Origin of the sequence: Paenibacillus thermotolerans (assembly GCF_028745515.1) — a bacterium.
Lineage (GTDB): Bacteria > Bacillota > Bacilli > Paenibacillales > YIM-B00363 > Paenibacillus_AE > Paenibacillus_AE thermotolerans.
In genome coordinates this window covers 56,836-114,506 of the sequence record NZ_JAQZSG010000014.1, presented here as the reverse complement: position 1 = coordinate 114,506, position 57,671 = coordinate 56,836, and the positions used below count along the sequence as shown (strand labels likewise).

At 55.2% G+C, this 57,671-nt stretch carries 50 protein-coding genes and 1 other annotated feature (2 of these 51 only partly in view); of the genes, 34 read left to right on the top strand and 16 right to left on the bottom strand.

Going from position 1 to position 57,671, the window contains the following annotated elements:
• Together ppsA and PT964_RS13765 are read left to right on the top strand one after the other, a co-directional pair.
• Positions 1 to 847, top strand: partial view of a phosphoenolpyruvate synthase gene (ppsA, locus tag PT964_RS13770; protein WP_274363933.1) — the 3' portion only. The gene continues 1,751 nt to the left of window position 1, outside the view; only the last 847 of its 2,598 coding nucleotides appear in the window; its start codon lies beyond the left edge, outside the window; its stop codon occupies positions 845 to 847.
• A gap of 93 nt (positions 848 to 940) precedes the next feature.
• Positions 941 to 2,230 carry an MFS transporter gene (locus tag PT964_RS13765; RefSeq protein WP_274363932.1) on the top strand — a complete coding sequence of 430 codons (1,290 nt, stop codon included), beginning with the start codon at positions 941 to 943 and terminating at the stop codon, positions 2,228 to 2,230.
• A 116-nt stretch (positions 2,231 to 2,346) separates the two neighbouring features.
• Here PT964_RS13765 and PT964_RS13760 read toward each other — a convergent pair whose 3' ends face one another.
• The gene (locus PT964_RS13760; RefSeq protein ID WP_274363931.1) at positions 2,347 to 3,927 is read right to left on the bottom strand and encodes a sensor domain-containing diguanylate cyclase; all 1,581 of its coding nucleotides are present in this window, start codon (positions 3,925 to 3,927) and stop codon (positions 2,347 to 2,349) included.
• A 181-nt stretch (positions 3,928 to 4,108) separates the two neighbouring features.
• On the opposite strand from PT964_RS13760, the gene PT964_RS13755 reads away from it, so the two are divergent.
• From PT964_RS13755 to yunB, 3 genes are all read left to right on the top strand, one after another.
• Positions 4,109 to 4,789 (top strand): futalosine hydrolase, encoded by a 681-nt coding sequence (locus PT964_RS13755; protein WP_274363930.1) that lies wholly within the window; start codon positions 4,109 to 4,111, stop codon positions 4,787 to 4,789.
• 2 nt (positions 4,790 to 4,791) lie between these two features.
• Positions 4,792 to 5,610, top strand: a complete 819-nt coding sequence (locus PT964_RS13750; RefSeq protein ID WP_274363939.1) for a 1,4-dihydroxy-6-naphtoate synthase — start codon at positions 4,792 to 4,794, stop codon at positions 5,608 to 5,610.
• Between the two features lie 141 nt (positions 5,611 to 5,751).
• Positions 5,752 to 6,537 (top strand): sporulation protein YunB, encoded by a 786-nt coding sequence (gene yunB / locus PT964_RS13745; RefSeq protein WP_274363929.1) that lies wholly within the window; start codon positions 5,752 to 5,754, stop codon positions 6,535 to 6,537.
• Between the two features lie 19 nt (positions 6,538 to 6,556).
• On the opposite strand, the gene PT964_RS13740 is transcribed toward yunB, so the two are convergent.
• The gene (locus tag PT964_RS13740; RefSeq protein WP_425262722.1) at positions 6,557 to 7,618 is read right to left on the bottom strand and encodes a M23 family metallopeptidase; all 1,062 of its coding nucleotides are present in this window, start codon (positions 7,616 to 7,618) and stop codon (positions 6,557 to 6,559) included.
• Between the two features lie 112 nt (positions 7,619 to 7,730).
• On the opposite strand from PT964_RS13740, the gene larC2 reads away from it, so the two are divergent.
• Entirely contained in the window at positions 7,731 to 8,222 is a 492-nt protein-coding gene (gene larC2 / locus PT964_RS13735; protein ID WP_337995033.1) for a nickel pincer cofactor biosynthesis protein LarC2, read from the top strand.
• 181 nt (positions 8,223 to 8,403) lie between these two features.
• Here larC2 and larC read toward each other — a convergent pair whose 3' ends face one another.
• The 3 genes from larC to larE are packed head-to-tail and all read right to left on the bottom strand — an operon-like array spanning position 8,404 to position 11,154.
• A complete protein-coding gene (larC, locus tag PT964_RS13730) occupies positions 8,404 to 9,543 on the bottom strand; it encodes a nickel pincer cofactor biosynthesis protein LarC (RefSeq protein WP_274363927.1) in 1,140 nt (379 codons plus the stop codon).
• Positions 9,544 to 9,550: 7 nt separating this feature from the next.
• Complete coding sequence (gene larB, locus PT964_RS13725) at positions 9,551 to 10,315, bottom strand: nickel pincer cofactor biosynthesis protein LarB (protein ID WP_274363926.1); 765 nt, start codon at positions 10,313 to 10,315, stop codon at positions 9,551 to 9,553.
• A complete protein-coding gene (gene larE / locus PT964_RS13720) occupies positions 10,312 to 11,154 on the bottom strand; it encodes an ATP-dependent sacrificial sulfur transferase LarE (RefSeq protein ID WP_274363925.1) in 843 nt (280 codons plus the stop codon). The genes larB and larE overlap by 4 nt, the downstream gene beginning before the upstream one ends.
• A gap of 166 nt (positions 11,155 to 11,320) precedes the next feature.
• Here larE and PT964_RS13715 point away from each other — a divergent pair, with 166 nt between their 5' ends.
• The 12 genes from PT964_RS13715 to PT964_RS13660 all read left to right on the top strand — a co-directional run bounded on the left by PT964_RS13715 (position 11,321) and on the right by PT964_RS13660 (position 31,557).
• Entirely contained in the window at positions 11,321 to 12,409 is a 1,089-nt protein-coding gene (locus tag PT964_RS13715; protein WP_274363924.1) for a YheC/YheD family endospore coat-associated protein, read from the top strand.
• 148 nt (positions 12,410 to 12,557) lie between these two features.
• Entirely contained in the window at positions 12,558 to 13,439 is an 882-nt protein-coding gene (gene lipA, locus PT964_RS13710) for a lipoyl synthase (protein WP_274363923.1), read from the top strand.
• 3 nt (positions 13,440 to 13,442) lie between these two features.
• Positions 13,443 to 14,375: a YutD-like domain-containing protein gene (locus PT964_RS13705; protein WP_274363922.1), complete on the top strand. Its 933-nt coding sequence runs from the start codon at positions 13,443 to 13,445 to the stop codon at positions 14,373 to 14,375.
• 99 nt (positions 14,376 to 14,474) lie between these two features.
• The gene (locus tag PT964_RS13700; RefSeq protein WP_274363921.1) at positions 14,475 to 16,298 is read left to right on the top strand and encodes a sensor histidine kinase; all 1,824 of its coding nucleotides are present in this window, start codon (positions 14,475 to 14,477) and stop codon (positions 16,296 to 16,298) included.
• On the top strand, positions 16,291 to 17,811 hold the full coding sequence (locus PT964_RS13695) for a response regulator transcription factor (protein WP_274363920.1): 1,521 nt from the start codon (positions 16,291 to 16,293) through the stop codon (positions 17,809 to 17,811). The genes PT964_RS13700 and PT964_RS13695 overlap by 8 nt, the downstream gene beginning before the upstream one ends.
• Positions 17,812 to 17,944: 133 nt before the next feature.
• Positions 17,945 to 19,426, top strand: a complete 1,482-nt coding sequence (locus PT964_RS13690; RefSeq protein WP_274363919.1) for an ABC transporter substrate-binding protein — start codon at positions 17,945 to 17,947, stop codon at positions 19,424 to 19,426.
• 142 nt (positions 19,427 to 19,568) lie between these two features.
• The gene (locus PT964_RS13685) at positions 19,569 to 20,507 is read left to right on the top strand and encodes an ABC transporter permease (protein ID WP_274363918.1); all 939 of its coding nucleotides are present in this window, start codon (positions 19,569 to 19,571) and stop codon (positions 20,505 to 20,507) included.
• A 30-nt stretch (positions 20,508 to 20,537) separates the two neighbouring features.
• A complete protein-coding gene (locus PT964_RS13680; RefSeq protein WP_274363917.1) occupies positions 20,538 to 21,455 on the top strand; it encodes a carbohydrate ABC transporter permease in 918 nt (305 codons plus the stop codon).
• A 174-nt stretch (positions 21,456 to 21,629) separates the two neighbouring features.
• A complete protein-coding gene (locus PT964_RS13675; protein WP_274363916.1) occupies positions 21,630 to 23,924 on the top strand; it encodes a glycoside hydrolase family 3 N-terminal domain-containing protein in 2,295 nt (764 codons plus the stop codon).
• 12 nt (positions 23,925 to 23,936) lie between these two features.
• Positions 23,937 to 27,050, top strand: coding sequence for an alpha-mannosidase (locus tag PT964_RS13670; RefSeq protein WP_274363915.1), 3,114 nt, complete (start codon positions 23,937 to 23,939; stop codon positions 27,048 to 27,050).
• Positions 27,051 to 27,109: 59 nt separating this feature from the next.
• Positions 27,110 to 28,429: a glycoside hydrolase family 125 protein gene (locus PT964_RS13665; RefSeq protein ID WP_274363914.1), complete on the top strand. Its 1,320-nt coding sequence runs from the start codon at positions 27,110 to 27,112 to the stop codon at positions 28,427 to 28,429.
• A complete protein-coding gene (locus tag PT964_RS13660; protein WP_274363913.1) occupies positions 28,426 to 31,557 on the top strand; it encodes a beta-galactosidase in 3,132 nt (1,043 codons plus the stop codon). The genes PT964_RS13665 and PT964_RS13660 overlap by 4 nt, the downstream gene beginning before the upstream one ends.
• A 484-nt stretch (positions 31,558 to 32,041) precedes the next feature.
• Here the strand turns inward: PT964_RS13660 and PT964_RS13655 are convergent, their stop codons facing one another.
• Together PT964_RS13655 and PT964_RS13650 are read right to left on the bottom strand one after the other, a co-directional pair.
• Positions 32,042 to 32,848: an NAD kinase gene (locus PT964_RS13655; protein WP_274363912.1), complete on the bottom strand. Its 807-nt coding sequence runs from the start codon at positions 32,846 to 32,848 to the stop codon at positions 32,042 to 32,044.
• A 57-nt stretch (positions 32,849 to 32,905) separates the two neighbouring features.
• The gene (locus PT964_RS13650; protein ID WP_274363911.1) at positions 32,906 to 34,144 is read right to left on the bottom strand and encodes a nucleoside recognition domain-containing protein; all 1,239 of its coding nucleotides are present in this window, start codon (positions 34,142 to 34,144) and stop codon (positions 32,906 to 32,908) included.
• A gap of 217 nt (positions 34,145 to 34,361) precedes the next feature.
• Between PT964_RS13650 and PT964_RS13645 the strand changes: the two genes are divergently transcribed.
• Complete coding sequence (locus PT964_RS13645) at positions 34,362 to 35,069, top strand: DUF2225 domain-containing protein (RefSeq protein ID WP_274363910.1); 708 nt, start codon at positions 34,362 to 34,364, stop codon at positions 35,067 to 35,069.
• Here PT964_RS13645 and PT964_RS13640 read toward each other — a convergent pair whose 3' ends face one another.
• Positions 35,070 to 35,228: a YycC family protein gene (locus PT964_RS13640; protein WP_274363909.1), complete on the bottom strand. Its 159-nt coding sequence runs from the start codon at positions 35,226 to 35,228 to the stop codon at positions 35,070 to 35,072.
• A 78-nt stretch (positions 35,229 to 35,306) separates the two neighbouring features.
• Between PT964_RS13640 and PT964_RS13635 the strand changes: the two genes are divergently transcribed.
• Both PT964_RS13635 and PT964_RS13630 read left to right on the top strand, forming a co-directional pair.
• Entirely contained in the window at positions 35,307 to 37,079 is a 1,773-nt protein-coding gene (locus PT964_RS13635; RefSeq protein ID WP_274363908.1) for a M3 family oligoendopeptidase, read from the top strand.
• A 34-nt stretch (positions 37,080 to 37,113) separates the two neighbouring features.
• A complete protein-coding gene (locus PT964_RS13630) occupies positions 37,114 to 37,335 on the top strand; it encodes a hypothetical protein (RefSeq protein ID WP_274363907.1) in 222 nt (73 codons plus the stop codon).
• Between the two features lie 86 nt (positions 37,336 to 37,421).
• On the opposite strand, the gene PT964_RS13625 is transcribed toward PT964_RS13630, so the two are convergent.
• On the bottom strand, positions 37,422 to 37,649 hold the full coding sequence (locus tag PT964_RS13625; protein WP_274363906.1) for an alpha/beta-type small acid-soluble spore protein: 228 nt from the start codon (positions 37,647 to 37,649) through the stop codon (positions 37,422 to 37,424).
• Between the two features lie 143 nt (positions 37,650 to 37,792).
• Positions 37,793 to 38,021, top strand: a binding site (T-box leader).
• Between the two features lie 49 nt (positions 38,022 to 38,070).
• On the opposite strand from PT964_RS13625, the gene trpS reads away from it, so the two are divergent.
• The gene (gene trpS / locus PT964_RS13620; protein WP_274363905.1) at positions 38,071 to 39,051 is read left to right on the top strand and encodes a tryptophan--tRNA ligase; all 981 of its coding nucleotides are present in this window, start codon (positions 38,071 to 38,073) and stop codon (positions 39,049 to 39,051) included.
• A 43-nt stretch (positions 39,052 to 39,094) separates the two neighbouring features.
• On the opposite strand, the gene PT964_RS13615 is transcribed toward trpS, so the two are convergent.
• The 3 genes from PT964_RS13615 to gerQ all read right to left on the bottom strand — a co-directional run bounded on the left by PT964_RS13615 (position 39,095) and on the right by gerQ (position 40,902).
• Positions 39,095 to 39,271 carry a DUF5325 family protein gene (locus PT964_RS13615; protein ID WP_274363904.1) on the bottom strand — a complete coding sequence of 59 codons (177 nt, stop codon included), beginning with the start codon at positions 39,269 to 39,271 and terminating at the stop codon, positions 39,095 to 39,097.
• 39 nt (positions 39,272 to 39,310) lie between these two features.
• On the bottom strand, positions 39,311 to 40,294 hold the full coding sequence (locus tag PT964_RS13610; protein ID WP_274363903.1) for a metal-dependent hydrolase: 984 nt from the start codon (positions 40,292 to 40,294) through the stop codon (positions 39,311 to 39,313).
• A gap of 140 nt (positions 40,295 to 40,434) precedes the next feature.
• Entirely contained in the window at positions 40,435 to 40,902 is a 468-nt protein-coding gene (gene gerQ, locus PT964_RS13605) for a spore coat protein GerQ (RefSeq protein WP_337995032.1), read from the bottom strand.
• A 295-nt stretch (positions 40,903 to 41,197) separates the two neighbouring features.
• On the opposite strand from gerQ, the gene cyoE reads away from it, so the two are divergent.
• Both cyoE and PT964_RS13595 read left to right on the top strand, forming a co-directional pair.
• Complete coding sequence (gene cyoE / locus PT964_RS13600; RefSeq protein ID WP_274363902.1) at positions 41,198 to 42,136, top strand: heme o synthase; 939 nt, start codon at positions 41,198 to 41,200, stop codon at positions 42,134 to 42,136.
• Between the two features lie 22 nt (positions 42,137 to 42,158).
• A complete protein-coding gene (locus PT964_RS13595) occupies positions 42,159 to 42,767 on the top strand; it encodes an SCO family protein (RefSeq protein WP_274363901.1) in 609 nt (202 codons plus the stop codon).
• Between the two features lie 7 nt (positions 42,768 to 42,774).
• Here PT964_RS13595 and PT964_RS13590 read toward each other — a convergent pair whose 3' ends face one another.
• Together PT964_RS13590 and PT964_RS13585 are read right to left on the bottom strand one after the other, a co-directional pair.
• Positions 42,775 to 43,125 (bottom strand): toprim domain-containing protein, encoded by a 351-nt coding sequence (locus tag PT964_RS13590; protein ID WP_274363900.1) that lies wholly within the window; start codon positions 43,123 to 43,125, stop codon positions 42,775 to 42,777.
• A 111-nt stretch (positions 43,126 to 43,236) separates the two neighbouring features.
• Positions 43,237 to 44,412 carry an MFS transporter gene (locus tag PT964_RS13585; protein WP_274363899.1) on the bottom strand — a complete coding sequence of 392 codons (1,176 nt, stop codon included), beginning with the start codon at positions 44,410 to 44,412 and terminating at the stop codon, positions 43,237 to 43,239.
• A 189-nt stretch (positions 44,413 to 44,601) separates the two neighbouring features.
• Here PT964_RS13585 and PT964_RS13580 point away from each other — a divergent pair, with 189 nt between their 5' ends.
• A complete protein-coding gene (locus tag PT964_RS13580) occupies positions 44,602 to 45,033 on the top strand; it encodes a hypothetical protein (protein WP_274363898.1) in 432 nt (143 codons plus the stop codon).
• A gap of 48 nt (positions 45,034 to 45,081) precedes the next feature.
• Positions 45,082 to 47,172 (top strand): peptidoglycan D,D-transpeptidase FtsI family protein, encoded by a 2,091-nt coding sequence (locus PT964_RS13575; RefSeq protein ID WP_274363897.1) that lies wholly within the window; start codon positions 45,082 to 45,084, stop codon positions 47,170 to 47,172.
• A 48-nt stretch (positions 47,173 to 47,220) separates the two neighbouring features.
• On the opposite strand, the gene PT964_RS13570 is transcribed toward PT964_RS13575, so the two are convergent.
• A complete protein-coding gene (locus PT964_RS13570) occupies positions 47,221 to 48,564 on the bottom strand; it encodes a sensor histidine kinase (protein WP_274363896.1) in 1,344 nt (447 codons plus the stop codon).
• Between the two features lie 146 nt (positions 48,565 to 48,710).
• On the opposite strand from PT964_RS13570, the gene PT964_RS13565 reads away from it, so the two are divergent.
• The 4 genes from PT964_RS13565 (at position 48,711) to PT964_RS13550 (ending at position 52,481) form a co-directional block, all read left to right on the top strand.
• Positions 48,711 to 49,448 (top strand): Cof-type HAD-IIB family hydrolase, encoded by a 738-nt coding sequence (locus PT964_RS13565; RefSeq protein WP_274363895.1) that lies wholly within the window; start codon positions 48,711 to 48,713, stop codon positions 49,446 to 49,448.
• Between the two features lie 22 nt (positions 49,449 to 49,470).
• Positions 49,471 to 49,950 (top strand): DUF456 domain-containing protein, encoded by a 480-nt coding sequence (locus PT964_RS13560; protein WP_274363894.1) that lies wholly within the window; start codon positions 49,471 to 49,473, stop codon positions 49,948 to 49,950.
• Positions 49,951 to 49,990: 40 nt separating this feature from the next.
• Positions 49,991 to 50,719, top strand: coding sequence for a ThuA domain-containing protein (locus PT964_RS13555; protein WP_274363893.1), 729 nt, complete (start codon positions 49,991 to 49,993; stop codon positions 50,717 to 50,719).
• Positions 50,720 to 50,816: 97 nt separating this feature from the next.
• Positions 50,817 to 52,481 (top strand): putative polysaccharide biosynthesis protein, encoded by a 1,665-nt coding sequence (locus PT964_RS13550; RefSeq protein ID WP_274363892.1) that lies wholly within the window; start codon positions 50,817 to 50,819, stop codon positions 52,479 to 52,481.
• On the opposite strand, the gene PT964_RS13545 is transcribed toward PT964_RS13550, so the two are convergent.
• Positions 52,478 to 53,692, bottom strand: coding sequence for a DUF2515 family protein (locus PT964_RS13545; RefSeq protein WP_274363891.1), 1,215 nt, complete (start codon positions 53,690 to 53,692; stop codon positions 52,478 to 52,480). The genes PT964_RS13550 and PT964_RS13545 overlap by 4 nt on opposite strands.
• A 169-nt stretch (positions 53,693 to 53,861) precedes the next feature.
• On the opposite strand from PT964_RS13545, the gene PT964_RS13540 reads away from it, so the two are divergent.
• The 4 genes from PT964_RS13540 to PT964_RS13525 form a co-directional block, all read left to right on the top strand.
• Positions 53,862 to 55,415, top strand: a complete 1,554-nt coding sequence (locus tag PT964_RS13540) for a copper amine oxidase N-terminal domain-containing protein (protein ID WP_274363890.1) — start codon at positions 53,862 to 53,864, stop codon at positions 55,413 to 55,415.
• 7 nt (positions 55,416 to 55,422) lie between these two features.
• Entirely contained in the window at positions 55,423 to 55,767 is a 345-nt protein-coding gene (locus tag PT964_RS13535; protein ID WP_274363889.1) for a thioredoxin family protein, read from the top strand.
• Positions 55,768 to 55,924: 157 nt separating this feature from the next.
• Positions 55,925 to 56,848 (top strand): COX15/CtaA family protein, encoded by a 924-nt coding sequence (locus tag PT964_RS13530; RefSeq protein WP_274363888.1) that lies wholly within the window; start codon positions 55,925 to 55,927, stop codon positions 56,846 to 56,848.
• Between the two features lie 29 nt (positions 56,849 to 56,877).
• Positions 56,878 to 57,671: the 5' portion of a DMT family transporter gene (locus tag PT964_RS13525; protein WP_274363887.1), read on the top strand. 133 nt of this gene lie beyond the right edge of the window; only the first 794 of its 927 coding nucleotides appear in the window; the start codon lies at positions 56,878 to 56,880; the stop codon falls past the right edge of the window.

Sequence of the window (57,671 nt, the reverse complement as noted above, 5' to 3'; positions counted from 1 at the left end):
AGAAATCGATATTACTAGAACTCGATGGAGCGAAAAGCCAACAACGCTTGTCCCCCTAATTCTCAATAACATCAAAAATTTTGAGCCGAATGCCAGCCGTCGAAAGTTTGAGCAAGGGCGGCAGGAAGCGTTGAAAAAAGAACAAGAATTATTAGATCGATTGAAGCAATTACCGGATGGCGAACAAAAAGCCGAAGAAACAAAACGAATGATCGACCTGGTCCGGAATTTCATCGGGTTTAGGGAATATCCAAAATACGGCATGGTTAACCGGTACTTCGTTTATAAGCAGGCTTTACTGAAAGAAGCCGAACCACTCGTACAAGCGGGTGTAATTCATGATAAAGAAGATATATACTATCTCACTTTTGAAGAACTTCACGAAGCCGTACGCACGAATAAACTGGATTACGAGATCGTCCGCAAACGAAAAGAGGAGTACAAATTATATGAAAAACTCACTCCGCCGCGTGTTATCACGTCTGACGGCGAAATCGTTACAGGCGAGTACAAACGAGAAAAGCTCCCGGCCGGAGCAATTGCAGGTCTGCCTGTTTCCTCCGGAGTAGCAGAGGGACGAGCGCGTGTCATCTTACACATGGAAGATGCCGATCTTGAAGATGGAGATATATTGGTCACCTCCTTTACTGACCCTAGCTGGACACCCTTGTTTGTATCCATTAAAGGGCTGGTCACCGAAGTCGGCGGACTGATGACCCATGGAGCAGTTATCGCACGCGAATACGGCTTGCCGGCAGTTGTCGGAGTGGAGAATGCTACCAAACGGATAAAGGACGGGCAACGAATTCGCATCCATGGAACAGAAGGGTATGTCGAAATATTGTAATTGCAGAACATGTTGTTGACGCGATCTCGTTTCCTAAACATAATGGTGAAAACAGAAATCGTAATCATTATGTAATCGGAGGGGGGCCGGGCAATGACGACTGTACTGGAACTCGAAGGAATCGCTGATTCCCCGAGCAAGCTGGAACGGCTTTATAAAAGGACATTGCTGATCGTAGTCATATCGCAAATTTTCGGCGGCGCCGGACTTGCGTCGGGCGTAACCGTCGGAGCGCTTCTAGCCCAACAAATGCTGGGAACGGACAGCTTGGCGGGCGTTCCTTCTGCATTAATCACGCTGGGTTCCGCTGTAGGAGCATATGCTGTCGGAAGACTCTCTCAACGGTTCGGGCGGCGTCCGGGGCTCGCATCCGGTTTTTTAACGGGCGGAATCGGGGCGCTCGGAGTCGTGGCCGCCGCCGTAAGCGGAAGCATTGTTCTTCTGTTTGCTTCGCTGCTAATTTACGGTGTAGGCACGGCAACCAATTTACAAGCTCGCTACGCGGGCACGGATTTGGCAAAGCCTGAGCAGCGGGCGACGTCTGTCAGCATAGCGATGGTGTCTACAACATTCGGAGCCGTTGCCGGGCCGAATTTAGTCGAGGTTATGGGCCGTTTTGCCGGTTCTCTCGGAATTCCCGTACTGGCAGGTCCGTTTATACTGTCCTCCGCGGCTTTTCTTTGCGCCGGCTTCGTATTTACGGTATTCCTTCGCCCCGACCCGCTCGTTATTGCCAAAGCGATCGGCGAATCGCAAGCATCCGGCCCAAGCGCTCCCGCGGACTTGGAACAAGCGCCGGCCAACAACCGGGGGATTATCGTCGGCGCCGCGGTCATGATCCTTACGCAAATCGTGATGGTTGCCGTTATGACGATGACTCCGGTCCACATGAAGCATCACGGACACGGTTTGGCGGAAGTCGGGCTGGTGATAAGCATCCATATCGGAGCGATGTATCTCCCCTCCCTCGTAACCGGAATGCTGGTAGACAAGGTCGGACGCATGGCGATGTCGGTTGCCGCAGGCGGCGTGCTTCTTCTTGCATGCGTAACCGCAGCAGCCGCACCCGCCGATTCTCTTTTCATGCTGATCGTCGCACTCGCGCTGCTGGGGCTTGGCTGGAATCTAGGCTTAATAAGCGGCACGGCGATCATCGTTGATGCGTCTGCTCCGGCCGCGCGGGCGAAAACACAAGGTACGATCGATGTTTTCGTGGCCGTTGCAGGCGCTTCCGGAGGGGCGCTTTCCGGCATGGTGGCGGCAAATTCGAGCTATGCGGGGCTGTCGGTGGCCGGAGGCCTTCTCTCCTTGCTGCTGATCCCTGTCGTGATTTGGTCGCGCCGGAGTCGAAAGGCGGAAGGAGCAAGAAATGTTTCAATGTAGGCAAAGCGATCCAACAACGGAACGGTCTATGGCATGATGCAAATAAGCGAGGCTTCATTTCGTCGGCAAGATCTGACGGAATGAAGCCTCGCTTGTTATGAATAGGATGCTGTCGATTAGGAAGCGACGAACGTCCGGTTTCGGCCTTCCTGTTTCGCTTTATACATCGCCGAATCGGCGAGGCTGATCAAAGCTTCGACGGAATCGGATTGAGCGGGAAACTCGGAAACGCCGATCGAGACGGTTACCGGCTTGCCGATCGGACTAACGGCGCCGGCAGTCGATATTCGGATTCGTTCGGCGATGGCATAAGCCGTATGCTTGTCCGTATCCGGCAGCAGTACGACAAATTCCTCGCCGCCGAACCGGCAGCATACATCCCGGTCGCGGGTCGTTGCGCTTAAGATGCTCGACATATGCTTCAGCACTTCGTCGCCGGCTTGATGGCCGAACGTATCGTTCACCTGCTTGAAATGATCGATATCCATCATAATGAACGAGAACTTCCGGCCGTCATTCGACCATCGCTCGAGCAGCTCGTTAACCGTTCTTCGATTCGTTAGACCGGTCAGCGGGTCGGTCGTTGCGGCGTGCGCGAGCTGCTCATTGCTCTTTTGCATCGTATCGATCGCAACCATAACCGCCCTCGTCAGCAGGTCGGCTTCCCGGTTCCAATGCGAGCCGGTTTGCGGGATCGTCACATGCTGTCCGGACGAGACCCGGTTCACCGTGTCGGCTAGCGCAGCGAACGGACGCGCCAGCCGGCGGGCGATCAGCACCGCTGCGGTCAATAAGCATAAATAAGGGATTAGCATCGTCAAAATCAATTTTCTGATATGCTCCTTCAATTGCACATTGACGACTTCGACAGGCGTCTGCTGTATCACTCCCCAGCCGTTCGCTGTAATGGGGATATAGGCCGCGAGCATTGGAATCCCAAGCGTATTGACGATGGTCCCCATTCCGCTTTTTCCCTTCAGAACGCTGCTGACTGCCGGATTTGCAGAAACATCCTCGCCTAATCGGCTCCGGTCCGGGTGATACACCAACTTGCCTTTGGAATCGACGACAAAGAAATACGACTCCGACTCATCGGACCAATGCTTGCCGAGGATCTGGGACAAAATATTATTTTCTTGAAGATAGATCGTTCCGCCGATCATTCCTCTATACGTTCCTTTAGCGTCAAAAATAGGCTCGCTCATCAGCATAATCAGCCGATTGTAAGGACTAACGTAAGGATTGGATAAGAACGGCTTTTGGGAGTTCAGCGCTTCTATCGTTTTTTCAGCGGAAATCGGTTTTCCCAAAAAACCCAGGCTGGCAGGCGCAACGCCTTGAATCATTCCGGTTTCGTCGACCCAGATGAGGGAGTTGAAGTAGCTGTTTGTTTGCTGGACGAGCTCAAGATACGCTTGGATCTCCGAATTCATAGGCGAAAGATTCCTCGGCAGCTTCATCGTCGTATGCTGCAAGCTGCTTCTCATGGATTGAAACAATGATTCTATCGTGACGCTCAACTTTTGCGCATTGGAGTAATTGAGAGAGAGGGTCGTTTCGGTTAAAGAGCTTTTCTGGGATTGGTACGTGGCGATCAGCATGATCAGCATGGTACAAAGGACGGAAGAGGCTACCAAACTCGCCAAAACCATCGTTAAATTCCACTTTTTCGTATCGGTTACCGGTAAAACGGGCATTCCATTGCACACTCCGAGGTTCATTTTCGACTATATTCGACATTTACTACGATTATTTACGAATTCTTCATGATTTTCAAGAGAAATTTGCGTGTTTGATACGGTTAGCGAGTTTGTGAATGGCGCTGCGTATCGATTACAATGATTTCATGCTTTACTAGCCTTTTGGGAGGAAGAAACCGTGGCGCAACTACTGTATGATACGATACATGACTCCAAACGCATTCTCGTGATGACGGCCGTCGAGGCGGAAAGAGACGCGTTCCTTAGAGGGCTTCACGGCAACGATCGATTCGAGGTGTCGCTTGCGGGAGTCGGACCTGCGTCGGCGGCGGCGAGAACGGCGGCGAAGCTGGCTTCCGGCGCATACGGACTCGTCATCAGCGTCGGAATCGGCGGAGGCTTCAGCGGTAAAGCAGATCCCGGCGGCTTGGTGGTGGCGGACGCGATCATCGCGGCCGACCTGGGCGTGGAGACGCAGGAAGGATTTCAAAGCGTGGACGAGCTCGGCTTCGGTTCCAGCCGAATCGAGGCCGATCAAGCTTTGGCCGTCAAGGTTGCCGGGGCGCTTGCCGATGCCGGCTTGCCCGTAACGGTCGGACCGGTGCTGACCGTAACGACCGCAACGGGAACGGCCGCCACCGCCGCGGAGCTAGCCTCGCGCATCCCGGGAGCGGCCGGCGAAGCGATGGAGGGCTACGGCGTTGCGATTGCCGCGCAGCTGAGCGGCCTGCCGGTGCTTGAAATACGCGCGGTCTCCAATCGGGTCGGCCCGCGAGACCGGTCGGCGTGGCGCATGAAGGAAGCGTTTGAAGCCATTGAAGCGGCAGGCAAAGTATTAGCGGAGGTGCTTACAGCATGAGCATTAACATTGCGTTTTCCCCTTGTCCGAACGATACGTTCGTATTTCACGCGCTGGTTCACGGTCTCGTTCCGGGTGCTCCCGCATTCGACGTGACCTACGCGGACATCGATATTACGAATCATTTGGCGCTTCGTCCGGACGGGCCGGACATTCTCAAAATTTCGTATGCGGCGCTGCCGTACGTTCTCGACCGCTATACGCTGCTGCCCTGCGGCGGAGCGCTCGGGAGGGGCTGCGGCCCGTTAGTCCTTACGAGGGCGGCGGACGCTTCCCCGGCGATGCTCTCCGGCAAGCGCGTAGCGGTGCCCAGCGAGCGGTCGACCGCCTATTTGCTGTTCCGCTTATGGGCGGCGCAGCAAATTCCGGGCGGGCTTCCCGAAATCGTCGTAATGCCGTTTCATGAAATTATGCCTGCCGTGCGCGACGGCCGCATTGACGCCGGTCTCGTCATTCACGAGGCGCGGTTTACGTACCGGACGTACGGGCTGCATATGCTGGCGGATATGGGCAGCTGGTGGGAAGCCGATACCGGTCTGCCGATTCCGCTTGGCGCCATTATCGCCAAGCGTTCCTTGGATCTTGCGCCGATCGAGAGCTGGATTCGCGCATCGGTGGAATATGCGTGGGCGCATCCGGACGCTTCCCGCGAATATGTGCTGCAGCACGCGCAGGAGATGGACCCGAAGGTGGCGCAAGCGCATATCGAGTTGTACGTGAATCGTTTCAGCGCCGATTTGGGGGTAGAGGGCTACCAAGCCGTTCGCGCGCTGCTCGGAAGAGCCGCTGAGGAAGGTCTCGTTCCTGAGGTTGTGCTCTAGACGGCTTCGGTTAGAACCGCTCTTCTTTACAATAACGGTCACGCAAGGTAGTCGATCCTTTGCGGGGCCGTTCTTCTTTTTCGCTGCTTGGGCGCATATAGATGGGAAGTAGACCATCCAGGTACAGGCGGAGGGGAAACTATGAGAAGGCGAGGATTTCGAAGCCGTTCGGCAAAGCCTTTCAGCCGAAAAACGATCTTTTTGCTGTCCATGGTCATTATGCTCATTTTTTCGATGCAATCCTTTATTTTTATAGAGAAAAACCTTCGCGAGCCGCTGATGGACGTTGCGCGCATTCGGGTAAGACAGGTAGCGACCGACGCGATCAACCAGGCGATTGCCGATCAGGTGGCGCAGGAGCCGAACACGGAGCATTTGGTCGATTGGGTAACGAACAAGAACGGAGATATTGCCAGCTTAACGTTGAATTATGCGGAGCACATGCGCATTTCGTCGCAGGTTGTCAATATCGTCAGAAATACGCTGGGGAACAGCAAGCATCTCGTCGAGAACGTGCCGGTCGGGCAAGCGCTGGACAGCGCCATCCTGTCGTCCTTCGGACCGTCGATACCGATCCGCTTCGAGGCGGCCGGCGCTCCGCAGGTCGATCTGGGCACGAAGAAGGAGGATGCGGGCATCAACATGCTGCTGATCACCGTCTTCGTTCGCGTGACGGCGGAGGTAATGATTTACATACCGTTTGCGACGGCACCGGAAATTGTAACGACCGAAATTCCGATATCCTATATTCTCGTCAATGGCGATGTGCCGAACACCTATTTTAATTCCGGGGGGAGTCCGCGAGGCGGAGCCGGCGCCGGCGCCGGTTCCGGAGGGGTGTCGCCTCCGACCATCACAGTGCCGGCCGGCGGGAACGATGCACCGGCGTCCGAGCGGCACGAAGAAGAGCCCGTTACAGGTCAGTAACGGGCTCTTCTTTGCGCGCTTATCTTTTCCGGCGTTTCCGCTCCTCGCGCTCCCACTTACGAAGGTGGGGATAAGGGTCGAACGACCATTCCGTCAAGCCGTTATCGCGATAAAGGCCATAGTGCAGGTGGGGAGGAAACTTTCCTTGCGTTCCCGGCTTCCCGTACCCCGAGCTGCCGACCCAGCCGATGACGGCGCCCGGCTCCACGAGATCTCCTTCTTTCAATTTCTTGTTGAAGCCCGACAGGTGCGCGTAATAATGATACACGTTATTTAAATCGCGAATGCCGACGCGCCAGCCCCCGTATCGGTTCCAGCCCATGACCTCGATGGCGCCGTAGCAAGTGCTCCGCACCGGCATGCCGTAATGCGCGAACAGGTCGGTGCCTTCATGGATGCGGTAGCCTCCGTAGGTGCGGGAGGCCCCCCAGGTGCTCCTGTACGAATAATTTTTTCCGACGGGGAGCGGGAACGAATGGCGGTGCAAATCGAGCGTTCCGTACGTTTCGTAGATCCGGGAAAATTGATTTATTCGCTCTACGCTGCGCGGATTTTCGTAGTACTCCCACAACCCGATATTGAAATCCGACGGCGACGTGCCGAACTGCAGCAAAAAGTGCGCCACGCTGTAAAGCAAGTCCGCATCGTTGTTGCGGTCCGCCTTGCCGTCCCCGTCTCCGTCGCGTCCGAAGCCGTCAAAGACGAGGATCGAGCGCGGGTTCGTGTCCTCGTGGTCCGGATTCATCATGCCGACCCATTTGACCTCGTTGATAAAGATGGAAACGATGCCTTTGCGGAGGGGGCGCGTCTTCGGATGTGCGATGCTAAGCGTTCTTTCGTATTGGTCGATTGCCGCCAGCTTAAACCACGGAATGCCGGTTATTGTTGCAATATTGTCGTAAAGCGCCTTTCGCTCCGTGAACTTGTCAAGCAGCGATTTGCGAGCCGATTCGACCGCTTTGGCCGCATCGGCGGGCGGCTCAAGCCGTTGCTTCGACATTGCGTAGGAGGAGGGGGCTGCGGTGTTTATGCCGACCGCCGCAAACAGGATGAGCGCCATCATTTTCGTTATCTTTATCATATCCGCATATCGCCTCCGTTTCCGAACTTGCTCAAATACGGTATCATTTTTAATGTGCACAATTTTTAAAAAATGTTTCTTGATTCCCGAAAAAAGGAGCGAATCGCCCGGAATGTTTCAGGAAGCGCATAGGGATGAGCATATAGACGGCGGAATGACGCTGCTGCAGGCGAATTTGGACGATATGAACCCGGAGCTGACCACGTACGTTTCGGACTTGCTGTTTGCGCATGGCGCCAACGACGTGTACTGGGTGCCGATCATTATGAAAAGAGGGCGGCCCGGCGTTATGCTCAATGTGTTGACCGATCGGTCGACGGTTGAAAGCATGGAAGAAATCATATTTCGCGAAACGACGACTTTGGGCATACGCAGGCTGGATGCGGCAGTGCATCGGCTTGGGCGAAACATCGTGCCTGTAGAGACGCCGTGGGGGACGATCAACGTCAAGGTCGGCTTATACCGGGGGGCCGAGGTGCAGTATGCGCCGGAATACCGCGATTGCGCCGCCGCCGCCGAGCGTCACGGCGTGCCGCTTAAGGCTGTTTACGATGAAGTGCGGCGGTGTTATGCGGAGCAGAAGGCGCGGGAGCAAGCAAAGTAGCTTTGGTGCAAAGTCGGCAGGTACTAGGGTAAACGACGGGGTTAGTACCAAATGTTGGTACTAAGTGGGTAGATGCGAGGGTAATCGGCGGGGTTAGCACCAACATTTGGTGCAAAGTCGTCCGGAGCATTGCGCATGCGGATGAAAATGGCCCCTCGGTTATACCGAGGGGCATGCCGTGTTACTGTTCCCGATGGTGCTGCTCGTTTTCGCGGTGATGAGGGGTGCAGATTTGCTCTGCGCCGGCGAGCGGCCATACGCCGATCGTTTTTTCGGCAAAACCGAGGACGGAACGGAGCACGTTCGGTTGATTGGGCAGTTCTCGAGTCCCTGCGCCGTAGCCGATCGCTTCGACGACCATAGGCGGAAGGCTCGCGGAAAACTCGGTTACGAGGGCTGAAACGATACCCGCGCCGGTTGGCGTCGTGAGCTCCATCGAGTATTGGGAAGGCGCAATGGGAAGCCCGCGCATCAATTCCAGCGTCGCCGGAGCGGGTACCGGATAAATGCCGTGATCGATGCGGACGGTGCCCGATCCGAGCGGCACCGGCGCACACACGATCTTATCCGGATTCAAGTTGTCGATAGCCAGCGCAACGCCGACGATGTCCACAATGGAATCCACTGCGCCAACCTCATGAAAATGAACCGTGTCCATCGGAATGTTATGAATCTTCGATTCCGCTGCGCCGATTTTTTCGAAAATCGCGAGGCTCAGCTTTGTGGCGCGCGTGCTTAAGCCGGCAGTTTCAATGATTTTGACAATGTCGGCGTATCCGCGGTGATGATGATGGTGCCCATGGCCGTGACCGTGATCGTGAGCGTGGTCGTGGTGATGGTGGTGATCATCCTGATGATGATGCTCGTGATCGTGATGATGGTGGTGATCGCCATGATGATGATGCTCGTGCTCATGATGGTGGTGCTCATGCTCATGCTCGTGGTCGTGGTGATGATGGTGATCATCGTGATGATGCTTGTGATCATGGTGGTGGTGCTCATGCTCATGATGGTTGTGCCCATGCTCGTGGTCGTGGTGATGATGGTGATCATCGTGGTGATGATGATGCTCGTGCCCATGCTCGTGCTCGTGCCCATGCTCGTGCTCGTGCCCATGCCCCTCATCGTCCACGATCACATCGACCTTGAGCGATGCGATCCCTTTCTTCACCACCCGACGCCAGGCAAGCTCGTATCCGCCTACGTTCAGCTTCTTCAGCTCGCTCTCGATGTAGTCCCGGTCGGCGCCGAGATCGACGAGGGAGGCGAGCGTCATGTCTCCGCTGATGCCGGAGAAGCAGTCCAAATACAGTATTCGCATATGTTTATTACCTCTTCGCGATTTGTTTATGTATGACGCCTGCACAATAGCCTGCCCCGAAGCCGTTGTCGATATTGACGACGGAGACGCCGGGGGCGCAGGAATTCAGCATCGTCAGCAGTGCGGAAACGCCGGAAAAGCTGGCGCCGTATCCTACGCTGGTCGGAACCGCGATGACCGGCTTGTCGACCAAGCCTCCGACGACGCTGGCCAAGGCGCCTTCCATACCGGCTACAACGACGATAACGTCGGCGGCGCGAATGGTCTCAAGCCGCGCAAACAACCGGTGAATGCCCGCCACGCCGACATCGTATATGCGCTCGGCGCGCGAGCCCATGCATTCCAATGTAAGCGCGGCTTCCTCCGCAACCGGAAGGTCGGACGTGCCCGCGCAAACGACGGCCGCATATCCTTCTTGAACGCGCCGGAGCGGATGCTTGAACCACGTCAGCACTCGAGCCGTCGCATGGTAAGCGATGCCCGGAATCTCCGCCGTCACCTGCTCCGCCTTATCCGGCGCCACTCTCGTTGCGAGCACCCGGTCCCCGCTTTCCATAAACCGGCGGAATATCGCCGCGATTTGCTCCGCCGTCTTTCCTTCGCCGAAGATGACTTCGGGAAAGCCGGTTCGGCGTTCCCGCTCCAAATCAAGCTGGGCGAAGCCGAGGTCGGCGACCGGGGACGCCGTCGCTTCACGAATCAACCGCTCCGCCTCGGACGGGTCCAGCAGTCCCTCCCTTACCCGGGTCAGCAGCTCCTTTATGTCCGTCATTGGGCTACAGCCTTCTTCCGGACCTCGGCCGACAGCACCTCGTTCATACTGCCCGTGCGGTAGCCTGCCAAATCAAGCGTCACATATTGAAAGCCGAGCGACTTAAATTTGTCGTGAATGGCGCCGCTGTGCTCCACAACCTTCATCATTTCCTCAGGCATAACCTCGATTCGGGCGATTTTGTCGTGATGGCGCACGCGAACCTGCCACAAGCCGAGATTCATCAGGAAGTTTTCAGCCTCGTCGAGCTGGTCGATCTTGTGCTTTTCGATCTTGGTTCCATACGGAATACGGGAAGACAGGCAGGCAAAGGACGGCTTGTTCCAAGTCGGCAGTCCGAGGCGCTTGGACAGCTCCCGGATTTCGTCCTTCGTCAGCCCCGCCTCCTGCAGCGGACTTCGCACGCCTTGCTCCGTCTTTGCGGCGAGCCCCGGGCGATAATCTCCGAGGTCGTCCATATTCGATCCGTCCAATATGAAATCGTAGCCCTGCTCCGCGGTAATCCGCTTCAAATGGGAGTATAGGCCGGTTTTGCAATGGTAGCACCGGTCCGGGTTGTTTGCGACAAAGTCGGCGTTGTCGAGCTCCGACACTTCGGTTTTAAGCAGCCGGACGCCCATCTGCTCCGCAAGCTGAACAGCGGCGTCGAATTCCCTGGAGGGGAACGTTTCCGAGGCGGCCGTCACGGCGGTGCAGCGGTCGCCAAGCTCTTGATAAGCACGCTTTAAAACGAAGGTGCTGTCGACCCCACCTGAGAATGCAACCAGCACACGGCCCATTCCGCGCAAAATGTCCCCCAGACGAGCATCCTTTTCTTCCAATGTCAATTGGCGTTCCACGGCGGTTTCCCCTTTCGCCTTTTCCCAGGCAGTTTTCTCTTCATGATAGCATAAGAGCGGCGTCTGTCGAAGCCCTAATCGCAGAAGCAAATAATGCAATCGCCGTGCCCGAATGCTGCGAAACTGCGTAAATTGTGGCAAATGACTATGATCGGAGGCTTGGCCCGTGAAACCCGTGATCGGAATCCTGGCATACAGAAAAGGAGGCACCTTCACAAATTCCCAATTTTTAAGCGATCTTATTCACGAAGGCAACAAATTAGGCGCAATCGTGTACGCGTTTTCATACCTCGATATTATCGAAGATGCAAGAAAAATAAGAGGGTTTGTCCGGAGCGCCAATGGAAAATGGCATGGAAAGCTTTGCCCATGGCCGGACATTGTTATCGACTTTTGCCGCGTGCTCATAAAGCCGTTTCGGGATATGCGCCGACGGACGGATTTGTTCGAGTATGCAAATCACAAATTTACGTATAAATGGAAAGCTATGAAATTGTTCACCGCTTCCGAAGCGGTAAAAAAATGGATACCCGAAACTTATGTTTACACGCCTTCCCACGTAAGCGGCATGCTCGAAAAGCACCCCATTGTATATGTAAAGCCTGGTAACGGAACCGGAGGTCGAAGCGTCGTTAAAATAAGGCGGCTGCCTGCCGGGTATCTTTTTCAAGGCCGAGCGAAATCCGGAAAAATCGTAACCGCGAAATGCAAATCGAAGGAAGCCGTTCTGCATCGTCTGAGTCAGTGGGTGCAGTCCGAGCAAATCCGAACGGGCAATTTTATTGTGCAGCAAGGTTTGGATTTGGAGCTGTTGCCCGGCCGTTCGATCGATGCGCGAATATTGGTGCAAAAGGACGGCAACGGAGAATGGGGCGTAACGGGAAAAGTATTGAGAGTGAGCGCAAAAAACAGCCCTACAACCAATATTCTTCATGCGGACGGTTATGTTTTGCGGTTTAAAGATTTTATGACGCGGCGTTTCGGAGCGAAAAAAGCGAAGGAGATCGAGCAAGAATGCAACAGGCTCTCGTTCCGGCTGATGGAAGTGATCGAGCAGAGGTTCGGGTCGATGATTGAATTCGGTTTGGATGTGGGGGTAGACACCAAGGGGGACGTATGGTTGATTGAAGCGAATCCGAAACCGGGCCATAAAGTATTTATCAAATCGAAGGAGGCCGCCCTTTATCTGGAATCGCTCCGCAAGCCCATTCAATATGCAAAGTATTTAATTCGAACGAGGGGGCTGCAACGATAAATCGTACTTAAGAGCCGCCGGGCGAACCCGGCGGCTTTCAAAGCTTTTTACATAACTCCCGCACTACATTATAATGATGAAATAAATACGGAAGAAGGAAATGTTCCGGATTGTAGCGAATCGTTTGTGAAAGGATGGGACTGTCACAATGGCCAAAACGATCATGCGTAAACCGGAGTGGCTTAAAATCGACCTCATTTCGGGAGAGAAATTCGAAAATTTTAAAGATATTAAAAATATGATGCGCTCCAAGACGCTGCATACGGTGTGCGAGGAGGCCAAATGCCCGAACATCCATGAATGCTGGGCGAACCGGACGGCAACGTTCATGATTCTCGGTGATATTTGCACCCGCGCGTGCCGATTTTGCGCCGTGAAGACGGGATTGCCGACGGAGCTTGACCTGGCGGAGCCGGAACGCGTAGCGGAGGCGGCGGAGCAGATGGGACTTCGGCATTGCGTCGTAACTTCCGTGGCAAGGGACGACCTTAGCGACGGCGGAGCTTCGATCTTCGCGGAGACGATCCGCGCGATCCGTAAGCGGTTGCCGATGTGCGGCGTCGAGGTGCTCATTCCCGATTTTCAAGGCCGGGAGCAATCGCTGTACACGGTGCTTGACGCGGGGCCGGACATTTTGAATCACAATGTGGAAACGGTGGAGCGATTGTCCGACCGGGTCCGTTCGAAGGCAAAGTACCGACGTTCGCTTGAGCTGCTGAAACGGTCCAAGACGTATGCGCCGGGCATACGGACGAAATCGTCCGTCATGATCGGCGTTGGAGAGACGTACGAAGAAATCGTTGCGACGATGGACGACCTTCGTTCCGTCGATTGCGATATTATGACGATCGGCCAATATTTGCAGCCGACCAAGCAGCATTTATATGTTGAAAAATATTATACGCCGGACGAATTCCTTGCTTTGAAGGAAGAAGGCTTGAAACGCGGGTTTGCACACGTGGAGTCGGGGCCGCTCGTTCGAAGCTCGTACCATGCGCATGAGCAGGTGGAGTCCGCAAGGGGGAATTAGAGCTTGATTTTTGTCGGTGGAAAAACGTATGAGCTCATTAAGGAGCACAAAAACGCTTGGAATCCGGATGCGTTCAAGGAACGATACAGCGAAGTGCTGGACCGGTATGATTATATTGTCGGCGACTGGGGATACAATCAGCTGCGTCTCAAAGGTTTTTTCCGGGAGGGCAGCCCGAAGGCGAATAAAGAAACGTCGGTGAGCGGATTGCAGGATTATTTGCAGGAATACTGCAACTTCGGCTGCGCATATTTCGTGCTGGAGCGTGTGAACGCCAAGAGCGGCGCGCACGCGCACGGCGAGGAGCACGAGCATGCCGGCGCGGGACAACCTGCCGCAGCGGACGGTGCGGAGCACGAGGCGGAGCCGGAAACGCCGGCCGAGGCGAAAAGCGCTCCGAGCCTGATTGCCGGCGGACACCCGTTCAGCGACCGGCGGCCGTATTCTTGGCGAGAGCATCAATCCCCCGTCCGGAGTCCCGGGCGGGCCGCAGCCGAGCGCAAAGAGGCGCAGGGCGAAGCCGATCCCGCCGCCGGCGCGAAGAAGCCCGGCGGCGGGTTTGAGCCGCGCAGCCGCGAAGACGCTGTGCGCGTTCACGGCGGGCAGCAGGGCGGCAAAGGGCGGCAAGGCCAGGCAGGCGGAGCTACCAATCGCGGCGAACGCGGCTTTGCCCAAGGCGTCGACGGCGTCGAGCGGACCGTTGATAAAGGCCAGCGCGGGGAAGGGCGCCGCTTTCACCCGAAGGGCCCCAAGCAGGCGCATGGCGGACGCGGCCAGCAGCGCGGCGGCGGCCCGAAGCATGCGGGCGGTGCGCCTCGCGCGGAAGGCGGAGCCCGGCCCGACGGCCGCAACCGCCAGCATGAAGGAGCGGAGCGTCCGGCGCAGCGCGGCCGGAATCATCATGTGCAGCAGCCGCACACGCGCAATCCGGAGTAAATTTGTCGTATGCCCGCATGAGCTTGCCGGTTTGATCCGCGCAAAGCCCCTATGCGGGTTTTTCTTTTTTATGGAGAAAATAAAGTGGGGGGTAAAGACATGCCGGCATTTCGGTTTCGGGGGGCGCTTCGCAGTAAACTGTATGTGAAGCTCATCGCGGTGTTTGTCGTCATTACGAACGTAAGCATCATTTCGCTCTCCTATTTTATGTTTTATTTTATGTCCCAATCCGTTGTAAGAGGAGAGCTGGACAAGCAGATGAAGGCGATGGAGACCGTAAACCGCATGATTGCGGGGAAGTACGAATTCGTCCAGTCCTCGCTGCTTGAGATTTACCGGAACGATGCGCTGTCGTACGACGTTTTGTTATTTTTGCGCAACAGCTATCCGGAATATGTCGAGCACCGGCTGAACCATACCTATGAGAGCGATGTATACGTTTCCCCCAACACATTGGATTTTGTTCGAAACAAGCTGCAGGACGATCCGGATATCGAGAGCATATTGCTGTACAGTACCGAAATGCAATACTTATATGCGGTGTACCGGTATAACGGCGTCACCCGGTTCATTCCGGCGAACGCGGCCCATTCCTTCGTCCCGGATGTAATGACCATGGAAGGGCAGCGCGTATCGGCCGCCAACATATGGATTCGCCGGGCGGCGGGTTTATCCGAAACGAGGCTGTTCGCGGTGTCCGGCCGCATTAATGACATGAACACGCTGCAAAATATCGGAACGATGATGATCATGTTCAACACCCGTTCGATCGATAATGTCTTAAATAACTTTCAAAATGAGTTGAAGGGCTACATTTTGGCGCTCGGTCCGGAAGGCGAGGTGATTTACGATTCGTCTGGCCGATATTACGGAACGAAATATCCGTTTAGGGACCAAATCAATGTCTCCAACCACACGGCAATGATGGAACAGGAATCGTACATCACAACACTAACCGGCAACGCCGGAGGCTATCATGTGGCGGGGATCGCGCCGAAGCGCGAGGTCGAGGCTGCCTATGCGGGACTCAGAAACAGGATCGTAATGATCGCCGCCGTCTGCAGTATCGTTACGATCGTGATTCCTGCAGCGTTCATCGTGAATTTCGCCAAAAGAACGAACGGAATCATACGTCTGATGCGGCAGGTCGAAACCGGAAATTTGAAGCTCCGCATTCATGAGGATAAGGATGACGAGCTCGGCCAAATATCCAAAAGCTTCAACAAAATGCTGGACGAGCTTTCCCGCTATATAGACCGGGTTTATAAAGCGGAAATCAACCAAAGGCGCGCCGAGCTAGCCGCCATTCAAACGAAAGTAAACCCGCATTTTCTTTATAATACGCTGGAAGTCATACGCATGAGAGCTTTGTCCCAAGGTGCGACGGACGTCGGGGAGATGATTTACAGCTTGGCGCTGCTGTTTAAGCACATGGTCCGGCAGCAAACGGTGCATTCCTTCAAGGACGAGATGGAGAGCTGCCGGTTGTATTTGGAGCTGTTCCGCATCCGGTACAAAAATAAATTTACCTACACCATCGAATGGGAACCGCAGCTCGCTTCCAAAGACATTATCAGCATGTCGCTTCAGCCGATTGCGGAAAATTACATTGTCCACGGAATCGAACCGGACCGCAACGATAACTTCCTCCATATTCAGTCGAGGCTGGTTGACGGCACGATCGTTACGGAATTTCGGGACAACGGCTCCGGGATCGCTCCCGACCGGTTGGAGGAAATCCGCCGTTCCTTACTCGTTTCGGATTCCGGCGAATCGTCGTTCGGACTAAGAAGCGTATACGACAGGCTGCGGTTATTTTACGGCAGCGGAGCCGAGCTCGATATTCGGAGCGAGCTCGGCTCCGGCACGATTGTGACGGTCACGATTCCGTCGGAGAAAGGGGAAGAATCGCTCGATGTATAGAGTGTTTCTTGTGGATGACGAGCCTTTTATCATTGAGGGCCTTTACGATGTGGTGGACTGGCCGACGCTGGGGCTGGAAATCGTCGGTCATGCCTCGAACGGCGAGAAAGCGCTGGAAGCGCTGCGGGAAACGCCGGCGGACATCCTCATTACGGATATTTCCATGCCGGTCATGAACGGATTGCAGCTCATCCGCAGCGTCCGCGAGCTTCGCCCGGGCATGAAATGTATCATACTGAGCGGGTTTAACGAATTCGATTACATCAAAGAGGGCTTGACGCTCGGCATCGAAAACTACTTGCTGAAGCCGATTAATCTGGAAGAACTTGGCGCCACGCTCGCAAACACGGTCGAAAAGCTTGATGACGAGAAGGAGACCAAATCCGCCGGATGGTATGACATCAACATCTTAAAGGATAATATTTTGCACCGGTGGCTGAAGGGGCGCATTTCGCCGAACGAGCTGTCCGAACGCGCGGAGCTGCTGGGCATTGAGCTTAATCATGCGTACATCCTTGCGGCGGTCGTTCGGACCGAGCGGGAGTTCCGCGAGGTGTACGATACAGCGGTCGATTTCTGCAAGCAACAGGCGGGGACGGTCCCGTTCGCCGATCACGATGAAGACCTTGTCCTATTGTTTCTGTTCGATGAACCGGAGGAAGGGAAACGGAAGGCGGTAGAGACGTTAACCCGGCTTAAGGCTCATTTTCCAACAACGGCGGGAGCCCGCGTATCGCTCGGCAGCGTCGAGCCTTTGAAGGAGTGTGCGGCGGAAAGCTATGCGAATGCCAAAAAAGCGCAGGAATATTTTTTGCTTTACGATAAGGATGCGCTGCTCGACTTTGCGGAGCTTGCCGTTCATCGTGAGGAGACCGGTCCCCGCTTCTCCATCGAATGGAACGACTATTCGCAGCTGCTGCTCGCCAAGGAGAAGGACAAGCTGCTGGAGCGGATCGGCGAAGATTTTGTTCGCCTCCAGCAATCGGAAGGTACGACCCCCGAACGGCTGCAAAGCTTTGCGATCGAGCTTCTGATCCGTTTTAAGCTGGAGCTGAAGGAGATGAAGCATGACGACCTTCCGGATTTGTTCAAGGATGACATCGAGAACGTATTCGAGGCTTCTACCGTAGAGCGTTTGGCCGAGATTGCGAAGGAAGCCGCGTCGGTAACCGTAGACAGCTTGAACCGGGACGTAAAAAGTCCGGTCATTCAACAAATATTGAAGCAAATTCACGAAAGCTATTCGGAGCCGCTGTCGCTGAAGGCGTTCGGGAAGCAATTTCACATTCACCCGAATTATTTAGGCCAGCTGTTTCAGAAGGAAACGCACGAAACGTTCACGGAATATATAAACCGGTATCGGATCGAGAAGGCCAAGCAAATGCTGAAGGAATCGCACGAGAAGGTGCATGAAATCGCGAGGAAGGTCGGCTACTGGGAACCCGGTTACTTTTATAAACAATTTAAGAAGCATGTCGGGGTGTCCCCGACCGAATACAAGGAGCTGCTTTGATTCTGAAGCGGTTTCTTTCTTTATTTTGAACAGTAAACCTTTAGTTTGTCGCCTATTTGAAAATGTTTTCATGCGGTAGTCTGTATATAGCAAGACGAAACATAAACAATATAGATTAAAGGGGAGACACCACATGAGTAAGCTTAAAAAAGGCTTGGTCGCGTCTTTGACGCTTATGCTTTCCGCATCGCTCGTGCTCAGCGCTTGCGGCAGCAAAGCAGGCGATAAGACAGCCGCCGGCGGCGAAGGAACGTCGGAAAAGCCGGTAGAACTGATTTGGTACACGATCGGTACGCCGCAGAAAGACACTGATAAAGTTATGGCTGAGGTTAGCAAATACACGAAAGAAAAAATCGGCGTTACCGTCAAGATGAACCAAATCGACTGGGGCGATTACAACCAGAAGATGCAAGTTATGGCCGCTTCCGGCGAGCCGATGGATATTATGTTCACAGCCTCCTGGGCTTTCAATTACGTTGAGAACGCAAGAAAAGGCGCATTCTATCCGATCGACGACCTTCTGAAGGAAGAAGGCAAAGGCATTGTAGAAACGCTTGACCCGGCCTTCTTGGAAGGCTCCAAGGTTGACGGCAAAAACTACGGGGTTCCGGCAAACAAGGAGCTTCCGGCACAAGAAGTATGGCGCTTTAACAAGCAGCTGCTCGACAAGTACAACTTGGACATCAGCAACGTATATTCGATGGAGAGCCTTGAGCCTCTCATGAAGACGATCAAAGAGAAAGAGCCGAATGTGACTCCGTTCGCAGTCGACAAAAACTTCAAGCCGTACGTTCCTTACGACTATTTGATCGAAAACATGCCGATGGCCGTTAAAGTCGGCACGGACGACTACAAAGTGGTCAACATTCTAGAAACGCCGGAAATGAAGCAAGCGCTCGACACGATGCACAAATATTATCAAGCGGGCTACATCCCGACGGAAGCCGCAACAATGAACTCGCTGTCCGACCTGCAATCCGCAGGCACTTGGTTCACAGACCGCGCGGCGACTCAACCGTTCGCGGACAACCTGTGGTCGCAAAGCTACGGCTACCCTGTAGTTTCTACGCCGGCCAGCGAATCGATCATTTACAACTGGTCCGTTATGGGCTCGATGCAAGCGATCTCCGCGAACTCCGAGCATCCGAAGGAAGCGATGAAGTTTCTCAACCTGCTGAACACCGACCCGTACCTTCGCAACTTGGTTGACTCCGGTATCGAAGGCGTTCACTACAAGAAGATCGGCGACAATGTCATGGAGAACTTGCCGGAATCGAAAAACTACGACATGCCGACATTCTCCTTGGGTAACATCATGATCACGTACTTGAACCCTTCGGATCCGGAAACGAAGTGGGATGAGTTCAAGAAGTTTAACGAAGCCGGCAAACCGGCGCCGCTCCTTGGCTTCAACTTCGACACTTCCAAGGTGACGACGCAAATCGCAGCGGTTCAGAACGTTCAACAAGAGTTCTGGGCGCCGCTTATGACCGGTACGGTTGACCCGAACGTATACTTGCCGAAAGCGATCGAGAAATTCAAAGCCGCCGGCTTGGACAAAATTATCGAAGAAGCGCAACGCCAGGTTGACGAGTGGAGAGCTTCCCAGAACTAAATAAAGGCGAGGGCGAGTGTGGGTGATCCCACATTCGCCTGATCTTTTTTTGCCGAAATCGTGCCAGTATATTACTTGATTGTAAAACGTTAGATTTCGGCAAAAAAGGTCAGTAACGAAAATGTGAGCGAGGAGTGATAACGTGAAAGCCGTAGGGCGATTTTTCAAAGACATCAACACCAACAAAGCCATGCTGCTGTTTGTGCTGCCTGCAACGATCTGGTTTCTCCTCTTCTCCTATTTGCCGATGGCCGGCGTTGTCATTGCTTTCAAGGAGTATCGTTATTCGAGAGACGGCTTTTTTGCAAGTATAATCAACAGCAAGTGGGTCGGCTTTGAGAACTTTAAATTTTTGTTCAGCACGAACGATGCTTACGTCATTACGCGCAACACCGTTTTATATAATGTGGTCTTTATCGCGCTGGGCACGGTTTTGTCCGTGGCCATGGCAATCGTTTTGTCGGAAATCGTCAACAAAAAATTAGCGAAGTTTTATCAAACCGGCATGTTTTTGCCGCACTTCCTTTCTTGGGTTATCGTCGGCTATTTCGCCTTCAGCTTCTTGAGCTTCGATCGCGGGATGATTAACCAAATCGGCGAATTTTTCGGGTGGAAGCCGCTCCAGTGGTACTCAGATCCTAAGTACTGGCCGTACATCCTAGTGTTCGTCAATCTTTGGAAGACGATCGGCTATAACAGCGTCGTCTATTTGGCGGCGATCATGGGAATCGACAGATCGTTGTATGAAGCGGCCATGATCGACGGTGCAAACAAGTGGCAGCAAATCAAACATATTACGATCCCGATGTTGACTCCGCTCATTACGATCTTAACGCTGCTTGCGGTGGGGAAAATCTTTTATGCGGACTTCGGTCTGTTCTATCAAGTTCCGAGAGATTCCGGCACATTGTATTCCGTAACCAACGTCATAGACACGTACGTATATCGAGGATTGAAAACAACAGGAGAGATCGGAATGAGCACGGCCGCAGGCTTGTACCAATCGTTAATCGGCTTCATTCTGGTCATCACTTCCAACTATATTGTCCGCAGATTCAATAAAGACAACGCTTTGTTCTAATATCATCTAGTTGAAGGGGGAAAAAGGGCTATGCTGGCCGCTGCGAAAAAAAGCCGCAACTTCCAAGAGCTGACCCCGATCTGGAATGTAGTGTTCAACTGCATAGCCGGGCTATTCGCCTTCTTGTGCGTATTTCCTTTCCTGTTCGTCATCATTATTTCATTGACGGATGAAAGCACGCTTGCGAAGAACGGCTATCGAATCATTCCGGAGAAGTGGAGTCTTGAGGCTTACAGATATATTTTACAGACGGGAGATCAGCTGCTTCGTTCTTACGGAGTGACGATTATGGTCACCGTGCTCGGTACGATCATCAGTCTGGTGCTGATCACGCTATACGCTTACGCCATATCGCGCAAAAGCTTTAAGTACCGCAACTTCTTCTCCTTTTTCGCTTTCTTTACGATGCTTTTCAACGGCGGACTCGTTCCGACTTATATTGTCGTCACTCAGTTTCTTCATCTGAAGGATACGCTTTGGGCCCTCATTTTGCCGATGGCGCTTAACGCCTTCTATATTATGATTATGAGAACGTTCTTTGTTACGTCGGTGCCGGAGGCGATTATCGAATCCGGGAAAATCGACGGCGCGAGCGAGCTGAGAATTTTTACGACGCTTGTATTGCCGTTATCACTTCCGGGCATCGCCACTATCGGGTTGTTCAGTACGCTCGGATATTGGAACGACTGGTTTAACGCACTTTTATATATTGATAATCCCGACCTCGTTCCGTTACAATCAATGCTGATGCGTATTGAAAACAGCATGTCATTTCTTTTGCAAAATACGAACAATCCTTCGATCAGCATGGGAATCCTACAATCGCTGCCGCAGGATACGTCCCGTATGGCGATGGTTGTACTGGCTACCGGACCGATTGTGCTTGCTTATCCTTTCTTTCAACGTTATTTCATTCAGGGTCTAACGATCGGAGCGGTGAAAGAATAAGTCGCCTAAGGCCTTGATCAACCGTGATCAAGGCCTTTTTTTTTGCATGAGCCGCCGGGCACCATAGAAATTGAGAAAAATGAAAACCAAGAGAATTATGATAACTTTGAGAAATATGAGAACTATGAGAGACTACTAGGGATTGCTAGGATCAACTTTTACGGAGGGATCGCCTTGAGTTACAAAGACGCATCCAAGCCCACTCGCGAAAGGGTGGAGCATCTGCTGGGGCTGATGACGACGGAAGAAAAAATCGGACAACTGGTGCAGCCTTTCGGGTGGCCCACATACCGAAAAGAAAACGGCGGCGTCCAAATTACCGAGGAATTTAAGCAGGCGGTGAAGGAAGGCGGCATCGGCTCGCTGTACGGCGTACTTCGGGCGGACCCTTGGACCCAGGTGACGCTGGAGAACGGACTGTCTCCTAAGGACGGCGCTGCGGCCGTTAATGAAATTCAACGCTTCGCCATCGAAAATTCACGTCTGGGGATCCCGATTTTGTTCGGCGAGGAGTGCTCGCACGGACATATGGCGATAGGAGCGACGGTATTCCCCGTGCCTCTGTCGGTCGGCAGCACTTGGAATACGGAGCTGTTTCGGCGGATAAGCCGGGCGATCGCGGCGGAAACGAGAAGCCAAGGCGGGGCGGCAACCTATTCCCCTGTCCTTGACGTAGTAAGGGACCCGCGGTGGGGACGAACCGAAGAATGCTTCGGGGAAGATCCGTATCTTGTCGGCGAGATGGGCGTGGCGGCTGTCCAAGGGCTGCAAGGCGACAGCCTGGATGCCGAAGACAGCGTCATGGCAACGCTTAAGCACTTTGTCGCGTACGGCAGCTCCGAGGGCGGAAGAAACGCGGGACCGGTTCACATGGGCTGGCGCGAGCTGCACGAGGTCGACCTGTACCCGTTCAAGAAAGCGGTCGAAGCCGGCGCTTTGTCGGTGATGACGGCTTACAACGAGATCGACGGCGTGCCGTGCACCTCGAACGGGTATTTATTGAACGATTTGCTCCGCAAAGAGTGGGGCTTCGACGGCTTCGTCATAACGGACTGCGGCGCGATCAATATGCTTGCTTACGGTCACGACGTTGCGGCGAGCGGCGAGGAAGCGGCCGCGATGGCGGTAAGCGCCGGCGTCGATATGGAGATGTCGGGCGAAATGTTTCGCAAATATTTGCTGTCGGCGTTACAGAACGGGCGCTTGTCTATGGCGGAATTGGACGAGGCGGTCCGCAGAATTTTATCGATCAAGTTCCGGCTCGGCTTGTTTGAAAATCCGTACGTGGACCCGGATAAGGCGGAGGCGGTCATCGGCAGTCAGGAGCATATTGCGCTTGCGAGAGAAGCGGCGCAAGAAGGCATCGTGCTGCTCAAGAATGAAGAGCAAACGCTTCCTTTGCGCAAGGACGCCGGCACGATCGCCGTGATCGGCCCCAACGCGGATCAACACTACAACCAGCTCGGCGATTATACGTCGCCGCAAAGTAAAGAAAAGATCGTTACGCTGCTTGACGGCATCAAGTCGAAGCTGGGAGCTTCGGCTGCGGACCGCGTGCAGTACGCGCCGGGCTGCCGAATTCGCGGGGATTCCAAGGAAGGGTTTGAACGCGCTTTAGCTTGTGCGGAGAAAGCGGATGTCGTCGTACTGGCGCTCGGCGGTTCCAGCGCACGCGACTTCGGCGAAGGCACCATCGATTTGCGGACCGGCGCGTCGGTCGTATCAGGCGAATCGTGGAGCGATATGGAGTGCGGGGAAGGCATCGACCGGGTGAGCTTGCAGCTCGCGGGAGTCCAGCTCGAGCTGGCACAGGAAATTTACAAGCTCGGCAAACCGGTCGTCGTCGTGTATATTAACGGACGGCCTGTGGCGGAGCCTTGGATCGACGAGCACGCGCATGCGATATTGGAGGCGTGGTACCCGGGCCAGGAAGGCGGCAACGCGCTCGCCGATATTATATTCGGAGACGTTAACCCCTCGGGCCGATTGACGGTTTCGATTCCGAAGCACGTAGGCCAGCTGCCGGTCTTCTATAACGGCAAACGGTCGAGAGGCAAGCGGTATTTGGAGATGGATTTGAAGCCCGCATATCCGTTCGGATACGGGCTAAGCTATACCGAGTTCGCTTATTCGGAGCTTTCCGTCTCCCCTGAGACGATTCCGGCGGACGGGGAGGCGCGCGTGAGCGTGAGAGTGAAAAATACGGGCAGCATTGCCGGCGCCGAGGTTGTACAGCTTTATATATCCGATGTCGTCAGTACGGTAACGCGTGCGGGTAAAGAGCTGAAAGGCTTTAAGAAGGTGTTTCTGCAGCCGGGCGAGGAGACGACCGTTTCGTTCGCCGTCGGGCCGGAGCAGCTGCAGATGATCGGCAAAGACTATAAGCCGGTCGTCGAACCGGGGGAGTTTCGCATCTTGGTAGGAAGACATAGCGAAGATACGATGAGCGCCAGCCTTACTGTGCGATAAAGGAGAGACGACATGATTCGGATCGGCAGATTTTTGACGGATTTGAACGACAGACGATGGTCTGAGGCGAGAGAGCTCCCCGATTGGAAAGTAAAGCGGGCGAAATATATCGTGCCCGGCAAGTACGAGTTCGAACCGGACCGGGACGAAGCGATTGGTTTGGACCCGCTGAACAGCACGCACGGTACCACATATTTCTTGAAACGGGAGCTTGAGATTCCATCGGAATGGGGCTCGGAGCCCGTCGGTTTTGTTTTCGAAGCCGGAGGAGAGGGGCTTGTGCGAGTGAACGGAACGCCGTATCACGGCGTCGACCGCAATCACCAGTTCGTCCCGCTTGATCCGGCTAAGGTCGGCGCGAGGCCGCTCATCGAAATCGAGCTGTACGATCCGATTCCGGAGCCGGTCGATCCGTTAAACCGCCAAGCGGTGCAGCAGCCGCCGATTCGCAGCATTCGCGCCAAGCTCGTGCGGGTTAACCGGCCGGTGGAAAGCTTATGGTACACCGTGTCTGTTCTTTACGACGCGGTCAAGCTGCTGCCGGAGAACGACGCGAAGCGCGCAAAGCTTGTCGGCGCGCTGGAAGAGACGATGGATTCGGTGACGGGGGAACTCGAGCGGCGGGCAAAGGACGCGGAATGGCTTGGTTCCGTGGAGCAGGCGCTGCTTGATAAAGTGAGGGACATCGTTCCGCCGCCGGATACCGTTATGCACATGGTCGGCCAATCGCATATCGACGTCGCGTGGCTATGGCCGGTTCGGGAAACGGTGCGCAAGACAAGCCGTACGTTCTCCACTATGAACACGCTGATGGAGGAGTACCCGGACTTCGTTTACTCGCAAAGCCAGCCGCAGCTCTATGCGTTCGCGAAAGAGCATTATCCGGAGCTTTACGAGAAAATCAAAGAAAGAGTCGCCGAAGGCCGCTGGGAGCTGGTCGGCGGCATGTGGGTCGAGCCGGATTTGAATATGCCGAGCGGCGAATCGTTAATCCGGCAAATGCTGTACGGCCAACGTTTCTATATGGAACAATTCGGCAAACGCTCGAACATCGAGTGGCTGCCCGATACGTTCGGGTATTGCGCGTCGCTGCCGCAAATTTTGAAGCACGGCGGCATCGAGTATTTCATGACGTCCAAGCTCAATTGGAACGACACGAACGTGTTCCCGTACGATTTGTTCCATTGGGTCGGCATCGACGGAACCTCGATCCTGTCGTTCTTGAACCACGGCTTGAACGAGCATACGAAGCCGAAGGACGTTCACGAGCACTGGGAGTCTTATCGCCAAAAGGACCGCCACGACGAACAAATGCTGCTTTACGGGCACGGCGACGGCGGCGGCGGCGTGACAAGGGAAATGGTCGAGCTCGTCCGCCGCTCCGAGGTGCTGCCGGGCTTGCCTGCCGCGAAATTCAGCACCGCCGCGCAATTTTTCGCTTCCGTAAGCGAGCGGAGCCGCAGCTTGCCGAAATGGCACGGCGACCTGTATTTGGAGCTGCACCGCGGAACCTATACGACGCACGCCTGGAATAAAAGAAATAATCGCAAGGCGGAGGTGCTGTATCGGGAGGCCGAAATATGGAACAGCCTTGCGCAGCCATATGCCGGTACGCAGCAGTTCGCACAAGCGCAACAATCGCTTCACGAAGGCTGGAAGCTCATACTGCTCAACCAGTTCCACGACATTATTCCGGGCACCTCGATTCCGGAAGTGTACGAAACGTCGGATCGGGAGTATGAGCGGATTTTCGCGCTGGGCGAAGAAAGTCTGAACGCGGGGCTGCAACCGCTGGTCCGGCACATCGATACGCAAGGCGAAGGAACGCCTTACATCGTGTTCAACAGCCTCGGATGGGAGCGGGATGAAGTCGTCGCCATTTCCGGCGGCGCCGAACTGACCGGTGCGGCCGTCTATGACGAAACGGGCGCCGCGCTCGACAGCGACGCCGCCGCCTGCGGCGATGATCCGACGCAAATCGAATTGTCGGTGCGCGTTCCGTCCATTCCGGCGTTCGGGTATAAGACGGTTTGGGTGCGTCAGGCAGGAGGAACGGCTTCAGCCGCTGACGACCGGAGCGCCAAAGTGCCGAGCACGTGGGAAACGGGAAATTATTTGCTCGAGTTCAATGCGTCCGGCGAAATCGTCCGATGGTTCGATAAGGCGGCGGAACGAGAGCTTCTGAAGCCCGGAGAGAAGGCGAACGAGCTTCAGCTGTTCCACGACCGGCCTACGTACTGGGACGCTTGGGATATCGATTCGCGGTACGAGCAGCAGCCTGCGGGTTTCGTCGAGTTAATCGACAGCAAGGTGGTGCTGAAAGGACGTACGAAGGATGTGCTTCGGTTTACATGGAGGCTGAACGAGTCGACGGTTACCCAGGACATCGTTCTGTACCGGAACGATCGCCGAGTGGATTTCAAGACGAAGGTGCAATGGAACGAGACGCACAAGCTGCTGAAGGCCGCGTTCCCCGTCGATGTCGTAACGAGCAAAGCGGCGTACGAAATTCCGTTCGGCGCTCTGGAGCGTCCGACCCACCGGAATACGAGCTGGGAGCAAGCGCAATACGAGGTATGCGGCCACCGCTGGGCGGATTTGTCCGAAGGCGGCTACGGCGTCAGCCTGCTGAACGATTGCAAGTACGGCTATGACGTGAAGGACGGCACGCTTCGCCTGTCGCTGCTCCGAGCGCCGAGATGGCCGGACGTTACGGCCGATATCGGCGAGCACGAGTTCACGTACTCTCTGTACCCGCATGAAGGCGACTGGAGAAGCGCCCATGTCGTCCGCAAAGGGATGGAGCTGAATCATCCTGCCGCTGTCGTGGCCGGGGAATCCGCCGCCGGCGCATTGCCGAGCGCGCAGTCGCTGATCGGGCTGGAGAGCGAGCATGTCGTTCTGGATGCGGTGAAGCCGGCGGAAGACGGGGACGGCATTGTGCTTCGCTTCTACGAATCGTCGGGAGGACGGGGGAAAGCCTCCTTGCGCTGGCCGTTCCGCTTTAGCAAGGCCGTCTATGTGAACGCGTTGGAAGAGGCGCTGAGCGAAGCGGAACCGGTTGACGGAGCGCTGTCGCTCGACTTTAGACCTTTTGAAATCAAATCGGTCAAGCTCTTCTTGTAGTAGAAAAAGCTGTATTGCATCGAGAGTAACCTTTTTCATGATGGAGGAGAACGAATACAATGGAACAATTCAGACTGCCCAAAATCCCAATGCCGAAGCTGGAGCTTCCGCGTGCCGTTAATGAGGTGCTCGAAGAGGCGGAGCAAAAGCTGGCCCACCGCCCGAAGCTGCTTCGGCTGTTTAAAAACTGTTTCCCGAACACGCTGGAGACGACGACGAAGCTGCTGGACGACGGCACGACGTTCGTCATTACCGGCGATATTCCCGCCATGTGGCTTCGCGATTCGGTCGAGCAGGTCATCCAATATGTGCCGTTCGCGAAGGATGACGCCGATTTGCAGCGGATTATCGGCGGACTGATCAAGAAGCACATTTCGTACATTCATATCGATCCTTACGCCAACGCGTTCAACGAAACGGCGAACGACTGGCATTGGAACGCATCGGATGAAACCGACATGTCGCCGTGGGTGTGGGAGCGGAAATTCGAGCTCGACTCGATCTGCTTCTCGATGAGGCTTGCTTATCGTTACTGGAAGGAAACCGAGCTTACGGACATTTTCGACTCGAACTTCAAGGCCGCCATCCGTAAAGTGGTGGACTTGTGGAAGACGGAGCAGCACCACTTCGAGAAATCGCCGTACCGGTTCACGCGCAACAACGGCATTCCGACCGACTCGCTGCGCAATAACGGCTTGGGCATGCCGGTGAATTATACGGGCATGATCTGGTCGGGCTTCCGTCCGAGCGACGACGCCTGCGATTTCCATTACAACATTCCGTCCAACATGTTTGCGGTCGTCACGCTCCGCCAGATGCGCGAATTTGCGGAATGGGTGTTCCGCGACATGGATCTGGTACAAGAGCTTGCGGCGCTGGAAGCGGATGTGGATCACGGGATCAAGCTGTACGGCATTTACCGCCATCCGGAATTCGGTCCGATTTACGCTTACGAGACGGACGGCTTCGGAAACTATTGCTTGATGGACGATGCCGGCACGCCGGGTCTGATGTCGATTCCTTACCTGGAGTATACGACCGCGGACGATCCGATTTACCAAAACACGAGAAGGTTCGCGCTCAGCAAACAAAATCCGTTCTACTACGAAGGCAAAGCCGCTCGCGGCATCGGCAGCCCGCATACGCCGCCGGATTATATTTGGCATATGGCGTTGTCCATGCAAGGGTTGACTGCCATTAGCAAGGAAGAGAAGCTCGAGATGATCGCGATGCTGGAGGCGACGGACGCCGACACCGGCTTCATGCATGAAGGCTTCCATGCGGACGACCCGACGATCTTTACGCGCAAATGGTTCGCATGGTCCAACAGCTTGTTCTCGCTGCTCGTGTATCGCGCGATGAAAGAAGGGATCCTATGAACGCAAAGACGATAGTTTTTTACGATCCGAGCTTTCCCGCCGCTGCGGAGCTTGCCGGCGGTTATGCGGAAGCGCTGGAAAGAGCGGGTGTCGTCTGCAGCGCGGACGGTTTGGCGGAAGCGCTGCGCGCTGCCGACGGCGGCTGCTTTGTGAATTTGCATTCGCCTTATTTTCCTAAGAATGCTTGGGAAGAGATTGTTGCTTTCTTAAAGAAGGGCGGAGGCTTGGTCAGCGTCGGCGGCGCGCCGTTTAAGCGCCCGGTGCGCCGCGAAGGCGGCGTCTGGCACGTTGAAGCGGAGCAAACCGCTTATCACCGCCAACTGCGCATTCACGAGACGCTTCCGGTAGATAAGGCTCCGATAGCGGAGCTGGCTGCGTCGGACGATGTGCCGCTATTTGCAGGCGCAGAGGCGCTGTTTACGGTGGAGCACACTTGGAATTTGGTGCCGCATGTGACGAAAAGCAGCGATCTGCCGCATCAGATGGGCTCGGCCGGTCCGATGGACGCTCATATTTATGCGCTGCTGAAGGGCCGTTCAGCGGAGGGCCGCGAGGTGGCGGCGCCTGTCGTGCTTTGGGAAAACACGAAAGGCGATTTTGCCGGCGGACGCTGGCTGCTGGTCAATCAGCCGCTAACGGATGCGTTCTGGCAAGGCGGCGGAGCGGATGCGCTGCAGACGTGGGCCGAGTTTTGCGCCTGCGGCGTGACCGAGCTGTGGCTGAAGCCGAATTACGCTTCCTATGAAGCGGGCGAGCGACCGATGCTGACGCTGCAAATGCAAGGGCTCGGACGCGGCGTTTCGGCTGCTTCGGCCGCTTCGGGGGAGCAATGGACGTTCGACGTGACGGTAGAAAAGGAAGGCGACGCGGCGCAGGTATGGTCGCATCAAGCAACGGAAATCGTGACCGCGCAATGGAAGCATATCCGATTGCCGGTACCGCTTGAGATTACGAGCGGATATTACCGCGTCGTATGCCGGGCCGAGGCTGCCGGCGGCGAAGTTCGCATACTTCGGCAAGGCTTCTGGGGGCATGATGCGAAGCTGCTTTCCGAGGGAACTCCCGTGAAGAGCGGCAGAGACTACTTCGAGAAGGACGGCCGTCCGCTGCCGGTCGTCGGCATGACGTATATGACGTCGGACGTTGCCCGCAAATTTTTGTTCTTGCCGAACGCTGCCGTGTGGGATCGCGATATGGAGCAGATGAGCAAGGCGGGCATCAACTGGATCCGCACCGGCATTTGGACGGCGTACCGAAACATAATGCAGGTGGACGGACACGCGTCCGAGGAAGTGCTGAGATCGATCGACGCTTTCTTCATGACGGCGAAGAAGCATAACCTGCAAGTGACGTTTACGTTTTTCTCCTTCACGCCGGAGACGTGGGAGGGCGAAAACCCGTTCCTCGACCCGCGCAGCGTGGAAGCGCAGAAACGGTTCGTCCGCTCGATCGTTTCCCGGCACCGGAATACCGCGAACGTGGATTGGGACTTGATCAACGAGCCGTCCATGTTCGATCCGGAGCGCATTTTCTCGAGCGGTCCGAGATCGAGCCGTGACCGGTTCGAGCAGGCGGCGTTCTCGGAGTGGCTGAAGAAGCGGCACGGCTCCATCGAGCTGCTGCAGGAGAAGTGGAATATGACGCCGGCGCAGCTTCCGAGCTTCGAAGCCGCCAAGCCGCCGGAGCCCGGCGAGATCAATTTCGACGTGCAGGACATGCACTCGGGCAAAACCGGAACGCGCTGGCTCGATTATGTGCTCTTCTCGATGGAGATGCATAACCGCTGGGCAAGAGAGCTGTACGACGCGATCAAGGACGAATGCCCGAACCATCTCGTCACGGTCGGGCAGGACGAAGGACTCGGAGCGCAGCGTCCGTCCCCGTTCTTCTACGCCGAAGCGGTGGACTATACGACGGTGCACTCCTGGTGGCTGAACGACCAGCTCGTGTGGGACGGCATTTTCGCCAAAACCCACGACAAGCCGAACCTCATCCAAGAGACAGGCATTATGTACGTCGAGACGCCGGAAGGCCGGGCGAAGCGTACGGAGGCTGAATTGCGGAGCATGCTGGAGCGCAAGTACGCCTATGCGTTCTCGACCGGGGGCGCGGGTGCGGTGCAGTGGATTTGGAACACGAACTTCTACATGGATAATGCCAACGAATCGCACATCGGGGCGCTGCGGGCCGACGGCACGGAGAAGCCGGAGGCGGACGTCTCCTATGATTTCGGCCGGTTCATGGGGGAGATTCGCGACCTGTTCCGGGGCCGGAAGCTGGAAGATGTAGCGGTCGTGTTCCCGTACTCCAACGATTTCTCCAACCGGAAGTTTGCGGTGGAAGCGACCTCCCGGCTGACGAGGGTGCTCGCTTACGAGCTGAAGGTGCCGTTCCGCGCGGTCGGCGAATATCATCTGGAGCCGCTTGAGCGCGACCCTGCCAAGCTCATCATCCTGCCGAGCGCGCACAATGTCGATGACGAGGCGTTCGCGAAGCTCGTCGACATCGCGAAGCGCACGGGAGCCGTATTGCTGGTTACCGGTCCGGCCGGCATCGACGCGTATTGGCGAAATGCCGAGCGGCTTACGGACGAGCTCGGCCTGCGCGAGCTAAGCAATGTGGTCCGGGAAGAAGGCTTGGCGATCGGCGAGAAGGTGCTTCCTGTTTCTTACGGAAACCGTCGCATCGCCGAGGTGATCAAGGAGATTCCGGTTGCCGCAGCAGGTGGGGCTGCCGCCGACTCCGTAGTGAATGTGCCGCTTGGTGCGGGACGCTTGATCTGGAGCCCGCTGCCGGTCGAGCTGAACGACCGCACCGAGCCGATTGCCGCGCTGTACGAGTACGCGCTGGCGGCTGCGGGCTGCAAGAACGAGCTCGAGTGGATTCGCGGCGGCGAGCTCCCCGGCGTATACGGGCGCAAGCTCAGCTTCGCCGACGGTTCGCTGTTCATCTTCGTATCGGAGTTCGCTTTCGACACGACCGTGGAAGTGAAGGACAGCGAAACCGGGGCCGTGTATACGTTCAAGCTCGAGAAGGAGCGTTCCGTCCTGTTCGCTGCGGATCGGAAGGGCGGCGTTACCGCCGTGTACCGCCCGAACGATGTGGCGATCGATGCAACAATCGCATAGTTGTCCTTATACGCCCGCCGAGCACGCACTCGGCGGGCTTTTTATTTTGTGCTCGGAGTGGGGTAGTTTGCTTTATGTATCGTGCGGCGGGAAAGGAGGAGGGTTAGTAACACATTTTGGTGCTAAGATTTCATACAGAGGGAGCTGGTTTATTGGTTGGGCATATTACGGGGTGTGTTTATAAATTGTTGCGTGATTGCTATAAAATAGCCGAATTCAGCGACGTCCACGAACTTATGGCAAAAGTATGTACATAAACTGTCGTCCGGGATACACCTTGTAAACACAGTTTTGCCAAAAAAGACGGGATAGGGTTAAAAACAAAGAGATTATGACAAAACAACAACACAATATAAACAGGATTTTTCCATAAAGGAAAAGCCGCACGGATCGACATGGAGCAATCGTTCGAAACTGGGGGAATGCCCCGAATAAGTAAACCCTCCCACACACCCCAACAAAAAAAAGCGCCCTGCAACAGGCGCTAATTGATATCGTCCCCGACGAACGCTTCCCTGACCCGGTTCCAGAACGGAAACGGCCGGTAGCGGGCAAATTTCACCTTCCGCTCGGCGACCATGCTTCTGACATTCAAGACGGAAGTATGCGGCACCACCAGATGGTCGACGTTCAGCACGACCTTCTGCTCCCGGCGCGGCACGATATCGCAATAATGATGCTTCGGCAATATTAACGACGACCCGACCGTCCGATACACCCGATTGTTGATCGATGCGATTTCGGCAATCTGGAGCGCTTCCAGCGAAGGATGTATAAGCGCGCCGCCCAAGCTTTTGTTATACGCCGTACTGCCCGAAGGGGTGGAGATGCAAATGCCGTCCCCTCGGAACATTTCGAAGGCGGCGCCGTTAATATTGAGCTGCGCGACGAGCGTCGCGTCGGTTCCCTTCAACGTAAATTCATTCAACGCAAGGAACGTTTCCACACCCGCAGGAGTCGTAAGCTCGATTTTCACGAGCGGATATTTGACGATCTTATCCTGCAGCGGGTCTCCAGCAGCCATCAACGCCGCCAGCTCTTCAATTTCGTCCGCATTCCAATCCGCATAGAAGCCCAAATGCCCGGTATGAATTCCTACGAAGGCGATCGAATCCAGCCTCTCTTTGAACATATGAAACGCATGCAGCAGCGTACCGTCGCCGCCGATGGATACGACCACATCGGGCTCGCTGCGATTAAGCTCAAGTCCGTATGAAGCCATAAGCCCGGTGAACTGCTCCGCGAGCGCTTTGGACAAGCTGTCGCCGCGGTCTAGCACGAAGTATTTCAAGGCGCACCTCCACAAGTCCCATTACTGTAAACATCATAACGGAACTGTGCGAGGAACTCAACGAGAGATAAGCTTCCAGAGCGGGCGGACCGCCGTATATACGATAAACAGAACGGGAATGAGGAAGATCGTGCCGATAAACAGCGTCGCCGACAGCGGAGCGAAGACGCGGAAAGCTTCCCAACCGGAAACCGAGGCACCGTCCGGAAGCCAAACCCCTTCCGCCGGCAATAAGGCATCCCAAGCGAAAAAGGCGATGAACGCCGAAATGAACGCATGAACGAGCCGCGCCAGCACGAACGAGGAATATCGGACCGGCATATGATGCATTAAGCTCATGGACTGTGCATGAACCGAAAGTCCCGCCCAGGATAAAATAAACGCGGCAACCGCGGCTTGCGCTTGAAGCTGGGCGCCGGGGAACGGGGCGCCTGCGCTTTTCGCCCCCAGCGTAACCTCGAAAAACCCGTTGACGATGGCGGCGGAAAGCGGCGCCGATATGCCGAAGAGAGACAGGATGAAACCGACCATGCTCTGGATGACCGACACAACGCCGGCAAGCGTCAATACTTTAATGACGACGGAAAAAAAGACGACCAACCCGCCGACCACAATAATGAGACGGATGCCGGTCTGAACGCCTTCCCTAAGCAGCGTGCCGAGCGATCGGCCGTCCTGCATTCGGGCCTGGTGCATCGCAGCGAACGCTCTGCGCCAAATCGAGCCCCCGGGCCGGCGGCCTTCCTCCACCCCGGATGCCGCAACCGCAAAAGGCGCGGAATTGCCGCCCCAATACCTCATCAATAAGCCGAGGGCGACGGCACCTCCATAGTGGGCGACGGCCAGCACCGGGGCAAGCGCGGCGTTATGGAAAAATCCGATCGATACGGCCCCGATGAGGAAGATCGGATCGGACGTCGTGGTGAAGGCGGCAAGCCGTTCGCTTTCCTCCCGGTTTACAAGCTTCGCGTCCCACAGCTGCGACGTTAAGCGGGCGCCTACCGGATAACCGGAAGCGAAGCCCATCGCCATGACAAATCCTCCCGGCCCCGGCACCCGAAACACCGGCCGCATCATCGGGTCGAGCAGCGTTCCGAAAAAGTGAACGATGCCGAAGCCGAGCATCAGCTCCGAAACGACAAAGAACGGAAACAGCGCGGGAAAAAGCACGTCCCACCATATGGCCACGCCCTGAACGGCCGCTCGGAAGCTATCCATCGGAAACAACAAGATCAGCAAAGCGGTGATGACCGCGATATAGGCCAGCCACGGCGTTCCCCTTCTACGATATCCCATTCTTTCGCCACACCCGTTTCGTGTCTAGTGTCAAGGAAATTCAAAAGACGAGCCTTGCACATTATATGCCCGTCCCGCCCGGCTAATGACCGGCGTCGCTGCGCCGCTCCATTTTCAGGGAAGAAAATCGGTGATTTTTTCCTATACCACTGGTATAATAGACCTACATAATTGAATCGGATCATCGCGATAAGCAGGCATAACGGAGGAATTGCGCATGGAACCCCTTTACCAGATTAACGTCGATTGCGCACAGTGCGGCAAAGTGTTTTCAACGTCCAAAGTTCGTCCCAGCTTCAAAAAATCAATCCGGACGGACAGCGACTTCTGCATGCACTTCAAGCCCGGAAGCGTTAACCCGGAATATTACGTTGTGCGCGTTTGCCCGTTCTGCGGATTTGCCTCGACGGAAAATTTCTCGCAAAAGCTGACCGAACGCCAGCGGGAGCATTTCCGTCAAAAAATCGGCTCAGGCTGGGCGTATCGCGATTACGGAAAAACAAGAACGGCGGACGACGCGAAATTTACTTATAAATTGGCGCTTGTATGCTCCCAAATTGCCGGGGAGCGGGAGCGCGTCGTAGCGGGCATTTTGCACCATATCGCGTGGCTTTACCGGGAGGAAGGGAATAAACAATCGGAAGATAAATTTTTACGCTTCGCGCTTGAGGCTTATATTAAGGTCTACGAAACGGAGGGCCTGGAGCTCAACAATGCGAGGCTGATGTTCCTGATCGGGGAGCTTCACCGCAGGCTGAAGGATTATGCGGATGCGATCAAGTGGTTCGGCCGCGTCATTAACGACAAGCGGATTATGGACGCCGGCATGATACGCGCATGCCGGGAAGGCTGGGCGCAAACGCGGGAGGATATGCTCAGGGAGCAACTGGAATTGCCGGAAGAATTAAAGAGCGCAGGAAGCTGATCACTCTTCCTCGCGCTCTTCTTTTTTGTCTTCTTTGGCAAGCTCCGCAAGCTTCGCCATTAATATATGCTGCGGCATATGCATCAGATGCTCGAGCGGCACCTTCAGCTTCTCCGCCAGCTTGACGGCGGTTTCCGGCGATATGCGTAATGGAGGCATTTTGTACCATTCCCTTCGAAAACATGATATATTTAAGCTTACAATAAGATCAGTGTTTTCGAAAGGAGCCAAACCTATATGCCGCAAAGCCTGCCGCAAACTTGGGATATGGACGCAATTTTTCCGGGAGGAAGCGAATCGAAGGAATTCGGCGCATTCCTTGCCTCGCTTCAGGGCGATATCGAGCAATTCGGCGTACATATTCGCGAAACGAAGGAGCTCTCGATCGACAGTCTGTCGGCCGTTGTCTCCAAGCTGCAAAGCATCGGATCCAGGCTGAAAGAATCCTACGCGTTCGCCGAATGCCTCGCCGCGCAAAACCAGAAGGATAAAAAAGCGGTCGCGCTTTCCGGCAAAGTAAGAGTGCTCGCGGCCGAATACGAATCCCACTTGACCCGCTTCGATCAGCTCATAAAGAGCGTTCCCGAAGAGCAGTGGAACGCTTATATGGCGCATGAAGCGTTCGCCCCGATTGCGTTCCCGTTAACGGAAGCCCGCAGACGGGCGCTTGAGAAGATGCCGCCGGAGATGGAATCGCTGCTGGGCGACGTGGCGGTCGACGGGTATCACGGATGGAGCGAGCTTTACGACACGACCGTAGCGCTGCTGAAGGTTCCGTATGAAGAGGACGGCAAGACCGTTCAATTGTCCGCCGGTCAAGCGTTCAATAAATTGCACCACCCTTCCCGCGACGTTCGCGAGAAAGTATTTGCCGACTGGGAAGAGGCTTGGGCGGGCTCCGCCGATTTCGCGGCCGCCGCATTGAATCACTTGGGCGGTTTCCGTCTGCAGGTATACAAGCATCGGGGATGGGATTCCATCCATAAGGAGCCGCTCGACATGAACCGGATGTCGCCGGAGACGCTGCATGCGATGTGGGATACGATCGACCGCAATAAAGAGCCGCTGCTTGATTATTTCCGGAAAAAGGCGGAGCTGCTCGGCATCGAGAAGCTGGCATGGCACGATGTGGATGCCCCGGTAGGAAACAGCAGCAGCAAGCTTTCGTACGACGAGGGTGCGGAACTGATCATCGAACAGTTTCGCGGGTTCGGACCGAAGCTCGCCGAATTTGCGGAAATGGCGTTCCGCGAGCGTTGGATCGAAGCCGAGGACCGTGACGACAAGCGTCCGGGCGGCTTTTGCACGTCGTTCCCGATCAAGAAGCAAACCCGCATCTTCATGACCTATGAAGGCACGATGAATAACGTGTCTACGTTGGCGCACGAGCTCGGACACGCATTTCATCAGTATGTAATGGACGACATGCCGGAGCTGGCGCAAAATTACGCTTCGAACGTTGCGGAAACGGCGTCCACCTTCGCCGAAATGGTCGTTTCGGACGCAGCGATTCGCGCGGCGAAAACCCGCGACGAAAAGCTGGCGCTGCTGGACGATAAAATTCAGCGCACTGTCGCGTTCATGATGAATATTCATGCCCGGTTCATCTTCGAAACGAACTTTTACGAAGAAAGAAAGCAAGGCTCCGTCAGCATCGAGCGCTTGAACGAGCTGATGGTCGACGCGCAAAGAAACGCGTATCGCGATGGCCTGCAATCGTATCACCCGCATTTTTGGGCGTCGAAGCTGCATTTTTATATTACCGACGTGCCTTTTTATAATTTCCCGTATACGTTCGGCTTCTTGTTCAGCTCGGGCATATATGCGCGCGCGGCAAGCGAAGGCAAGGGCTTTGAAGAGAAGTATATCGCTTTGCTGCGGGATACGGGCAGCATGACGGTGGAGGAGCTTGCGAATAAGCATCTGGGCGTAGACCTGACAAAGCCGGATTTCTGGCAAGCGTCGATCGATATGCTGAAGAAGGATATCGAAGCGTTCATCGCTCTGTAACGGCTCGAGCACCGAAAGAGGGAGGGGGGGATTTATGATGGCGGCATTGGAAAATTGCCCGCGCTGCGGCACGTTGTTTCTTAAGGAGAAATCAGACCACTGCCAGGAATGTACTCGCTGGTATAACGAGATTTACAGCAAGGTTCGCACCTACGTCAGGGAGCGCCCGAACAGCTCTTTATGGGATGTTCACACAGCCCTCGATATACCTCTTTCGGTGCTGCAGCAAGTATTGAAGGATGAGATGAGCAAATAGCGCATAGACGCCTTAAGCCTACAAAAAAAGTGACTATTAAGAAATAGTCACCTTTTCCGTAAGCTTATTGAGAGTGTGAATGCCAATTAGCGGTTGAATTGACCAGCCAATTGTTGCTCGGCGATTTGTACCAGGCGGCGTGTGATATGACCCCCGATCGCACCTGTGTCGCGGGTAGCCATGTAACCCCAGTAGCCGTCATTCGGTGTTTGAATGCCCAGCTCCTGAGCCACCTCATACTTCAATTGGTCCAAAGCGGAGTCCGCTTGCGGTACTACCAAAACGTTGCTGCTTCTGGATTGACCTCGTGCCATTTATATCACCTCCCTGTGAAATGTATTATGAGCAATATTGTTCATATTACGCATCATACCAATTGGTAATTTAGACCAAAGGGAGGCGAAGTGAAGCTTGCGCCGCACGAGAGGCTCTGATAAAATGATAAAAATCAAAATCGGTAGCAACGTTGACGGGAATAAGTACCCGGTATGTTCAAGGAGCAGAGAGCCGGCGGCTGGTGCAAGCCGGTCCTTGAAGCCGAGGGAATGGGTCCCCGAGTTCGAATCCGAACCGCGCGTTTCAGACGCGGCGGCTAGGTGACGCGGTTTCCCCCGTTATCGGGATCTAAGGTTGGAACTATGCATGTCCAACGAAATAGGGTGGCACCACGGCTTCTCGTCCCTTGCGGACGGGGGGCCTTTTTGTTTTTCAAATCGGAAACAGGAGGAAAATAAGATGAAAAAAGTGTTATCGGGAATTCAGCCGAGCGGCATTCTTACTATCGGCAATTATATCGGGGCGATCCGCCAATTCGTCGAAATGCAAGAACATTACGATTGCTATTTTATGATTGTCGATCTGCATGCGATCACCGTGCCGCAGGATCCGGCGAAGCTCAGAGAGCAGACGGAGTCGCTCGCCGCGATCTATCTCGCCTCCGGTATCGATCCCGAGAAGGCTACCTTGTTCATCCAGTCTCACGTGCGCGCCCATGCGATGCTAGGGTGGATGATAACGACCCTCACGGGAATGGGCGAATTGGAGCGGATGACGCAGTTTAAAGACAAATCGGCAGGGAAGGAATCGGTAGGCGCGGGATTATTCGTTTATCCGTCGTTAATGGCGGCGGACGTGCTGCTGTACAACGCCGATCTCGTTCCGGTGGGAGAGGATCAGAAGCAGCACTTGGAGCTGACGAGAGACGTCGGCGCGCGGTTCAATCATCGGTTCGGCGAGACGTTCGTTATTCCGGACCCGCATATTACCGAGGTGGGCAAACGCATCATGTCGCTGCAGGACGCCAAGAAGAAGATGAGCAAGAGCGATCCGAATCCGGGGGGTTATATTTCGATGCTTGACGAGCCGGACGTCATCCGGAAAAAATTCGCCCGCGCGGCGACGGACTCCGGGCGGGAAATCAGATACGACCCGGCGAACAAACCGGAAATCAGCAACCTTCTCGAAATATATTCCATCTTTGCGAAGACGCCGATTTCCGAATTGGAGTCAAGATATGAGGGGCAAGGCTACGGGGCGTTCAAGAAAGATTTGGCCGAAGCGGTCGTAGCCGTCCTCGAGCCGATTCAAACCAAATACCGGGACATCCGCGCTTCCGGAGAGCTGCACACCCTCCTTAAGAAAGGCGCCGAGAAGGCGGCGTCCGTCGCGGATGTCACGCTTGCGAAAGCAATGGAGCGTATGGGCTTCGTTATGTAACGTGTAACATCTAACGAGTATCGGGTGTCGTGTATCGCGCCGCTTATTCGCCTTTTTTGGTAAGCCGGCGTTTCACGGCCATACCGAACCCGGTTACGGCAAAGCTAAGTACGAAAAAAAACAGAGCCCACAAGGGCTTCATGTAGCTGAGGGCAGCGCCTGCGGCAATCAAGCAGGCGATGCCCGCAACTGCAAACAGCAGAGACATCGGTTTATTCATATCGTGCGTCCTCCTAATGAAAATAAACGAACGGCCGGTTCACCCCGTGCCGGTGCCGAGGCGCCGTTCCAGCTTTTCGTCGCTGATCCAGCCGACATAGCTGTCTACAACCCGCATGCCGCGGTCCATTCTTACAACGGCCAGAAACGGGTATTGCTTCCGGTAGCGGTATCTTGCATCAATCCACCGCACTTCGTATCCCCAATCGTATTCATCAACCGTTGCGCACGCATAGGAGCTGAAGGAAAGAAAGGCACAGACGTCCGGATGCTTTTTGGACGCTTCCACGGCAGGGTGCGCGGAGCAGATCAGCTCGTCGTACCAAGTCAGCCGGCCATCCTTCCATTCGCCTGTGACAAAGCTCCCTCGAGCCGTCCGCTTTACAATGTTCCATGCGTTTACATTGACTGTAGGAATGGCGGTATAGCGGTCGCCGCTTCGGTGCGCACTGTCGCGTAGGGGCAATTTCCGTTCGAGCCGCGCGTGTTGGACCGTCCTTAAGACGTAATACAGTGCAATGAGCAGGTACAGCGTCGGAAACACGACGGCGGGCGGGGCTTCACCCGACAACCAAATGATAATGGCGACCACATGCGCTCCGAAAATGAACGGATCGAATATATGGATAATATTCCAAGCGATCCAGCGGTTCGTAAACGGTTTAAGCGCTTGTGTCCCGTACGCGTTGAACAGATCGGTAAAAACATGGAGCAGCACCGCTGCAAACACCCATTTCACCACGGGAGCAATGGAAGCCTGAGGCAGGCAAGCCCATAAAATTCCGCCGATCAGCGCCGTCCAAATCAACCAGAATGGTATCGAATGCGAAACGCCCCGGTGATTGCGGACATACGCGGCGTTGCCCTTAAACCGCAGCAGCGTATCAAAATCGGGCGCCTGGGAGCCGGCCACGACGCCGATCATGACGGCAGTGGTTGTCCAAGGGTCGGCGGTAACGGACGGATCGATTTGCGAAAGACCGGCTAAACCGAATCCGATGGCAAAATGGGTACCGGTATCCATTCGAAAGGTAACCTCCTTGTAGCAATAAGCATGATCTTTCGGCCGTTCCCCTATTATGATCTTACCACAACCGTTTCATGAAGAAACGAAAGCCCTATCCCGGCAAGGAAGGGGCTTTCGGCATACTTTTCGGCATAACTTTAGCGTCCGGTCGGGAACGGAGATACCGAAGGGTAATCGTAATTGAGCTCTTGCTCGAACGTAATGTAGTCGAGGTTTACCATCAGAAGCAAATACCGCAGTCCCGTCTGCGGATCGCTGATAATAATATGATCGCGGCCCGCCGCTTCCAAACGGCCTCTAAATATTTTGGCGTTCCACTGCGAGTTGTTTTCGAAGGTCATATAAATGGTAGCTACTTTGCCGAGATTGAGGCGCAGTATGTTCTCGATATACGACTCTTCCGCCGCGGGCAGTGTGGAAAATCCGGGGGCGCCGGGAAATTGGGCGGGCATCATCGGCGCCGCCGCGCCGGCGACCATACCCGGGGCATGAGCGGCCATCGCCATCGGGTACGACATAGGAGCAGCCTGCGGATAAGCCGGAAAGGCAGGATAAGCCGGCATCGTTCCGGCGCCCTGTACCGCCCCTTTTCCGCTAAACATCATTTGTTGGGATTCCATGTGCTCAGTTCACATTCCTTTCTACTCGTTCGTCTGGATCTAACCGATGCCTTCCGTCTTCTTCCGTATGAAACGGCGGCTGAAAGGCAAAAATTTTACATAATTAATGTATTAGGCATCCGCCTGAATCGTGCAAGTCCGAGCAAAACCGACAAATTGTTGAACGGCGGTCCCATCTTGTTGTCAAAGCAGTGCCGCTCCGGTATGATTAAAAATGATTTTAATCACAGCTATGATCAGGATATATATAAGTCTGGCGAGGAGGATGGCACTGCCAACGATGAATAATTCACTAACATACCAAACGCCGGCCGAACAAACAGCAGAAGCTGCAGCTGTTACCTTGCGTGCCACTTGGAAGGACTTCTTCATGCTGACGAAGCCGAGAATGCTCGCTTCCAATTTGATTCCGGCGGTCGGCGGCTTTTGGGTTGCCTCCCGGTGGGAAATCGACTGGGCTGCCTTTATTTTTATGCTCATCGGAACCGCGCTTGTTATGGGCTCGGGGTGCGCCTTCAACAACGTGCTCGACCGCGAACACGACATGAAGATGGAACGCACGAAACAACGGGCGATTCCGTTAAAGAAAGTGAAATTGAAGGATGCGATTATATACGCAACCGTACTCGGATTGGCCGGCATCGCGGTTTTATATTTTCTCGTCAATCCGCTTACCGCCTTGCTCGGCATTATCGGGCATGTGGCGTATGTCATCATTTATACGGCTTGGCTGAAGCGTTCCTCGACCTGGAGCACCTCCATCGGAGGCATCTCCGGCGCGGTTCCGCCCGTGATCGGATATTGTGCCGTTACGGAATCCGTAGACATCGGCGCTTGGCTGCTGTTCGGCCTGCTCTTCTTCTGGCAGCCGCCGCATTTCTGGGCGCTTGGAATTCGCAGAGTGGAGGAATACCGCACTGCCGGCTATCCGCTGCTCCCGGTAGTGAAAGGCGTGAAGCGGACAAAGTGGCAAATGATCCCGTATCTCATTGCGCTTTATCCGACGACTGTATTGCTTTATACGCTGGATTATGTCGGTCCGATCTTTCTTGTCGGCGGGATCGTATTGCTGACGCTGTGGACCGTTCAGTGCATCAAGGGCCTGTTTACTCATGATCGGGATCAGGTTTGGGCGATGCGGTCTTTTAAATATTCGTTATATTACTTGACGTTCGTGTTCTTGCTGCTAGTGGTCGATACATCCGGGCTATGGGCGTAAGGCGGAGAGGGGACATGGCTGGATGAACGGTTTTTGGAGAAAACAATGGTATAAGGTGACGATGCTCGCCGTTTCGGTACTGCTTCTTGGGGCTGTCGCCTATGTTTATTTGGGCGGGGGGAAAGAGGAACAGCTGCCTGTTATTAAGGAAGCGGCCGGCTTCGAGCTGACGGATATCGACGGGAACGCGGTTTCGCTCGACAGCACGAAGGGGAAAGTAAGGCTGCTGTATTTCTTCTTCGCGAACTGTCCGGACGTTTGTCCTACGACGACGCATACGCTGTCCCGGGTTCAGGACAAACTCGTCCAGGAAGGGGTATTCGGGGATAAGGCCATGATTTTGCAGACGACGTTCGACCCCGAGCGGGATACGGCCGAATCGTTGAAGAAATACGCCGAAAGCTACGGCGCCGACTTGAACGGCTGGAAGTTTCTCCGGGGAACCGAGCAGCAGGTCAAGGATATTGCCCAAAGCTACGGCATCAGCGTTCTAAAGGACGACAAAGGAAATTTCATGCATATTAACGCGATCACGCTGATCGATCAAAACAATCAAATCAGACAAATTTTCATGTCCGACGATTTGAACGAGGACACGATCGCCAAGGACGTACTGCGGCTAGCGAAATAATAATCAATCAGGTCAAAAGGTCGGGCTCGGGGTACACGATGTATTCCTCGAGCCCGGCCTTTTCCAATTGTTTGATCAGATGCTCGTCAGGCGTTCCTTCTACTCCGGCATAGCCGGATTTGGTATATAGCTGCTCCGCATCGGGGAATGCGTCTCGGAGCAAGCTTCGGATTCGTTTGCCGGAGGCGTCGTTGTCTGTAAATATAAACACGTCCCGGTGTCCGACTTCTTTGACAAGCTGCTGAATTTTTTTCGTTCCGGGCGTTCCGAACGTGCAGAAGATCGGGATGTCCTTGATTAATAGCTTTGAAAGCCTGCTCTTATCATTTTTTCCTTCCACGATAATGACAAAATCCATGGATGTAGAACCTCCGCTGATGTGTGCGTCAAACAAAGGGACAATTCGCCGTTGATCATGCTGTTTAATATATTGTAACAATTCCCCGGGAAATGTCGAACGGCGCAGGTATTAGGTACGAATCGGAGCCGTTCGGGCGGTTCCGATCGGTGTCGGAAGCAGCGCCAAGGCTGTCATTAACGCGATAAAAGCGATGAAGTAGGGTGAAATATGGTCTCTCGCTTGCCCGGCGGCGATCGGACCGATAAACGCTCCGATCGAGAATGAGATGGAAAGCAGCGAAAATACCCGTCCATAGCGGCTTGGGTCGGAGAGCGACGCCAAGAGCGTGGCCATAGCCGGAAATAGCACGCCTTTGCACATGCCGATGAGCAGCAACGTTGCAGGCAGCGGAATCGGCCAGTGAACGGCCATGCCGAAAAAGACGAGCGCCAGGCTCAGCGCGCTGAAAGCCGCCCGAATATGTGCCGAAACGTAGTTTAGGAAAAGCATGGCGAGCGTAATGAGCGCCCCGACCGACACGATGGAGAAGAGCAGGCCGGATTTCAAAATGGACGATTGGGAGGAAGCGAGCAGCGGGAGTTCAAAAAACAAAATGCCCTGCGAACAGGACAATGCGAGCGGAATGCCGAAAAACCGCCAAGGGACCCCAGGCGTCCCGGAAGGAATCGATCCGTTCGTGCCTGCGTCCACAGGCGGCGCATCGTGCAAGGAACGGGCGCCGGTTCCGATGTCGGAGCGTTCCGCTTCCTTTACGCCGATCAAGGAAAGCAAACCGACGGCGATCAGCCCCCAGCCTAGTGCAACGAAAGCTTTCGTGAAGCCGATTTCCGCCACAAGCAAAGCGCCGGCGGCCGGCGATACGACGGAAGCCAGCGTGTGCACGAGTCCGTTGCCCGACATCAGCTTTCCCTGATGAATATGGTCCCGCGCCAGCTTTGCGAGCAGCGCCATACAGGCGGGCGACAGAAAAGCAAGCACGAAGCCGCTGGCGGAGCGCACCCAAAGCAGCTGCCAAGGATCGTGAACGTGTCCTTGCCAAATCAACAGTATGCCGGCGCCGATCAAGCTTCCGGCGATAAACGGCTTGCTGCCGAACCGGTCGACGCTGTATCCGGCCAGCAGGTTGCCGGGAAGGTGCGTTAACGAATACGTTCCCATAATGAATCCGATGAACGACGGAGCGGCGCCGAGCGAAATGGCAAAAGGCGTCAGCATCGGATATTGGGCGTGAAGATCGAAGAGCGCCACGAAAATAAATAAGTATAGCCACATGGCGGTTTTCATTGCAGCTTTCCCCCCACACTCTCTGTTTTTGATTGGACAGACCCATAACCTACGTTATGGAACATAGGCGGGCATTAGACCAGTTTTTGTCCTATGAGGATCGGCTTTTCATTGCTGAAATAAGAAACGATTATATGTATAATAAGAATGACATGCGTTAACAGCCGATGCGGGGGGAGAGTTAAACAAATGGTTCCGGAACAGTGGTTGTCTTTTATCCAGGAGCGGTGGTTTGTCATTATCGCGGCTGCGGTCGCGCTGCTTCTTATAATTAATCTTGTTAAAACCGTAGTGAAATGGGTGCTGGTTGTGGCGATCGTCGCCGCAGTGCTGGTATACGGCGCCAATTACAAAGACGAGCTGACCGCCATGAGCGACCAAGTGTTGGCGGAGGCGAAGGAACAAGCGCTTCAAGCGATTGTAGGACAGGCGTTTAATGCGACGTACGAAGCGAATGGCGACGGCACCTTCGTTGTCTATACGGATTCGGTCCGCGTAGAAGGCAAGGAGGGCGATAACGAGGTGACTCTGTTCTGGAAAGGGGTCAAGATCGGGACGTTCCCGCTCGATAACGCGATCAAAGCTTTCATTCAAGAGGCGAAAGACAGCGGAAGCCGGTAAATAGGGCAAGCTCCGTCAGGCGAAGGGAAGGAGGAGCCATAAAGAGCTATGAATAGCGTTCATCATAACGAGGACCACCAGCAAAAGGAAATCAAGCGGCGCAGACGGTTTACGCTGCGCATCAATATGTTCTTTTTCACTATCTTTTTTCTGTTTTCCGTATTGATCGTCCGGTTGGCCTTTATTCAATTCGTTGAAGGGAAAGAGCTTTCCGCGCAAGAGTCGCAGCAGACGATGAAGCCCGTGTATACGCCGCCGATCCGCGGGAACATATACGATAAGAACGGGTATCCGATCGCATATTCCAAGTCGACGCAATCGTTGTACTTCCGAATGGAGCCGGGCAAGACGAGAGAAACCCAAATCGAGCTGGCGACGAAAATCAAGGAAGTGTTCGATAAATACGGCGACCCGGGGCTAAAACCGATGACCGCAGCCGACGTGTTTGACGCAATGGACGTCGGGTACGATATCGACGGCAACAAGAAGCCGATGATGAACCGGATGTTTGAGCCCAGAAGAATCAAAGCCGGGTTGACGGATCAAGAAATCTCTTACTTTATGAGCCATCCTGAAGCGTTCCCCGGCGTGGAGGTCGTGGAAGAAAGCGTCCGGCATTACGATCCCGGCACGATTGCCGCCCAATTGGTCGGCTACCTGAAGCCGTTCTCCGTGGCGAACAACCAGAAAGAGGGCCAATATTTGGACTTCTACCGGGACAAGACGAAAACCTCCGACTATTTGCGAACGGAGGAGGTCGGTTTTGACGGGCTGGAGTTTATGTATCAGGAGGAGCTACGAGGCATTAGCGGCAAAAAGGAATATCCCGTCAACAGCTTGAACCAAATTATCGGTCCGGTGCAAATTACGCCCCCGAAAAAAGGAAACAACCTGTATTTGACGATCGATAAGGACGTTCAGCTCACGGCGGAGCAAGCGATTATGGATCATCTTGCGTATATGAAAAGCGCCGAAGCGAAGCGTCTGAAGTGGCCGGCGATGGGCGAGCAGGCGCGCGCGGGCTACGCGGTCTTGATGGAGGTGGACACCGGCAACGTGATCGCCATGGCGTCCATGCCGGATTACGATCCGAACGTATGGTCCGGAGGCATTTCGACTAAGCTGTACAACGAAATTCAGCCTTACTATCAGAACGGCGCCATCAAGACCGTTTACCCCGATTACACGGATCCGAAGGAGCGGGAGAAGCATCCTACTTCGCTGGTGCCGCTCGGCTCGACGATGAAGCCGCTGACGGTGCTGATCGGATTGAACGAAGGGCTGTTCGGGCCGAACGACAAGTATAACGACACCGGCAGATTTTACTACGGGAAAAACGATGCCTCATCGATCGGCAACTCCCAGAAGCACGCCTACGGCAGAATCGGACCGGCCGACGCCATTCGCGTGTCCTCGAACACGTTCATGGCGGCTATGATCGGAGAACCGCTGTATTTGCGCGATGGGGACAGAGCGGTCGACATTTGGGACAGCTACATGAAAAAGTTCGGACTCGGCACCTCGACGGGCAGCGGCCTGCCGAACGAAAGCTTGGGCATTATCGAGTACCGGCACGAAACGAAAAGCGCCAGCGCGCAGTCCGCCATGGTGCAAGCGTCGTTCGGCCAGCAAGGGAGATATACGGCGCTGCAGCTGGCGCAGTATACGGCGATGCTCGCGAACCGCGGAAAGCGGCTGAAGCCGCAGTTTGTCGAGAAAATTACCGACTTCGACGGCAATACGGTTAAGATGTTCGAGCCCGTCGTGCTCAATGAGGAAAAGTTCAGCGACAAGCATTGGGACGTCATCCAAAGCGGGATGAAGATGGTTTCCCAAAGCAACACGCTTCAGCAGTGGTTCGGACACTTGCCGTTCAAGGTAGCCTCCAAGACCGGTACGTCGCAGCAGGAAGTGCGCGGCCGTACGGCGGAGAATGCGGTATACATTGCATACGCCCCTGCGGACAACCCGAAAATCGCCGTATCGGTCGTCGTTCCGGACGGCGGCTACGGCGCATGGGGCGCCGCGCCGATCGCCGCTAAAATCATGGAGGCTTACTATAAATATGTCGGCTTTGACGGAAAGCCGGCGGCGGAGACGAAAGAGCAGACCGAGACGGAAACCGCGCTCTCGAACTAAAATAGAAACGCCCGAGATCAACCGTTGTTCGGTGACTCGGGCGTTTATTTACCTTTGGATGCTTGCTCTCAGCTGGAGCGGTATTTTCACGACGAAGGTAGTCCCCAAGTCGGGGGCGTTCTTCACGTCGACGGCTCCTTTGTAATGGTCGACGCGTTCTTTGACGATGGACAATCCGAGCCCGGAATGCTTCGTCTTTTTCTTTGTCGAATAGCCCGGTACGAAGAGCAGCCGAAGCTCTTCCTCCGTTAAGTCGCGGCTCGGATTGCGGACGGTCATATTGAACGAGTCCTCGTCGAGCCATCCCTTCACCTCGACCCACCGTTCCCCGACCGGATGGTTGGAGGCTTCGTCAAGCGCGTTGTCGAGCAAATTGCCGGCAATTTTTACAAAATCGATCGACGCGATCCCGTCGTTCAACCGCTCCATCCCCGAGAACGTATGGCGGAATTCGATTTTCCGGCTCATCGCTTGCACCATTTTGGATTTTATGAGCGCCGCGAACGCAGGGTGGCCGATTTGGAGCAGCTCGTTCGTATCCGTAATTTCGCCTACAAGCTCCTTCGTATAACGCTCGAGCTCCTCGTATTTCCCGAGCTTCAGAAACGATTGTATGACTTGCACGTGGTTCAGGAAATCGTGACGCTGTCCTCGAATGGCGGTAAACATATTGTTGAAATCGTCGATATAAGCTTCTTGAGTCGTTTGAATCGCGACTTCTCTCGTTCTGGACATGGCTCGTACCGTAATGAGAAACATGCTGAGTCCGATCAAGGTAACAAGGGACAAGCCGAGCACGACGACTTGACGGGTACTGTCCATGACCAAAAAGAATACGATTAACGACAGCAGCGTATTAACGGCAAATAACAGGAGAAGCCAGAATAAATAATGATTTCCTGATTTACCGATATATTCCAAAAGTTCTCTGCCCGGGTAAAACCGATATCGCCTCATAATCCACCCGAATACTCCCGCAATCAGGGAAAGGGGCAGCAGCAAGACCAAGCCGGCTCTCGGGTCCGTCAGCAGCGCTTCATAATTAAAAACATGGAGCAGCAAGCCGAGATAACCGAACACCGATTCGTTCAGACAGACCAAGATCAAAACCAATATGGCTAAGAAAAATCGTTCGATCCGGCGAAGCTCGCGGAACACGATAAAAGGGACCAATAAGAAAACGGTAGAAGAAAAAGAAAGACGGAACACCGGGGGAAGAAAAGGCAGCATGCTCGTGGTGAATCCCGAAATGAAAAGCGCATTCCATATTAGCGAGGTTCCGGTTTTTTTCAACCGGAAACCGAAAAAGACGACGCCCATATATGTGAAAAGGATTGTTTGCGGTAAGCTTGTGATGAACATCATCAAAATAATCGACAATTGCTCGCTCATTGAGTCACCTTCTGTCGGTTTCTGTCGAAAGCAGTTTGCTTATAATGTACCTTTTTTCCAACAGAAAGAAAAGATTTTTTTGGTTTTAGGTGCCAAGTTTGTATAAAATAAAAAGAGTCTTTGACTTTTGGAGAGGAGCGGACGACGTGAGCACTTATAAATTACTGGCACTCGATATGGACGGAACGCTGTTGAACGAGCATTCGGAAATTTCTCCGCAAAACGCGGAATGGATCCGGAAAGCGATCGAAGCGGGGGTAACGGTCTGTTTTTCTACGGGAAGAGGTTTTCCGAGCGCCTTGCCGTATGCGGAGCAGCTAGGTCTTAAGACCCCGATGGTCACGGTCAACGGCAGCGAGGTATGGAAAGAGCCGCATGTGCTTTACAAAAGAACGCTGATGGAATCCGATCACATTCGGCGGCTGCATGAGCTGGCGGTCCGTTACGATACGTGGTTTTGGGCGTATGCCGTAGAGGGGTTATTCAATAAAGAGCAATGGACCGACCGCATCGATGGGCTGCAATGGCTGAAATTCGGATATTATTCGGAGAACGACGCGGCCAGAGCCGCGGTGCTTGACGGGATCGCCTCCATCGGGGAGTTCGAGGTTACCAATTCGCACCCGCACAACATCGAGCTGAACCCTAAAGGGATCAGCAAGGCGTCCGGGCTGCGGAACGTCTGCGGCATGCTCGGCATCGATATGAAGCAGGTGGTCGCCGTCGGCGACAGCTTGAACGACAAGGCGATGATTCAGGCGGCAGGACTAGGCGTAGCGATGGGCAACGCGCAGGACGATGTGAAGCGAATCGCCGACGTAACCGTAGTATCCAACCAAGAACACGGCGTCGCTCAAGTGATCCGCGAATTTGTGCTTGCATAAAACGTCGTAAGGGAGGAACGTTGTGGACATTTTAGGGTGGGTGCTTGTCGCAGCCCTATTCATTATCGGTATGGCCGGGGCGGTGTATCCGATTTTGCCGGGTGCGCTTGCGATTTACGCGGCCTATTTCGTATACGGCTTCTTTTTCGGCTGGTCGGAGTTCGGGTTTTGGTTCTGGACGATCCAAACGTTGATCGTGGTCGTCATATTCGTGGCCGATTACGCGGTCAGCGCATTAGGGGTCAAGAAATTCGGCGGCTCGCGCGCGTCGGTTGTCGGCAGCACGATCGGCATCATCGTCGGCCCGTTCGTCATTCCCGCCTTCGGTTTGATCATCGGCCCGTTCGTCGGCGCGGTCATCGGCGAGCTCATTACGGGGCAAACGTTCATGACGAGCATGAAGGTCGGCATCGGCTCGCTCGTCGGCTTGTTCTCCGGCATGGTCGCCAAGTTCGTCCTTCAGCTGGCGATGATTGTTGTCTTTATCGTCTGGATAATATAATCTAGGAAAAAGAAGATCAATAGCTTAGGAGCGATTGCCGATGACGATTCGTTTGACGGTATGGAACGAAAATTTGCACGAGAAGAGCAACGAGACGGTAGCGAGCATTTACCCGAAGGGAATCCACGGCGCCATTGCGGAAGGCGTTCAAGGCAACGGAATCGAAGCCCGCACGGCTACGCTCGATCAGCCGGAGCACGGACTTACCGAGTCCGTCTTGAATGAAACCGACGTTCTGGTCTGGTGGGGCCATATGGGACATGACAAAGTGGAAGACGAGATTGTAAACCGGGTACATAAACGGGTGCTCGAGGGCATGGGTCTTATCGTTCTTCATTCCGGACACTTTTCCAAAATATTCAAGAAGCTGATGGGAACGTCCTGCGATTTAAAATGGCGCGAAGCGGACGATAAGGAGCGTCTTTGGGTCGTCGATCCTTCCCATCCGATCGCCGAAGGGCTCGGACAGTATATCGAGCTTCCGAAGGAAGAGATGTATGGAGAGCACTTCGACATTCCGGCTCCGGATGAGCTTGTTTTCGTTTCGTGGTTCGAGGGCGGGGAAGTGTTCCGCAGCGGCTGCACGTTCCATCGCGGCCAAGGGAAAATTTTTTACTTCCGTCCGGGACACGAGACGTATCCGACCTATCACAATCAAGAGGTGCTGAAGGTGATCCGCAACGCGGTGAAATGGGCGGCACCCGTACACGGCGCGCGGCCGGTATACGGCCATTCGCAGCCGCTGGAGAACATTTCCCCTAAGGCATAACATACGCAGGTTCGCTGGATAACGAATGACGGTCCGCCGGGGCCGTCATTCGCGTTTTGACGCACGAAGATTCGTAACACGAGAAGGGCTGTCATACATGAAGGATACTTTGCTTAAAGGAACGATGATATTAGCCGGCGCCGCACTCGTTGCCCGAGTGCTCGGAGTCGTTCAGCGAATCCCGCTGCAGAGGCTGCTCGACGATGCGGGGATGGCCACCTACGGCATCGCTTATAACGTCTATTTTTGGCTGCTTATTCTTGCGACCGCAGGCTTTCCGAGCGCCGTAGCCAAGCTGGTGTCCGAGAAGTACGCGGTCGGGCGCCCCGATGAAGGGGAAGCGATTCACCGGGCGGCGGTCAACTTTGCGTTAACGACCGGGGTGCTGGCCACGATCGTCGTCGTTGCGTTCGCCCCGTTGTATGCGCATATCAGCGGCGACCCCGGAGCCGATCTGGCGATTCGCGCATTGGCCCCGGCACTGCTGCTCTTTCCGTGGATTGCGGTGGAAAGAGGCTACTTTCAAGGCAGGCGGATGATGGCTGCGAACGGCTTGTCGCAGGTTTGGGAGCAGATCGCCAGAGTCGTAACGGCGGTGTTGCTCGCTTACGCGCTGCTGGAGCTCGGATACGGCGTCAACTGGGCGGCGGCCGGCGCTTCGTTCGGCGGCGTGCTGGGCGCGCTTGCCGCTGCGGCGGTCATGCTGCTTTGGGGACGGAAGCTGAAGAAGGCGGATCGGGAAGGCGGAGAGCCAAACGTCATGGCAGATGGCGGCGTTGCTCTGCCTGGGGCGTCTCCAGCCGCGTCCGGAATCGACACGTCGTCGCTCGGAAGCATTTACCGCGCGATGTTTAGGCTGTCGATTCCGGTTTCGATTACGGCGCTCGCGGTCCCGACCGTATATTTGATCGACTCGACGTTCACGATCCGGCTGATCGAAGGGCTGGTCGGGTACGACAACGCGAAAGATTTGCTCGGCATGCTGACGGCGCGCGCGCAGTCGCTTGCCGGCATTCCGGTCATCTTCGCGATCGCGCTCAGTCAGTCGATATTGCCGATCATCTCCTCCGCTTTCATCCGAGGGGAGCAGGCGGAGGTGCAGCGGCAGACGTCGTCCGCGCTGCGAATGACGCTGCTCTCCGGCGTACCGGCGATCGTCGTCCTCTGTGTCGCCGCGTTTCCGCTGAACCGGCTCATCTTCGGCGATACGTTCGGCACCTGGGTCATAATCTTTTTGGTCGTCAGCTCGTTATTCCAGGTGCTCATGATGACGTCCGGCTCAATTTTGACCGGAATCGACCGTCCGTCCGCACCGCTTCGGAATATCGGCATCGGCGTGGCGAGCAAGTTCGTCTTCTCGCTCGCGCTCGCTCCGTTCATCGGCATCTGGGGCATTGCCGGCGGAACGGCGCTTTGCTTCGCGGTAACGATGACGCTCAATTTGCTCGCGCTGCGCAAATCGGTCGACTATTCGATTATGGGGGGCCGGACGCTGCGCTTCGCCGCGGCCGCCGCCGGCCAGATCGCCGCAGGGGGGGCGCTCGCTTGGGCGCTGTTCACGTATTTGCATCCGTTCGGTATTCCGTTCCTGAACGCGCTGCTGCAGGTGCTGCTCATCTCCGGCGTGACAGGCGTCCTGTACCCGATCTTGCTGCTGAAGACGGGCGCGTTCACGGCCGCCGACATCGCGGCGATGCCGGCGAAGGCGCGCAGGCTGTGGAGCCGCGCCGAACCCGCCATGCGCAAGCTGCGCATGCTCTAAAGCAACAGGCTCCCCGCAAGGGCGGCGAGCTCGAGCTTCTCCAGGCCGTAGCAATGCTCGGCGCTCATCTCATACGGTACCGAAGGACGCACGTCCGTAAAATAACCCGCGGCATCCGATGCGTTGCCGCGGAACCAATCGAACCGCTCCGGCTCCCGGAGCGGTTTGTCTTTCCACGCGTCCGCAAGGCGCGGGCTGTAGAACGGAGCTGCGTCCGGCAGCAGCTCCGTGCCGTCCAGCTTCGGCATATAAGCCGAAGAGGGGGCGCCGCGCCGCACGGCGGCGAACAGCTCCGGCCAATAATCGGCGCGGGAGCCGGTGTGCGGCGTTGTTTGCGCGAAGCGCCGCGCCCCATCGCGCGCTTCGGGAATGCCGAACAATATGCCGTAAAGCTTCTTCCCGAACAAAATCCGCTCCTTGAGCGAGCCGAAGTCCTCCAGAATCCCTCCCGCGATGCGCTGCCTTCCGGCGGCGACCGGACTTTCGCCGCCATAAGGGAAAAACACCTGATTGAGCTGCAGCGCCGATTGCGCTTGGAACGGCAGCGTATTCAGCACGCCGCTTGCGAACTCGGGAAGCTGCACGACGCGCTTTTCAATATAATGCTGCTCATTGACGATCATCGCGATGGTCAGCGGCACGGAGCTGCGCGTTTCCCAGAACAGCCGCCAAACCGGCTTCATGAAGGAAGAAACGCCGAAGGCCGGAAGCAAATGAAACAGCGGCCGCCCGCGCCCAACGCTTTCTTGGTAAAGAAGCAATTGCGGGTAGGCATCGCCGAATATAAAGGCGTTGGCCGTCTCCAGCATGTCGAACAGCCGCTCCCGCATCGGCTCCGGAAGTATTCTCGGAAGCAGCTCGCCCTTCAGATCGGTCATGCTCCACCCGCCGTTGCGGGATACCATATGGGCGAGCAACGCCCAATGCAGCTCGGGATGTTTGTGAAAGATCGAGAAGTAGGCGGCGGTTCTCGTCACGTTGTTTCGGTTCGACAAACGCGTCCTCGTCTTTATATCCTCTATGATGCCGGTCTCCGGCGCGTTATATTGCCCCGGGGGTCCGGGCGGGCCGAGCCGCTCCCATTCGCCTTTCAACCGTTTGAGCTCGCGCGGATCGACGGCAAGCGAGGCGAACGGCCCGGCTCCTACTTCGGGCAGCCGTATCAGCTTCCCCCACAAGCCTGCAATCGAAAAGCTTTTCGATCCATTCATGCCAATGCACCCCTCCGCTCATTAACCGTTTATACCAGTGTTTCCTTTCATTTAGAGCCGCATGATATGTGGCGTTCTTTATGAAATGTGTTGCTTTTAACATATGAATTGTTCAGGAAAACCAGTATAATCGTGGATGGGAGAAATATGTGGAGAGGAAGGAAATGAAATGAAATTGGGGAAACGTTTTTGGCTGGCTGCGATTCTAGTCGTATCTATGCTGGCTATGGCCGGCTGCGAAAGCGTCGGCGGAGTGAATCTCAACGAGGCGCTGGTATCTTCGATAAACCACGATTCCAGTGAAGGAACTTTCCAGCTTCAATGGGAATTTATAAGGGATGAAAGCCAAAAGCCGGATGAGGAAACGGAAAAGATGCTTCAAACGTTCGGAAGCGGCAAGCTTCGCCTCGACGAGCTGAAATCCGAAAGCGCGACTTCGGCTTCCGCCAAAGGAACGCTGACGATTCCGAGGGGAACGGTTCCGTTCGAAATGTTCGTGAACGGCACAACGGTTGTGATCGATGCCGAAGGCGCAAAGAAGCCGTTCTTGTTTGATACGAATCCGGCTTCCGGCGGACAGGATTTCGTTACGGGCATCGAAGAGGCCGGCATCTTGGGGACGTTCTTGGAGCCGGGAAGCGAAGCGAATAAGGCGGTATCCAAAGCCGTCCTCACCTTCTTCCTGCGCAATGCGCCGAATCCGAAGCAAATTCAGGCGTCTGCCGTAACCGAAACGCTGAACGGGCAGCAGGCCCAGCTGACGAAGATAAGCCTTGAGGTCGGCGCACAAGAGCTGACGGAGCTTGCCATCCAGCTGCTCCAAAATATCGCAAAGGACGAGGAAGGCTTGAAGCAGCTGATCGGCTCGCTCTATGACGCGCTGAAGCCGATGCTCGAAGAGATGAACGAGCAGGCGGAGGAGCCGGATGAAATGCTGACGATGGCGCTCAATAATAAGACTTTGGCTGTTGAGTTTTTCTATGAAGCGATGAAACCGGTGCTGACCGATCTGGCGGCCGAGCTCGAAAAGCCGGAGGTCGACGCGTCCGAGGTCGGGGCGCTCTTCGGCGACGATACGAAGCTTCAATTGGATGTGCTGCTCAGCGGCACGACGCCGGTCGGTTACGATTTGAATGCCGTTATTTCGCCGGCGGAGACGGAAAGCACCGATGGAATCAAGGCGTTCCGGATCGGCGCCTCCGCAAGGCAATGGAATTTGGACGGCGACGTGAAAGCGGATGCGTACAACGGGGAAGTCTATGAGTGGAAGGCGGACGTGAAGCCGAGGGAGCGGCTTGCAAACCTGGAGCCCGGCTCGGTGCTGTATGAGCTGCTTAAGAAGGATTTGAAAGCAACGACGCACACGTTCGTTCTGGCGACGGGCGACGACCCGCGCGTAACGGACGGCTTCTCTCCATATTTGAAGGGCGTAGGTACGACGATGGTTCCCGTCCGGTACGTCAGCGAGGAGCTCGATACGGTCGTTACATGGGACGGCAAAGCGCAAACCGTTACCGTGAAGGACGAAGTCGAAAATATTACGATCGTGCTTACGATCGGCAGCAAGCAAGCGACGGTGAACGGCAAGACGGTCGCCCTGACCGAAGCGCCGGAGCGTATTGAGGGAACGACCTTCGTTCCGTTCGCGTTTATCGTCAAAGCGTTGGGCGGTACGGCACAGTGGGACTCCGAAGGATTTTTAACGATTACAAAGGAGTTTTGATGAAACGATGAAACCGATAACCAGTGTAGAGCAATTTCGCGAAAGCATCGCTTCCCCGAAACCGACGGTAGCTATTTTTAAGGCCGATTGGTGCAAGGATTGCCACTTTATGAATCCGTTCATGCCGGAAGTAGCGGACAATTATTCGGATCGAATGCAGTTCGTTGTAGTTGACCGCGATGCGTTCCCCGAGCTTGGCGAAGAGTACAACGTGCTTGGCATTCCGAGCTTCATCGCCTTTATGAACGGGAATGAGACGATTCGGTTTGTCAGCAAGCTGCGGAAGACGCGGGAGGAAATCGAGGAGTTTCTCGACAGGGTCGTCCAGGTGTCCGCGCAATTGAACAAATAATACGGGTGGTACAGCAGCGCCGGAGCTTCCGGCGCTGTTTCTTTTTGAACTTTCGATGAACTTGTCCCCCGTAACACCGCGAAACATGGCGGATCGCCGCGGTAATCGTTTATAATGACAGGAGCAACAAGTATGAAGAGAAGCGGTGACTTTATTCATGAAAAAATCGGTCAAAACATTGGCAATGGCTGCGTGCATCGGGATGTTTCTTATACTTATGATGGGAGTTACCGTTTCGCAAACCGAATCGGGGCGCGGCTGCGGAGACGATTGGCCGCTGTGCCGCGGGAAGTTTGTACCGGCTTATACGGTAGAATCGATGATTGAATACAGCCACCGGGCAGTGACCGGGGTCGTCGGCCTCGTCATTCTCGCTTCGACGATCGCAACGTTCGCCTACGTGAAGAGAAAGGACGCCAGGTTTTACGCGGGCGGGGCGCTGCTGTTTACGATCGTCCAAGCGCTGCTGGGGGCGGCGCAGGTGAAAAACCCGCAATCGGATGAAATATTGGCGCTCCATTTCGGCATATCATTGATTGCGTTTACTTTTACATTCATGCTGGTCGTCGCCATACGGCAGGCCGAGCGGGGGGCAGCCGGCCGGAAGGCAAGCGCGATTCCGGTGCCGAAATGGTTCCAAACCGCCGTCTGGCTGACCGCCATTTACGCCTACCTTGTCGTATATTCCGGCGCCTATGTCGCCCACACGGAATCCGGCGGCGGCTGCTTCGGCTTCCCTCTATGCAACAATACGCTGGTCCCGGCGCTGGAAGGGGCGACAGCCATCGCATTTGCGCACCGGATGGCCGCTTACGCCTTGTTCTTTATCGTACTGGTGCTGGCTTTTATAGCTAGGAGCAAGTTCGCTTCCAACCGATTGATCCGCAACGGCGCCAATCTCGCCTTCGCTTTCGTAACGGGGCAAATCGCCAGCGGTGCGCTGCTCATGGCTTTGATGGGAACCGAATGGTACGTATTCGGCACGTTGCTGCACACGATATTGGTTTCGCTGCTGTTTGCGGTTTTAGTTTATCTCGGCATCTCGACAAGAGCGGCCGGTCGGGGGAGCTACGATTCATGAGGGGAAACGGAAAGGAAACGGCAGGCTGAATGCGCCGGAGCTGGAGCTGGACCGTCGCATTGCCGCATCTGGCGCTCATCTCGGTTTTTGTTCTCTGGGGTTACAACAACGTTCCGATGAAGATCGGGGGCATCGAATGGAATCCGGTTCTGTTCAACGCTTTTCGTTATGCCGGTATCGCTCCGGTTGTATGGGCGTATACTTATTGGTATTATCGAAGACACCGGCTTGAATGGTCGTTCGATTCGCGCGACTGGCTGCCGATTGCCGGCTATGCGCTGCTCTCGTCCGCAGGGATGGAGGTCGTGCTGTCTTATGCGCTTCCTTATTCCACCGCTGCGAATGCAGCCATCCTCGGCCGCGGCATGATTCCGGTCTGGGTCGGGATCGTCGCGCTTTCGCTGCGCGAAATGAGCCCGTCTGCCAGAACGATGGCGGGCATTCCGCTAGCGTTCGGCGGCACGCTGCTCATCGTAGCCGGCAATCCGATCGGCATCGGGCCCGATACGTGGCGCGGAGACGTGCTTTTGCTGCTCCGAAGCGTGTTCGGGGCCGTGTACATGATCGGCATGAGAGGGCTGCTCAGAAAGTATCCCGTACCGCTGCTGCTCGCTATTGAAATTAGTATCAGCGGCGCGGTGCTGCTGCCGTTCGGGCTGCTCACCGCACCATCGGGGGCGCTGGCCGCCGTTACGGCGGACGGGTGGTTCTCACTCGCCTATGCGTCGATCGTCGCGCTATTCATCGGCTTTTTGCTGCATAATTGGGGACTGTCGCGGCTCGGGCCGTTCAAGGCATCCGTATACGGATACTTGATGCCCCT

Coding starts and splice junctions, on each gene's coding strand:
- PT964_RS13765 (WP_274363932.1), top strand. CDS start 941: ATGACGACTGTACTGGAACTCGAAGGAATCGCTGATTCCCCGAGCAAG.
- PT964_RS13760 (WP_274363931.1), bottom strand. CDS start 3,927: ATGCCCGTTTTACCGGTAACCGATACGAAAAAGTGGAATTTAACGATG.
- yunB (WP_274363929.1), top strand. CDS start 5,752: ATGAGAAGGCGAGGATTTCGAAGCCGTTCGGCAAAGCCTTTCAGCCGA.
- PT964_RS13740 (WP_425262722.1), bottom strand. CDS start 7,618: ATGATAAAGATAACGAAAATGATGGCGCTCATCCTGTTTGCGGCGGTC.
- larC2 (WP_337995033.1), top strand. CDS start 7,731: ATGTTTCAGGAAGCGCATAGGGATGAGCATATAGACGGCGGAATGACG.
- larC (WP_274363927.1), bottom strand. CDS start 9,543: ATGCGAATACTGTATTTGGACTGCTTCTCCGGCATCAGCGGAGACATG.
- larB (WP_274363926.1), bottom strand. CDS start 10,315: ATGACGGACATAAAGGAGCTGCTGACCCGGGTAAGGGAGGGACTGCTG.
- lipA (WP_274363923.1), top strand. CDS start 12,558: ATGGCCAAAACGATCATGCGTAAACCGGAGTGGCTTAAAATCGACCTC.
- PT964_RS13700 (WP_274363921.1), top strand. CDS start 14,475: ATGCCGGCATTTCGGTTTCGGGGGGCGCTTCGCAGTAAACTGTATGTG.
- PT964_RS13695 (WP_274363920.1), top strand. CDS start 16,291: ATGTATAGAGTGTTTCTTGTGGATGACGAGCCTTTTATCATTGAGGGC.
- PT964_RS13690 (WP_274363919.1), top strand. CDS start 17,945: ATGAGTAAGCTTAAAAAAGGCTTGGTCGCGTCTTTGACGCTTATGCTT.
- PT964_RS13680 (WP_274363917.1), top strand. CDS start 20,538: ATGCTGGCCGCTGCGAAAAAAAGCCGCAACTTCCAAGAGCTGACCCCG.
- PT964_RS13670 (WP_274363915.1), top strand. CDS start 23,937: ATGATTCGGATCGGCAGATTTTTGACGGATTTGAACGACAGACGATGG.
- PT964_RS13665 (WP_274363914.1), top strand. CDS start 27,110: ATGGAACAATTCAGACTGCCCAAAATCCCAATGCCGAAGCTGGAGCTT.
- PT964_RS13660 (WP_274363913.1), top strand. CDS start 28,426: ATGAACGCAAAGACGATAGTTTTTTACGATCCGAGCTTTCCCGCCGCT.
- PT964_RS13650 (WP_274363911.1), bottom strand. CDS start 34,144: ATGGGATATCGTAGAAGGGGAACGCCGTGGCTGGCCTATATCGCGGTC.
- PT964_RS13645 (WP_274363910.1), top strand. CDS start 34,362: ATGGAACCCCTTTACCAGATTAACGTCGATTGCGCACAGTGCGGCAAA.
- PT964_RS13640 (WP_274363909.1), bottom strand. CDS start 35,228: ATGCCTCCATTACGCATATCGCCGGAAACCGCCGTCAAGCTGGCGGAG.
- PT964_RS13635 (WP_274363908.1), top strand. CDS start 35,307: ATGCCGCAAAGCCTGCCGCAAACTTGGGATATGGACGCAATTTTTCCG.
- PT964_RS13630 (WP_274363907.1), top strand. CDS start 37,114: ATGATGGCGGCATTGGAAAATTGCCCGCGCTGCGGCACGTTGTTTCTT.
- PT964_RS13625 (WP_274363906.1), bottom strand. CDS start 37,649: ATGGCACGAGGTCAATCCAGAAGCAGCAACGTTTTGGTAGTACCGCAA.
- trpS (WP_274363905.1), top strand. CDS start 38,071: ATGAAAAAAGTGTTATCGGGAATTCAGCCGAGCGGCATTCTTACTATC.
- PT964_RS13615 (WP_274363904.1), bottom strand. CDS start 39,271: ATGAATAAACCGATGTCTCTGCTGTTTGCAGTTGCGGGCATCGCCTGC.
- PT964_RS13610 (WP_274363903.1), bottom strand. CDS start 40,294: ATGGATACCGGTACCCATTTTGCCATCGGATTCGGTTTAGCCGGTCTT.
- gerQ (WP_337995032.1), bottom strand. CDS start 40,902: ATGATGTTTAGCGGAAAAGGGGCGGTACAGGGCGCCGGAACGATGCCG.
- cyoE (WP_274363902.1), top strand. CDS start 41,198: ATGAATAATTCACTAACATACCAAACGCCGGCCGAACAAACAGCAGAA.
- PT964_RS13595 (WP_274363901.1), top strand. CDS start 42,159: ATGAACGGTTTTTGGAGAAAACAATGGTATAAGGTGACGATGCTCGCC.
- PT964_RS13590 (WP_274363900.1), bottom strand. CDS start 43,125: ATGGATTTTGTCATTATCGTGGAAGGAAAAAATGATAAGAGCAGGCTT.
- PT964_RS13585 (WP_274363899.1), bottom strand. CDS start 44,412: ATGAAAACCGCCATGTGGCTATACTTATTTATTTTCGTGGCGCTCTTC.
- PT964_RS13580 (WP_274363898.1), top strand. CDS start 44,602: ATGGTTCCGGAACAGTGGTTGTCTTTTATCCAGGAGCGGTGGTTTGTC.
- PT964_RS13575 (WP_274363897.1), top strand. CDS start 45,082: ATGAATAGCGTTCATCATAACGAGGACCACCAGCAAAAGGAAATCAAG.
- PT964_RS13570 (WP_274363896.1), bottom strand. CDS start 48,564: ATGAGCGAGCAATTGTCGATTATTTTGATGATGTTCATCACAAGCTTA.
- PT964_RS13555 (WP_274363893.1), top strand. CDS start 49,991: ATGACGATTCGTTTGACGGTATGGAACGAAAATTTGCACGAGAAGAGC.
- PT964_RS13550 (WP_274363892.1), top strand. CDS start 50,817: ATGAAGGATACTTTGCTTAAAGGAACGATGATATTAGCCGGCGCCGCA.
- PT964_RS13545 (WP_274363891.1), bottom strand. CDS start 53,692: ATGAATGGATCGAAAAGCTTTTCGATTGCAGGCTTGTGGGGGAAGCTG.
- PT964_RS13540 (WP_274363890.1), top strand. CDS start 53,862: ATGAAATTGGGGAAACGTTTTTGGCTGGCTGCGATTCTAGTCGTATCT.
- PT964_RS13535 (WP_274363889.1), top strand. CDS start 55,423: ATGAAACCGATAACCAGTGTAGAGCAATTTCGCGAAAGCATCGCTTCC.
- PT964_RS13530 (WP_274363888.1), top strand. CDS start 55,925: ATGAAAAAATCGGTCAAAACATTGGCAATGGCTGCGTGCATCGGGATG.